This window comes from Streptomyces sp. NPDC016469 (genome assembly GCF_040632905.1).
Classification (GTDB): domain Bacteria; phylum Actinomycetota; class Actinomycetes; order Streptomycetales; family Streptomycetaceae; genus Streptomyces.
Map to the genome: position 1 here is coordinate 1 of NZ_JBEYCQ010000028.1, position 56,911 is coordinate 56,911.

Genomic DNA, 56,911 nt, shown 5'->3' on the forward strand with positions numbered 1-56,911 from the left:
AGAGCATGCCTGGGCGACTCTCCGCCCGGCCCCGGGCAGGCGGACGTGCGGTGCGAGGGGCTGCTCGCATCGGCCGATGGGGACGCGCTCCAGTGGGGCCCGGGTTCAGCGGGCCGCCGCCGGTGGGTCAGCGGCGGTGGCCGTGGTGGTGGCGTCCCCAGGACTCGGAGTCGACCTTGTGGCCGCGCGCGTCGCGCAGGGTGGCCGTGTCGCTGTCGTCCCAGACGTAGTGGCGCCGGTCCTGGTAGACGTCGTGGCGGGTGTCGCGGCCGACGCCGGTGTGGACGCGCACCGAGGAGCGGCCGGGCAGGCGCAGGTCGAACCGGTACGTGCGGTGGCTCTCGTCGCTGAGGGTCCAGCCGCGCAGGTTCACCGCGTGCCGCCCGGTGTTGGTGACGGTGACCCACTCACCGTTCAGGCTCCGGTTCGAGCCGTTGTCGCGACCGGGGCTGTCGTACTGGATCTTGCCCAGGACGACGGTCTGACGCGGGGCGTGGTGGCCCCGGCCGTGGCCGTGGCCGTCGGCGACCGCGGGGAGGGCGGCGGCGGCGACCAGTGCGCCGGAAGCGAGGACGGCGGCGGTGATCCGCCGTGCGGAACGGGACATGAAGACCCCTCAGGTGCAGGCCCGGACCGGTGGGGTCCAGGCGGTTTGCCGTTCCCGGCGTCGTGCCGGGAGCCACACCTTGGACCTGTCGGCGGCGGTGCGGGAACAGCGTCGGGGCGTGTTACGAAGTGCGGACATTTCCGTCACACACGGCTGTAGTCGGCATGTAGGGAAAGCTGCGGGTACCTGTCAATTCCTGTCCGCTGCAACCAGCCGTGCGGTGCCGGGTTGACGGGGTCGACCGTGCGGGCGACGCCGTCGCGCGTGCCGTCGGCGCCCATGCGCGCGGGGTCTGGGCCGCGTAACAAACAGACCGAGGCCGCTGTTGAACATTTTTTCGGTTACCGCTGGAAGGGGCGTACGGCCGTTCGCTCGAACAGCACCGCAGCCCGATGCGCCGAACGCCGGGAGCAGGAGGGGGCGCGCACCCTTCTTGACCGGTGCATGACGGTGCCGTACGGTCACGGCTGTTCGCATACAAGAACTCGGTTCATCATGCGGGACGCGCTTGCCACCGCCCCGCATGGACGAGGGATCGCCTTACCACCGCACCGAACCACTCATTGGTGCCCGCGGAGGACGCCGCGGGCGGTGAAAGGAACACCTGTGCGTACCAGAAATCAGCATGCCAGACGGCGGGGCGGCCGGACAGCCGCGTCGTTCGTCGCCCTCTCCTCACTGATCCTCGCCGGCGTCACGGCGCTGGTCGCGACCGGTTCCGCGACGGCCGCGCCCGCGACCGGCACGTACAGCCTGTCGAACGGGGCGAGCGGGCTGTGTCTGGAGGTTCCCGGCTCCGGGACCTCCGACGGGGTCCAGCTCGCCCAGCGCGGCTGCACCGGAGCCGCCAACCAGACGTGGCAGCTCAAGACCTCCGGCAGCGGCTACACGCTGACCGCCGCGCACAGCGGCAAGTGCGCCGGGGTGCGGGGCGCCTCCACCAGCGCGGGCAAGGCGGTCGAGCAGCAGAGCTGCGCCGGCGGCGCCGGCCAGGTCTGGACGCTCACCCCGGTGAGCGGCGACACCTACCGCGTCGTCAACGCCAACGGCGGCAAGTGCCTCAACGTCAAGGACGGCTCCACCGCGGCCGGCGCCCTGGTCCAGCAGAACTCCTGCGACTCTGCGACCAGCAAGCGCTGGACCTTCACCGCGGCGGGCTCCACTCCGACGGATCCGACCGACCCCACGGACCCGCCGACCGACCCCGGCACCCGGCCCGCGTGGCCGTCGGCCAACGGCAGCCAGGCACTGACCTCGACGATGAAGGTGTCGGGCAGCTACGACGGCGGCATGAAGCGCTTCTACGGGAGCGGCGACCTGGGCAGCGACGGCCAGGACGAGGACCAGCCCGCGCTGATCGAGCTGGCGGACGGAGCCACCCTGCAGAACGTCGTCCTCGGCTCGCCGGCGGCCGACGGTGTGCACTGCGCGGGCGCCTGCACGCTGAAGAACGTCTGGTGGGAGGACGTGGGTGAGGACGCCGCGACCTTCCTCGGCGGCTCCTCCTCGCTGGTCCGCACGGTCGACGGCGGCGGCGCGCGCGGCGCGGACGACAAGGTCTTCCAGCACAACGGCGGCGGCACCCTGGTCATCAAGAACTTCCAGGTCGAGGACTTCGGCAAGCTCTACCGCTCCTGCGGCAACTGCTCGACCCAGTACGGCCGGCACGTCCAGGTGCAGAACGTGTGGGTCACCGCGCCGGGCGACACCCTGGTCGGCATCAACACCAACTACGGCGACACGGCGCGCTTCTCGGGCGTCACGATCTACGACGACTCCGACCACGACATCGACATCTGCACGAAGTACAAGGGGGTGACGAGCGGCGAGCCGTCCAAGACGGGCACCGGCGCGGACGGGACGAACTGCATCTACAGCGGTTCGGACATCACCTACGCCGACTGACCGCCACCGGCCCGCGGCCCGTCCCCTCCCCGGGGGCGGGCCGCTGCGCGCCTTCAGGCCGTGGCGTCCGACCAGGCGTACGGCGGTGGCACCGGACCGTCCGGCCGGCCGGCGCCGGACTCGCCGATGGCCCGGTCCGCCACGCTCATCAGCTGCCCGGCGACGTCGTGCATCGCACGGCTCGCCGCGACCTCGTCGCCGATCGTGGGAACGTCGGGGTCCTGGGGGCTCAGCCGGGCGATCCCCTGGCCGGTGAGTCTCGCGGTGCCCGTGTCCAGCACCGCTTCCGCCTTGGTCGTCCCGGCCTCCTCGGAGAGCTCGACGCGGACCTTCCACTCCAGCGTGCGGTTCATCGCATACCTCCCGGCCCGCACCGGCCCTCGGGCGCGGGCCGCCGCACGGGTCCACTTCCAGCATCCACCCGACCGCCCGGCGCTGCCCGCCCGGACTGCGCCCGGTCCCCCGGCGAAATAGGATGCAGACACCCGGCCCGCCATCCCCCTTCCCGCGGAGCGGCCCATGAACCGGCGTCGTCCTTCCCGGTCGGCCAGCTCCGACGAACTGCTCACCACCCTCCACGACCTCACCTCCCGGGCCCGCCGCGAGGTGGAGCTGCACCAGGCCAGGGTGGAGCTGGCCGAGGCGCTCCAGCGGGAGATGCTGCCCTCCGCCCTGCCGTCGCCGGCGGGCCTGCGGACGGCCGCCCGGTACGCCCCGGCGCGCAGCGGTCTGGACATCGGCGGCGACTGGTACGACGCATTCGTGCTCCCCGACGGGGCGCTGGCGTTCGCCATCGGGGACGCCCAGGGGCACGACGTGGAGGCCGCGGCCTTCATGGGCCGGATCCGGATCGCGATGCGCGCCTTCGCGCTCACGGCGGAGGACCCGGGCGAGGTCGTGAGCCGTACCAACGACCTGTTGCTCGCCGCCGACTCCGGACTGCTCGCCACCTGCACCTTCGCCCGTCTCGACCCCGCCACCCGGGAGCTGCGCAGCGCCCGGGCCGGGCATGTGGCCGCCGTCTGGGCCACCGCCGACGGCCGGGCCGGCACCACGGACGACGAGGGCGGGCTGCCGCTCGGGGTGCAGCCGGGCGAGGCATACCCCGTCACCACGCGCTCGCTCAGCGAAGAGGGGGCCTTCGTGCTCCTGACCGACGGGGTGGTCGAGGGGCCCTCGTACTCCCTGGACGAAGGCCTGGAGGGGGTGGTGCGGCTCGTACGCTCCCGGGTGACCGAGGACGCGGACGCGCTGGCCGACGCGGTCATGGGCTCCGCCGAGCGGACGGGGCACGAGGACGACGCGGCGGTGCTCGTCCTGCGCCACGGGCGCTTCGCCTCCGGCGGAGGGTGAGGCGGACCCCGGCCGCTCGTGCGTGTCACACCGCCGTCCGCCTCGTGACCGGTGTCTGATGAGCATGTGATCCACAGCGAGAGGAACCGCCGTTACCTGCCGGCGGTCCTGCGTGTCGTGGGCGTCGCCGCCGCCTACTACGGGGCGGCCCGCCTCGGCCTGCTGCGGGAGGTGACCGTCCGCGGCGCGGTGGTGTCGCCGCTGTGGCCGCCGACCGGGATCGCGCTGGGCTGCCTCCTGTACTCCGGGGTGCGCGTATGGCCCGGGATCGCGATCGGCTCGCTCGTCGTCGTGGGCATGCTGGGCGGTACGGTGACGCCGTCCACGCTCGCCGTCGCGGCGGGCAACACGCTCGCGCCCCTGTGCGCGTACGCGCTGCTGCGGCGGACCGGTTTCCGGAGGGAGCTGGACCGGCTGCGCGACGGCATCGTCCTGGTGTTTCTCGGGGCGATGGCCGCCATGGTGATCAGCGCGACCGCCGGGACGACGATGCTCGTGGTGGACGGCAAACTGCCCGCCGGGAACTTCTGGTCCGTCTGGGCGGCGTGGTGGGCCGGTGACGTCATGGGGGTCCTGGTGGTCACGCCCGTCGTGCTCGTGCTGGACCGGGTCCGGCTCCCCCGGCTCACGGACCGCTGGGCGGAGGGCGTGGCGCTGCTGGCCGTCGCGGTCGCCGGGACGCTGGTCGCCACCCGGAGCTCGCTGTCGATGCTCTATCTGGTGTTCCCGATCGTCATCTGGGCGGCCCTGCGCTTCCGGCTGGCGGGCAGCGCGCCGTGCGCCCTGCTGGTGTCCGTCCTGGCGATCCTGGCGGGGACGGACGGGGCCGGGCCGTTCACGGGGCACACCATCGTGGAAGTGATGATCAACCTGACGGTGCTGAACGGGGCCGTCGCGCTCACCGCTCTCCTGCTGGCCGCCATCGTCGCCGAGCAGCAGAACATCCGGCACCGCATCGAGCACGCCTGCGAGGAGCTGGCCGAGGTGGTCGACCAGCTCGCCCCGGGCCGCTCGGCCGCCGCCTGGCCGTCCCGGGCCGAGGACGAACGCGGCGGCCGCTGAGCACGTGGATCAGCGCCGGAAGCGCCGGTTCAGGAACGCGTTGCGGAAGGTGCCCGCCGGGTCGTAGCGGGCCATCAGCCGCTCGAAGTCCGCGTAGCGCGGGTACAGGGTGCGCAGCACCTCCGGGGCCGTGGAGAAGACCTTGCCCCAGTGCGGGCGGGCGCCGAACGGGGCCAGGGCCTCCTCGATCGCGGCAACCACCGGAGCGACGGCCGCCGCGTCCGGGACCCAGGTGAAGTGGAAGGCCACCGAGTCCCGGCCGTGGGCGGGGCTCAGCCACAGGTCGTCCGCGGCGACGGTGCGGAGCTCGGACACCTGGAGCACCGGGGCGATCAGGTCCCGCAGCCGGGCCAGGGCCTCGTACGCGGCGGCGGCGTCCGCGCGGGCCACGAAGTACTCCGACTGGAGCTCGTCGCCGTTGCTCGGGGTGAACTCCATCCGGAAGTGCGGCAGCCGCGCGTACCAGGGGCCGGCCACGCCCTGCTGCCGGGTGCAGTTCTCGGCGGGCACCCCGGGGATCGGGTGCCGGGCGCCGTCGGCGAGGCGTGCGCCCAGCCACTCGGCGGGCATCGCGGCCGCCGCGCCCTCGTCGCCCACCCGCTGCTTCAGCCAGACCTGGCCGACCGGGCCGGGGCGCCAGTCCGTGAAGACGCTGACGCTGTAGGCGGCGGACATGACCTCGTCGAACCGCGCGGTCAGTGTCGCCTCGGGCAGGTCCTCGTACACCCACTGGCGCACCTCGAAGGCGGGCACGAGGTCCAGTTCCAGCGAGGTCACCACGCCGAGGGCGCCGAGGGAGACGACCGCGCCGGCGAAGTCCTCGTCGGTGCGCCGCAGGGTGCGCGTCCCCCCGTCGGCCGTCACCAGGGAGAGGGAGCGCACGGCGCCCGCCAGTGAGCGGTTGCCCACGCCCGAGCCGTGGGTGCCGGTCGCGACGGCGCCGGCGACCGAGATGTGCGGGAGCGAGCCCAGGTTGGCGAGGGCGAGACCGCTCTCGTGCAGTTCGGCGGCGAACTCGCCGAAGCGGAGTCCGGCGGACACGGAGACCGACCGCCCCGGAACGTCGATGTCCACGACGCGCGGGAGCCCGGCGAGCGACACATGGTCGCCGGAGGTGTCCGCGATGGTGTTGAAGGAGTGCCGGGTGCCCAGGGGGCGGACGGCGTCCGAGGCGGCGACCGTCTCGGACAGTTCGCGGACGGATCGCGGCACGCACAGCCGCTTCCCGCCGAAGGTGATGTTGCCGGCCCAGTTCTTCTCCGCGGGGGTCACCGTACGTCCCTCTTCCACTCATGGCCGGGCACGTGCTCCCGACACCGCATTCTCCCAGACCGCCCGGCGGCCGCCGGATCCGAGCGGCCCGAACACCGCCCGCGCTACCGCACGAGCACGTACGGTAGTTGGCGGACCAAGGTACATATCCGCACACCAACCGTTTGACGCATGTCACACATACCAACAGGTGCACACAGAACCAGAGATCCGGTACGGATCGGGACGAGTCCCGGATCACCGTGCCTGCCTGAACTTCACCGGAACTCCAGCGAAATGCCATGTGTGTGGATATCGTGCACCGAGCGAGGGCGCGTCCGTCAGTCCACTGGATCGGCGGATGCGCCCCGTTTGTGGCGATGCGACTGTGACTGGGGGGTTCATGGGGCATGTCGAGCTACCCGAATCCGATATACCGAGGCCCGTGGGACTGGCGGGGGCGCCACGACCTCGGACCTCTTCAGGACTGCCACGCGGCCAGGACATCGGCCGGCCGCGGCAGCTCCCGGACGTACAGCGCGAGCGCGGCGCCCGGGCGCCCGGCAGGCTCCCGGGCCTGCTGACCCTGGCGGTGTGCGCCGAAACCGCCGGGCTGGGGTTGCCCGCCTGGCTCGTGCTCCGCGCCGACGGGCAGCCCGAGGCCCTGCCCGGGGCGCTCGCGGCCACCCTGGTGTGGTGCGGGATCCGGGCCGCGCGGGGCCGGTATGTGTTACGTGTGCCGGGCCGCCCGTCCGGGGCGCTGACCACGCCCGGGGACTGGTTGCTGCTCATCGGTGTGCTGGCGGTGCTGTGGACCGTCCTCGACGCGCCGATCGACCCGGCGGCGGCCGTCGTCGCCCTGATCCCCGGGCTCCTGGCGGCGGCGGGCACCTCGTGGGCGCGCCGGCTGGCCTGGTCCGGGATGCGCCGGACGGCGCGCCGGGTGCTGGTGGTCGGCGAGGCCGCCGGGGTGGACCGGGCGGTGCGGCTGCTCACCTCGCGGGAGGACCACGGCTATCGCGTCGTGGCCGCGCTGCCGGTGGGCGCGGCGGCGCTGAGCTGCGAGGTCCCGGTGCCGGGGCGGCTGGATCCGGCGCCTGCGGGAGACGACGCCTCGACGGTGCTCGGCGCGGCCTTCGCGCACGAGGCCGACCTCGCGCTGGTGGTCCCGGGCACGGGGCTGGCCGAGGAGCGGTTGCGGCGGCTGACCTGGGGACTGCACGACGGCGGCCTCGAAGTGTCGGTGCTCTCGCACCTCTCGGAGACCGCGGCGGACCGGGTCCGGCCCTCGTCGGCGGCCGGGCTCACCCTGCTGCACATCGTGCCGCCGCTGCGCCGCGGGCTCCAGCCCGCTCTGAAGGCGGCCGTGGACCGGGCGGGGGCCGCCTGCGGGCTGGTCGCCCTGGCCCCACTGCTGCTGCTGATCGCGGTGGCGGTCCGGCTCACCTCGGCGGGCCCGGTCTTCCACCGGCAGGTCCGTCAGGGGCAGCACAACCACCCGTTCGTCATGTGGAAGTTCCGCACGATGGTGGTGGACGCCGAGCGGCACAAGGCGCGGCTCGCCGAGGCGAACGAGAACGACGGTCCGATGTTCAAGATGCGCCGGGACCCCAGGGTGACCCGTCTCGGCCGCCTGCTGCGCCGCTCGTCGCTGGATGAACTGCCCCAGCTCGTCAACGTACTCAAGGGTGACATGTCCCTGGTCGGGCCTCGTCCTCCGCTGCCGGACGAGGTGTCCCGGTACGACGAGCGGGAGTTGCGGAGGCTCGCGGTGAAGCCGGGGCTGACCGGCCTCTGGCAGGTCAGCGGCCGGTCCGATCTCTCGTGGCAGGAGACGGTGTCGCTCGACCTCTGGTACGTCGACAACTGGTCGGTGGCCACGGACATGGGGCTCATGGCCCGGACGCTGCGCGCCGTCACCGACGGCCGCGGGGCGTACTGAGGGGGGCGGATGAACGCCGGGGAAAGGGGCCGGGCCGCCCGCCCGCCGTGGACGGGGGCGGACCGCCCGGCCGGGCGGGGGCGGCTACGCGGCCTGCTGCCGGAGCCACCAGGAGTACGTTTCCGCGATGCCCTCCTTCAGCGGGATGCGCGGGGCGAAGCCGAGGGAGGCCAGCCGGGTGACGTCCAGGAGTTTGCGCGGGGTGCCGTCGGGCTTGCCGGTGTCCCAGCGGGTCTCCCCCTGATAGGCCGTCACCTCGCTGACGATCGAGGCGAGTTCGCGGATCCTGAGGTCCTCGCCGCAGCCGACGTTGACCGGTGCGTCGTCGTCGTAGCGCTCCAGCAGGAGCACGCAGGCGGCGGCGAGGTCGTCCACGTGCAGGAACTCGCGCCGCGGGTTTCCGGACCCCCAGAGCGTGACGGCCGGTGCGCCGGACTCGCGGGCCTCGTGGAAGCGGCGGATCAGGGCGGGCAGGACGTGCGAGGTCTCCAGGTCGAAGCTGTCGCCGGGCCCGTAGAGATTAGTCGGCATGGCGCTGATGTAGGAGGCGCCGTACTGGCGGCGGTAGGACTGCGTCTGCACGATGCCGGCGATTTTCGCCAGCGCGTAGGCCTCGTTGGTGGGCTCCAAGGGTCCGGTGAGCAGGGCGCTCTCGGGGATCGGCTGGGGGGCGTGCTTCGGGTAGATGCAGGACGAGCCGAGGAAGAGCAGTCGCTCGGCGCCGGCCGCGTGCGCACCCGCGATCACGCTCAGCTGGATGCGCAGGTTGTCCTCGATGAACTGCACGGGATACGTGCTGTTGGCCATGATCCCGCCGACCCGGGCGGCGGCCAGCACCACGGCGTCCGGGCGTATGCCGCGCAGAAAGGCGGCGGTCCGCTCGGCGTCCCGGAGATCGAGGCGGTCGCGGCCGCGGGTGATCGCTTCATGGCCGTCGGCGGTGAGGCGGCGGACCACCGCCGATCCCACCAGGCCCCGGTGACCGGCGACGAACACGCGGGCGCCGGGGCGTAGCAGGGACGGGACTCGTTCCCGGAGAGGGCCGGGGAGATCAGTCGTCATGTTTCGGATTGTGCCAGCAGCCGGGTGAAACGGTGATGTTTTGTCCCGGATCACTCAGACCTAGATATTCCATGACCAACTGCCTTACGGGCGACCGCAGAAGGGTGACACATGGGGAAGACCGCGCTCATCACCGGGGTGACCGGACAGGACGGTTCGTACCTGTCGGAGCTGCTGCTCCAGAAGGGGTACACGGTCCACGGCCTGATCCGCCGCTCCTCCAGCTTCAACACGGAGCGGATCGACCACATCTACCAGGGCCCGGAGCAGGAGCACCGGTCCTTCGTGCTGCACCACGCGGATCTGGCCGACGGGGTCGCCCTGGTGAACCTGCTCCGCGACATCCGGCCCGACGAGGTGTACAACCTGGGTGCCCAGTCGCATGTGCGGGTCTCCTTCGAAGCCCCGCTGTACACGGGGGATGTGACCGGTCTGGGCACGATCCGGCTCCTGGAGGCGGTACGGGCCAGTGGCATCGACACCCGGATCTACCAGGCGTCCTCCTCGGAGATGTTCGGCGCGAGCCCGCCTCCGCAGAACGAGCTGACACCGTTCCACCCGCGCAGCCCCTACAGCGTCGCCAAGGTCTACGCGTACTGGGCAACGGTCAACTACCGCGAGGCGTACGGGATGTTCGCGGTGAACGGCATTCTGTTCAACCATGAGTCGCCCCGGCGCGGGGAGACCTTCGTGACCCGGAAGATCACCCGTGGTGTGGCCCGGATCAAGGCGGGCCTCCAGAGCCGGCTGCATCTGGGCAATCTGGATGCGGTACGCGACTGGGGTTACGCCCCCGAGTACGTGGACGCGATGTGGCGCATGCTCCAGTGCGACACCCCGGACGACTACGTGGTGGCCACCGGCGAGGGGGTCAGCGTCCGGCAGTTCCTGGAGTACGCCTTCGAGCACGCCGGCCTCGACTGGCGCGAGTACGTCCGCTACGACGCCAAGTACGAGCGGCCCAGCGAGGTCGACGCGCTCATCGGCGACGCCTCGAAGGCCGGTCAGCTGCTCGGCTGGAAACCGGCCGTACGGTCCCGGGAGCTGGCCCGGATCATGGTCGACGCCGATGTGCGCCGACTCTCCGACGAACTCGCGGGGGCCGCCGTGCGCGTGGACAGATAACGGACTCCGGCGCGCACCCCCACCCCCACCGGTGACGCGGTGGGGCCGCACGCGCCGGTTCGGGCGGGGCCACGGCTCCGCCTCCTCGACCGCGGCCAACGGGCCGCAGCTCGTTCTCACCTTCGGAGCTGAATGATGAACGGAACCACGGGGCGCAGACGCGGCCGGACGCGAGCCGCAGCCGCGGCGCTCGGCCTGCTCGCGGGCGCCCTGAGCGCCGCCGCCGCGGGCAGTCCCCCGGCCGCCGCCCTCACCCCGCCCGTCTCGATCACCGCGGACAACCTGTCCACCTGGCAGACCAACGGCATCGTCTGGTCCATGGCCGCGTCCGACGACGGTGTGGTCTACGCGGGCGGCACCTTCTCCACCGTACGGCCGCCGGGGGCAGCGGCCGGTACCTCCGAGCAGCCCGCGGTGAACTTCGCGGCGTTCGACACCGCGACCGGGGCGCCCACCGGCTGCTCCCTGTCGTTCACCCTCTCCTCGGGGACCGCGACGGTCCGCGCGCTGACCCTGTCTCCGGACGGAGAAACCCTTTACGCGGGCGGGCAGTTCGGGGCGGTGAACGGGGTGGGCGTCAGCAATATCGCGGCCATCGACACCGCCACCTGCACCCCGCGCCAGAACTTCAAGGTCGCCGTCTCCGCCACCGTGCGGGCGCTCGCGGTCACCGACGACACGGTGTACCTCGGGGGCGACTTCAAGAGCGTCGCGGGGCAGACCCGTAACTACTTCGCGGCCGTCACCACCGGTGCCGCGCTGAAGCCCTGGACGGCGCAGGCGGACGAGGTGGGCCGGGCCGTGGAGGTCACCCCGGACGGGCAGCACGTGGTGCTCGGCGGGGACTTCTTCACGATGAACGGCACCACCTCGCACGCGCTGGCCGTGGTGGACGCCACGACCGGGGCGCTGGACAAGAGCTACCCGGGCTTCATCCCGAACACCTCCACGGTGCAGGACCTCACGAGCGACGCCAAGCAGTTCTACACCGCCAACGAGGGCACCGGCGGCGGGGTGTTCGACGGCCGGATCGCCCTGGACCTCACGACGTTCAACCAGGTCTGGCGCGATACCTGCCTGGGTGCCACGCAGGCCCTGCTGGTGCATGACGGAGTGCTCTACAGCGGCAGTCACGCACACGACTGCGCGTCCATGGGTGAGTTCCCCGACCAGCCGCGCAAGCATCTGCTGGCCCAGTCGGTGGACGATCCGAAGCTGCTGCCGTGGTTCCCGGACACCAACGACGGGATCGGCGAGCCGGTCGGCCCGCGCGTGATGGCGCAGACCGACAAGGGCGGCCACCACTACCTGTGGGTGGGCGGCGAGTTCACCACGGTCAACAGCAAGGCGCAGCAGGGACTCACCCGGTTCGCCGACGGCCCGGACACGGGGGCCCCCTGGGTGCCGAACGTCAGCGTCTCCACGGTCGCCCCGGGCAAGGTGGACGTGAACTGGCAGACCAGCTTCGACACCGACGACGGGGTGCTCACGTACCGGATCTACAAGGACGGGGCGACCACCCCCGTCCACACGACGACCGGGTACTCCGTGTTCTGGGACCGTCCGCAGCTGCGGTGGACGGACACCGACGTCGCGCCCGGTGAGACCCACACGTACCGGATCAGCGCGAGCGACGGCACCAACACCAGCGCCAAGTCGCCTGCGGTGAGCGCGACCGTGGCCGCCAAGGCCGAGAGCTATCCGGCGAAGGTGCTCTCCGACGGGGCGACCCTGTACTGGCGCTACGACGAGGGCACGTCCACCTTCGCCGCCGACACCGGGTCGGGGCTGGACAACGGCTTCCTGCGCGGCTCGCCCTCGTACCGCCAGACCCCGGCGGCCGTGGCCGGGCCGTCGACCGCCATCGGCTTCGACGGGTCCACCCAGTACGCGTACAGCAACCGCAGCCGGTCCCAGCTCACGGCCTTCTCCGTGGAGACCTGGATCAAGACCACGACGACCCGGGGAGGGAAGATCATCGGATTCGGCAGCAACACCCTGGAGCTGAGCGGCAAGTACGACAAGCACGTGTACATGCTCAACAACGGGCGTCTGACGTTCGGCACCTCCAACAACGGCGGCCAGACCGTCAGCACGAGCGGCGCGTACAACGACGGCGCCTGGCACCATGTGGTCGCCACCCAGGGCTCCGGCGGCATGGCCCTGTACGTGGACGGCCAGCTGCGCGCCTCGAACTCGCGGTACACCAAGAGCGCGAACTACACCGGCTACTGGCGGGTGGGCGGGGACAACCTCGCGACCTGGCCGAACCGGCCGACGAGCAACTTCTTCGCCGGTCAGATCGACGAGACCGCCGTCTACCCGGCCGCGCTGAGCGCCGCCCAGGTCAGTGCCCACTACGCGCTGAGGAACAGCGGATGAGGAACGCGTTCCTGGCCGGTGCCGCCGTCGTTCTCGCGACGGCGGCGCTGGCCGCCTGCGGCTCGTCCTCCGGTGACGGGGGCGGAGAGGGAGGCGGCGGCAAGGCGGCGGGCGCGCCCTCCGCCGCCTCCTCCGGGCCCGTGGCCGGGACGGACGCGGTGCCCTCCGGGGCCGCGTCCGCCGGGCCCCGGCCCTCCCGCAGCAGCGAACCGCCCAAGATCCCCACCGACCGGCTGACGCCCGCCACCGGCACGTTCACCAAGAAGCAGAAGGAGTACCTGACCGACCGGGTGCCCGTGGGGATGGATCCGGCGGCGGTGCTGCAGACCGGGCAGGAGACCTGCGACCGGCTCGACTACCTGGTCAAGGTGGACCGGGAGACGGCGGTGGGCGCCGTGGTGGCGGGCGAGATCACCGGCGCGGGGCCCGCCGTCGCCCATCTGTGCCCCCGGCACAAGGACCTTGTGGAGCGGGCTTCGCACGGGTACGCCGACGGTGTGCACCGGGGCGGAGGACTGCGGCCCGGCCGCTACCGGGACGTCTCCCCCACCTCGAACTGCACCTGGGAGGTGACCGGCCCCGGCGGGAAGGTCCTGGCCTCCGGCACCTCGAACGGCGGGAAGCGGACCACCCTCACGATTCCGGACGCGGCGACGGCCTTCACCTCCACAGGCTGCTACGCCTGGCTTCCCGAAGGGGGCAACGGATGAACAAGCTGCCGATAGCCGTGGCGATCCCCACCAAGAACGAGGGGCTCAACATCGCGGAGGCCGTGCGGTCGGTCATCGACCACTTCGAGGCGGTGGTCGTCGTGGACTCGCACAGCTCCGACGACACGGCGAAGATCGCCGCCGAGTGCGGCGCCGAGGTCGTCCTGTACACCTGGGACGGCGGGCACCCGCGGAAGAAGCAGTGGTGCCTGGACCATGTGCGCCCGGACCTGGACTGGATCCTGCTGCTCGACGGGGACGAGCGGCTGAGCCCCGGACTGCTGGCCGAGCTGCGGGAAATCTTCGCCCGTCCGGACACCCCGAAACCGGCCGCGTACGACATCCCGCTCGGCTACTGGTTCTCCGGGAAGCGGCTGCGGCACGGCTACACCATCCGGAAGCGCTCCCTGACCGACCGGACCCGCTGCCACTACCCGGAGGTGGGCGATCTGGAGGCACCGGGCATCGGGGAGGTGGAGGGGCACTACCAGCCGGTCGCGCAGAGTACGGCGGCGCTGCGCCATCCGATCGAGCACCAGGACCTGGACCCGGTGACCGCCTGGTTCGAACGGCACAACCGCTACTCGGACTGGGAGGCCTGGCTCAACCACCATCCGGAGGTCGAGGAACAGGTGCGCCGCGCCAAGTCGCGGCAGGGGCAGCTGTTCCACAAGGCACCGTTCAAGCCGCTCATATCCTTCGCCTACATGTACGTCTACCGGCGGGGCTTCCTCGACGGGCGCGCCGGGTTCGACTTCGCCCTGGCGATGAGCTTCTACCGGTGGCAGATCGCGCTCAAGTCGCGGGAGCGGCCGTCCGCTTGACGCCGTCGCTCCTCCGGCGGACCACGTCCTCGTAGGTCCGCCGGAGGGTACGGGTGACGACCTCGATCGTGAAGTGCTCGTTGACCAGCTCCCAAGCCGCCTTGCCGGCCTCGGCGTTGGTGTCCGGCTCCAGCAGCTCCAGGATCGCCCGCGCGACCTTGTCCGCGTTGGCGGCGTCCTCCCCGACACGGCTGTCGATGACCCGGCCCGCCCCGGCCCGCGCCACATCGGGCCCGAGACCGCAGGTGCGGGTGATGACGGCCGGCGTGCCGACGGACATCGCCTCCAGGACCGAGACGCCCAGGGGTTCCTCGATGGACGGCAGGACGTACACATCGGCCTCGCGGCCCGCCGCCAGCACCTCCTCGTGGCCGAGCGGCCCCACGTGGTCCAGCGAGTCCGTCACGCCGAGGCGGCGCGCCAGTTCGAGGGTGCCGTGCAGGGCGCCGGTGTCCGGACCGGCGAGGACGAAGCGGGCGTCGGGGTGCTCGGCCAGGACGGCGGGCATCGCGGCGACGAAGTCCTCGGGGCGCTTGCGCTCCTGGATGCGGGCGAGGAACAGCACGGTCGGCGGGCGGCCCGGCTCGCGGGACGGTTTGAACGGCTGCGGGCGCACCCCGTTGACCAGGCGCACGGTCCGGGTGAGCGGCACGGGGGCCGCGACGGCGTTGACGTCGACGCGCTCGGCCTCGGTGAGGTGCAGCACCGCGTCGGCGCCGCGCAGCACCCTGCGTACACCCAGGAGGTCGGTGAGCTGAGCGACGCGCTTCTCGGTCGGGTCGACCATGCCGTGGGTCTGCACGACCAGGGGGGTGCCGGAGGCCAGCGCGAGCAGGGCGGCGGGCAGGGTGACCAGGTCGCGCATCAGGTGGACGTGGACGAGGTCGGCGCCGCGCATCATGCGGCGCGCGGTCCTCAGCAGGGCGGCGGAGGTGATCCCGCTGACCTCGAACATCGGCAGCAGGTGGCGGGCCTGGAAGAGGTGGACGGGCACGCCCTCCACCTCGCGCGGCAGCGGGCCGTCGAAGCCGTCGCCGAGCGCCATGATCCTGGCGTCGTCGCCCCCGGCGCGCTGGACCCCGGAGAGGTTCAGGGCCACCCGGGTCGGACCGCCGAAGGCGTGGTCCGGGGTGTGCAGCGTGACGATGTGCAGGATCTTCACCAGGGTCCCCCTTGCCCTCGGCCGGCCCTGACCAGACTAGTCGTCACATCTCCTCACGTGTGGTGATTCGTTAATGTGGAGTCACACAACCGAGCTTCGGGAACGGGGAGTTGATGGCATACGTGCACGAGGGTGTGCCGTCCTCACCCGCCCGGGCCGACGGGCCGCCCGCCCGCCCGCTGTCCTGGGCGATGCTGTCGCGCGCGCTGGCCGTGCCGATCGTCCTCGGCCTGGTGTGCTTCCTGCCCGCGCTGATCGCCGCCCAGCCCGGGACCGGGGTGCGGGACACCGCGTACTGGTTGCAGCTCGTCCTGACCTGTTACTCGGGGGCGCGGCTCTCGACGATGATCCTGTCCACGCGGCGGCGGCTCCTCCAGGGCGTCTTCTGGATGTTCGTGTACATCGCGATGGGGGTGGCCCCGTTCGCACAGGTGGTCATCGGCCAGACGCCGACGCCTGCGGTCGGGCCGCGCGCCGACCTGGTGACCGCCGTCGCGCTGGTGCTCGTGGGGTGCGCTGCCTTCGACCTGGGGGCGCTGCTGGCGTCGCGGCGCCCGCTGCGCCGCCGCCGCACGGCGCGCGGGGACGGGCACGGAGCCACCGCGCACCCGGTGCGGCTGCGGCTGCTGGTCCTGGTGGCGTTCGCGGCGAGCGGGTACTACGTGCTGAAGCTGGGCGGGCCCGCGGTCTTCTTCTCCAGCAGGCAGGAGATCAGCGCCTCGGTCGCCGAGAGCGGCGTGGCGTCCGGCGAATCCAATGTGGGCTCGGCGTTCCTGAAGGGCTTCGGCACGGTTCCGGCGCTGCTGGCCCTGCTGTTCTACACGCGCAGGCTGGTGACCTCGCGCCGGGCCCGCCGCTCACCGTCCACCGTGCTGGTCTGGTGTGCGCTGGCCGTCGTCAACCTGATCGTCAACAACCCTGTCTCCAACGCGCGTTACTGGTTCCTGACGGTGCTGGTCTCCCTGCTGTTCACGGCGTTCCCGCGCAGTGCGGCGATGTACCGCTCGGTGCTGGCGCTCGGGGTGATCGGGGCGCTGGTGCTGTTCCCGTACGCGGACCGGTTCCGGTACGACGACGAGGGGTACCGGCCGGTCCAGTCGTCGTCGGTGTTCGAGCCGCTGGCCACGAAGGACTACGACCAGACGGTGATGTTCGCCAATACGGTCACCTGGGTCGGCACCCGTGGGCACACCTACGGACGGCAGCTGGCGGGGTCCGCGTTCTTCTTCGTGCCGAGGGCGGCGTGGAGCGGGAAGCCGGAGGACACCGGGGTGCGCGTCGGGCAGTGGATGGGGATGAACATGACCAACCTCTCCGCGCCGCTGTGGACGGAGCTGTGGGTCGACTTCGGGGTGGTGGGCCTGGTCGGCGGGCTGGCGCTGACCGGGTACGGGGCCGCCCGCACCGACCGGCGTTACGCGCGGGCGGTCTCGCGGGACGGACCGGGTCCCGGCAGCGTGCTGGCGATCGCGGCGCCGCTGATCGCCGGGTACACCTTCATCCTGCTGCGGGGTCCGTTGTTGCAGGCCGCGGGGAAGCTGGCGATCGCGGCCCTGTGCCTGGCGCTGGTGACGAGTTTCAGGTCCGGGCGGCGTCCGCGCTGAGCCGTCCCGGTGCCCGCGCGCCCGCCCGGGACAGCCGGACCACCCGGGTCCAGGTCGCGACGGCCTTGCAGACCGAGCCCAGGCACAGGCCCCAGGCGGCCCCGGTCACCCCGCCGATCGCGTACCCCGTGGCGAGGAAGGCGACCGCGGCGAGCGAGAACACCACCTGGATCGGGAGCGTGGAGCGCGGGTCGAGGAGCCGGAGTGCCAGCAGTCCGCAGGTGCCGGCGGCCATCGCGGCGTACTGGCTGCCGGTGGCCGGGAGGAGCGCCGCCGCCGTGGGCCAGGTCGCGCCGAGCAGGTGGCGGCCCACGGAGCCGGGCAGCAGGGCGAGGACGGTGGCCCAGGAGGCCGCCGTCAGGGCCAGGACGACGGCCAGCGCGGCGGTCGCGCGCACCCGGAGCCGGTCGGTCGCGAGCCGTCCGAGGAGCGGCGGGCCGAAGCCGGTGGCGGAGGTGAACAGCACGTTGAGCGGGCCGAAGAGGGTGGTGGCGCCGCGCAGGGCTCCGACGACGAGCGGGTTGCCTACGGCGCCGAGGCCGAGCACGGAGAGCTGCGAGGTGGCGTTGCCCACGCCGAACTCGACGACGAACCTCCGGCCCAGGTGGCCCTTCGCGAGCATCGGCCTCAGCGCCACCGGGCCGCCCGCGGTCCTGCGGTGCAGGGCGGCCACCGACAGCAGCAGCGCGGGAAGCGCGGAGAGCCCCCAGACGGCGACCAGCCGGGCGGCCGGCGCCCCGTGCGGCTGTACGGCCAGGGCGCCGATGACACAGACCAGCCGGAGGGTGTCGGCGGCCAGGGCCAGGTGCTGGGCGTGCAGCGTGGCGAAGGCGTAACGGGCGATGTCCTGCCCCAGCACCACCGGCAGCACCAGGCCCAGCGTCATCAGGGCCCGTGCCGTGGAGCCGGGCAGGACCACGCAGACGGCGGCGAGCAGTCCGCCGAGGGCGGTGGCGGCGAGCAGGGTGAAGCGGACGGCGGACCGGCAGGCGCCCCGGGTGTCCTCGCCGCCGCCCCTGCGCAGCACGAGCGGCTGCCCCGTGAAGGCGCCGGAGACGCCGAGCAGGACGGTGAAGACCAGGTAGACGGCGGAGAAGCGGGCGAAGCCGGCCACGGTCGAGAGCCGGGCGGCCGCCACCAGCACCAGGATGTTGGTGAGGGCCGCCACCCCCTGGTCCGCGACCGAGCAGACGATCGCGGTACGGGCTCTCATCGGTGTCCGGCGGCGCTGTTGTGCCCGTCGCGTCCGTGGCCGCCGTCCACGGTGCGCAGGCCCAGCGTCTCGGCGGGATCGCCGGTGCGGCCCGTCACGTCGGGGTCTCCGTACCTGCCGGCCGGGGCCGCGGGTGCCTGTCCGGAGGGGCGGTGCCCCGGTGCCCGGTCACCGCCGGACGCCTTGCGGGCCCGCCGGTCCAGCCGGCCGTAGCCGGGGTGGAGCAGGGTACCGAGGACCGAGCCGCCCGCCGCGCCGATGATCTCGCGGATGCGTTCGAGGTCGCTGCGGTGCACCTCGCGCGGTTGGCAGACGATGACGACGCCTTCGACGCGGTCGACGAGCGCGACCGCGTCCGCGTACGACAGGACGGGCGGGGCGAGCACGATGACGACCGCGCCGGGCCTGCCCCCCTCGGCGATGATGCGGCTGACCGGGGCGGAGGTCAGGGCGCGTGGCACGTTGTCGGTGCGGCGCCCCGCGACCAGGGTGAAGGCGCCCGACCCCGGCACGTCGACGTTGGCCCGGCTGTCGGAAGGCCAGCCCCGGTCCTGGTTGCCCGTCGCCCAGCGGGGGCTGCGGCCCGGGTGGGCGGCGCCGAGGTCGCCGGCCAGGGACGGGGTCCTCAGGTCGGCCTCGACCAGCAGGACGTCGCGGCCCATCTCGGCGAAGGCGGCGGCCAGGTTGGCGGCGGCTGCCCGCGCCATGTCGTTGTCGCCCCTGGGCGCGGTGACCAGGAGGCGGCGGCGTTCCGCGAAGGACGGGTCGTACGCGAGCCGGAAGGCGACCGCCCGGTACTCCTCGGCGAGTCTGCTGCCGGGGCGGCCGATCGCGAGGAGGGTGCCGGCGGTCGCGCGTTCCCGGGGCAGGGTGCCGAGCAGCGGGGCGCCCAGGGAGCGGACGAGTTCCCTGGTGGAGCGGACGGCCGGGTCGAAGACGAGGCGCACCCACGACAGCAGCAGCCCGAGGGCGAGTCCGACGACGCCGCCGAGTCCCAGGAGCAGCGGCAGGCCCGCCCCGGTGGGATGCTGCGGGGCGACGGGCTTCTTGTTGAGGTAGCCGGGCGTGGTGTCCAGGGCGCGGAGCTCGGAGATCTTCTGGTTGAGCCCGGAGATGGCGACGATGAGGTTGGCGCGTGCGCTGGTGACGTCGTCGCCCACGGTGCCGGTCTCCTGCTCGGCGAGCCGGTCGCGCTGCTCGGTGAGGGGTTTGAGCTGGGCGCGGTAGCCGTCGATCATGTTGTCGATGCTGTCCTCGGTGCGCTCCCGGCGAATCTCCAGGTATGCCTCGGCGAGGGCTTCGGCCCTGGCCCTGGCCTGCTCGGGGGTGCGGCCGGTGTAGGCGAACTTGAGGACGAGGGTGTTGGGCGGGTTGGTGACCTGGAGCCCGGAGAGCAGTGCGCCGACCTCGACGGTGTCGCCCTGTTTGGCGAGGGTGCCGGCCGCGATGGTGCCCACGGCGTCGCTGACGGCGGTCTGGCGTTCGGAGCCGATGTTGATGCCCTTGTCGGCGGAGGCACCGGCGGCGAAGGGGTCGGAGGCGGCGGAGCGTACGGAGACCTCGCCGGTGGCCGCGTAGGTGTCGTCCCCGCTCAGGGCGAGCCAGCCGCTGCCGAGGAGTCCGAGGAGCACACCGGTGACGAGGAGGGTGCGGTAGCGCAGGAGTTGGCGGAACTGGTCCCGGAGCAGGGCGGGTTCGTCCTGCTCCTCCAGGGTGCGGATCTGTTCGGTCATCGGCGTGGCCCTTCCCGGCCGTCCCGCAGGGCCTCGGTGAGCAGGGCGTCGAAACGGGCCAGCGCCGCTTCCCGGCCCAGATGGCGGGCCACGTAGCGCGGCCCGTGGGCGCCGAGCGCGTCGGCCTCGGCGGGTGACTCGACCAGTTTGCGGACGGCGCCGAGCACGGCGGCCGGGTCCTCGGGCGCGACGAGGAGCGCGGCCCCGGAGCGCCGCACCTCGTCGGCGGTGCCGCCCTCCTCGGCCACCGAGGCGACGACGGGTCGTCCCGACACGAAGTACGAGGTGAGTTTGGACGGCACGCTCATGTCGAGCACGGAGGCGCGCTGGGTGACGGCGAGGACGTCGGCGGCGGCCAGGATGTCGGTGAACTCGTCCGCGCCTGCCGGGGGCAGGAAGTCCAGGTTGGGCAGCCCGGCGGCCCGGGTGCGCAGGGCCTCGCGCTGATTGCCGTCGCCCATCAGGACGATCCGGATCTCGGGGGCGAGGCGGGCGGCGTCGACCAGGATCTCCAGGCCCTGTTTGAGCCCCATGTTGCCGGAGTGCAGGACGACGGGTGTGTCCTCGCGCCAGCCGAGCCGGGCCCTGGTCGCGGCGCGGTCGGCCGAAGGGGTGCGCACATGGCTCCAGTTGGGGACGGTGCGGATGCGTCCGGGGTCCACCCCGTAGGCGGTGACGCGGGGGACGAAGCTCTCGTGGATGACGCCGACCAGGGTCGCGGCGCGGAGCGCGAACCGCTCGGCCTTCGACGCGAGGGCCGCCGCCCTGTCCCCGCCCCGGATGCCGCTCTGGGCCGCGGCGGCGCCCATCAGGTCCTGGACGACGGGTATGTACGGCACCCGGTGGCGGCGGGCGAGGAGGGCGCCGATGATCCCTCCGGCGAGGCTGGGCATCTGGGAGACCACCGCGTCGGGCCGGATCCCGGGCGGTGCGAGGAGGCCGTGCGCCAGGACGGTGCCCTCGAAGGCGGCTCTGCGCAACGCGCTCTGGCGGGGCGGCACATAGTGGCGCCTGCGGTGCACGGTGACGCCCGCGCGCCGCTCCTCGGTGCGCCACACGCCCCGGTACGCGGCGTCGGTCCGCCAGGCCGGGTAGTGCGGCATGCCCGTGAGCACGTGGGTGTCGGCGCCGGACGCGGCCCAGTGCTCGGCGAGCTGGGCGGCGTACGGGCCGATGCCGGTCAGCTCCGGCGCGTAGTTCGTGGAGACCACCAGCAGGCGCCGGTGCTCGAACGGTCTGCGGTGTTCTTCGTCTGCCATCGGGCGATCGCCTTCCCCCCGGAGCCACCTGTGTTCCACCGACTGTGTTCCACCGAGGAACAGCCCCAAAAGCGAGCTTATCCGTTCATGAGATGCGCAAGTGGTCTTCACAGTAAGGTCGTTGGACTATCGCGGACATCGCGCTCACCGTGGGGGGAGAGAACGGATGGTGCACAGGGTCGGTTACGCGCCGGGGGTCTACGACCTGTTCCATGTGGGACACCTCAATATCCTTCGTCATGCGCGCAGCCAGTGCGACTACCTGGTGGCGGGGGTGGTCTCCGACGAGATGGCCACGCTCGCCAAGGGACACCGGCCGGTGATCCCGCTCCCGGAACGGCTGGAGATCGTGCGGAGCGTGCGGTACGTGGACGCCGCCTTCGTGGAGACCGTGCCGGAGAAGGTCGAGACCTGGCAGCAGGTCAGGTTCGACGTCATCTTCAAGGGGGACGACTGGCGGGACACCGACAAGGGCAGGAAGCTCGAACGCGACTTCGCCGAGGTGGGCGTGGAGGTGGTGTACTTCCCGTACACCGTGCACACCTCCAGCACCCAGTTGCGCCGGGTGCTGGACATGCTCGTCAGTGCGCCCGGAGCGCTTTCAGCTCCCTGAACCACTTGCCCAGGAACAGGACGAGGAACAGCGCGTGCGTGGCGGCGAGTACGGCGTATCCGATCCGGAACGCCGTTTCGTCGGCCAGCAGCAGGAAGACCAGGCAGAACACCCCGTAGTCGGCGGGCAGCAGCGCCACGGCCCGCAGCCGGGACGGCGGCGCGGCGGGCCCGGGCGCCCGGTCCGTGCCGTGCGATGCCGCCTTGCCGAGCTGTTCGCGCAGCAGCCCCGCGCAGAAGGTCAGCACGGCGACGAACAGGAAGCCGAGCGGCAGCAGCAGCCAGCCGTCGCCCGGCAGGGCGAAGTACCGGTGGAACGCGATCAGCACTGCGGTGTGGACGAGGATCATCTTGGCGCAGTCGACCACATGGTCCAGCCATTCACCGTCGGGCCCCCCGCGCCCGGTCAGCCGGGCGAGCTGCCCGTCGGCCGAGTCGAGGGCGAAGCCCACGGCGAGACCGAGGTACACCAGGACGGCAGGCCAGGGCCCCGGGCGCACCAGCGCCACGCAGGCGATCGCGGTGAAGGTGAACACCGCGCTGGTCAGGGTGACCTGATTGGGCGTCATGCCGATCTGGTACGCGCCGGCGGCGAAGAACCGGCCGGCCGGGCGGTTCAGGTACCGCGAGTAGAGCGACACCCCCTTGGCCGTCTTCTGCGCCCCGCGCAGCCGGCCGAGTACCGTCGTCGTGGTGTCCATGCGCCCCCCAGCGTCCCGGTGTCGCCACCGCTCCCCCGGCGGCGCTCCCCGCGCTCCGCCGGAGCCGCATCATGACACGGAGACGTCCGCCGCGCGGGCGGATCGCCCCATCCGATGGGCTTACGGGGGCAGTCGGCCGGGCCCAGCCGCCCGGGAGTGCCGCTCAGGCGGAGGCGGTCCGGCACTCCGGGTGGCCCCAGCCGTGGTCGTTCTTCGCGATCATGTCCTTGGCCGCGTACGGCCTTCCGCAGTGGCAGCGGCCGGCGAACTTGGCCCGGATGGTGGCCCCGCTCCCCGTCTTCCGTGCCGCGGCCCCCTTCGCCGTCGCGCCGGTCCGGCGGCCCTCGGTGGCGCGGGAGGGCGCCGGTACGGGGGTGGCCGATCCGTGCGCGGTGCCGGCGGCGCTCTGGCTGACGGCGACCTCGCTGGCGGCTTGGTCGGCGAGGGCGTTGAGCGGGTCGCCGTCCACCTGGTGGGCGGGTACGTAGACGAAGCTCACGGCGCGCCCGGTGAGGAGTTCGTCGATGCGGGTCACCAGGTCGCGGTTGGCGACGGGCTTGCCGGCCGAGGTCTTCCAGCCGTTGCGCTTCCAGCCGGGCAGCCATTTGGTGACCGCGTTCATCGCGTACTGCGAGTCCATCCGGACCTCGAGCGCCACGGCGGGGTCCACGGACTCCAGGAGTTCCTGGAGTGCGGTGAGCTCGGCGACGTTGTTGGTGGCGGTGCCGAGCGGCCCCGCCTCCCACCGCTGGGGACGCCCCTCGGCGTCGGCCACCACATAGGCCCAGGCGGCCGGTCCCGGATTACCCTTCGACGCCCCGTCACACGCGGCGATCATGCGCTCGTTCATACCCTCGATCATGCCAGCGCCCGGGGACGGCCCCGTCCCCCTGCCCCCACCTGCGGCCTTCACGGTGCGTGATGCTTCGGCGTGCGTTGGTGACGGCGCGCTGCTTCCCTGAAGGGGCCCGCTCTCCCCTACGTCCCCGAGGAGTGACGATGAGCGTTGCACGAGAGGTGAACCGCGCCCAGCAGATGCGCGAGAAGGCGCGCCACCTGACCGAGGCCGCCGAGCGCACCAGCGACCCGGAGCAGCGCCGCCGGCTCCAGGAGAAGGCCCGCAAGCTCCAGGAGCAGAGCGAGCGGCCGGACGGCCTTCCCGTGTGATGGCAGGGCGCACAGACCGGTGGACTGTCACTCTTCCATGAGTGGGTGACAGTCCACCGCCGCGTTCCGGCCCGTCGTAGGCGGGTGATCATCCCCGCCTACGATGGGGCCGCACGCGAGTACGAGAGAAGTGGGGCCTGCCATGAACGCTCAACCGGTCACCGTGGTCACCGGAGGCAGCCGCGGCATCGGTGCGGCGGTCTGCGTACGTCTGGCGGGTCAGGGGCATGACATCGCTCTGGCCTACCACTCGGACGCCGATGCGGCGGAGAAGGTCGCCGAGGCGGTACGAGGGACGGGCCGGCGCTGTGTGACGGTCCGGGTGGACACGGCGGACGAGGCGGATGTGGACCGCCTCTTCGACACCGCCGCCGCCGAGCTGGGTCCGGTCACCGGCCTGGTCAACAACGCGGGGATGAGCGGCCCGGTCGGCCCCCTGGCGGACGCCGACGCGGCGGGTATGCGGCGTGCCCTGGAGGTCAACGTCCTCGGCTACCTGCTCTGCGCGCGCCGCGCGGTGCGGGACATGACGGCCTCGGGCGGCGGGGCGATCGTCAACGTGTCCTCGGCCGCCGCCACCCTGGGCAGCCCCGGCGAGTACGTGCACTACGCCGCCGCCAAGGGGGCCGTCGACACGATGACCGTCGGCCTGTCCAAGGAGGCCGGCCCGTCCGGCATCCGCGTCAACGCGGTCGCCCCCGGCGTCATCCGCACCGAATTCCACGCGGACCCGGCCCGCCCCGACAAGCTGGGCCCCGGCATCCCGCTGGGCCGCCCCGGCGAACCGGACGAGATCGCGGGCGCCGTCGCCTGGCTGCTCTCCCCGGACGCCGCGTACGCGACGGGGACGGTGCTGCGGGTGGCGGGCGGGCGCTGAGGGGCGGCCGATACGCTGCCGGGGTGACTGCCCCGGACGCACTCCCCCTGCTCTTCCTCGACATCGACGGCCCCCTGATCCCGTTCGGAACGCGCCCCGGCGGTCACCGGACGTATCCGCACGGGCCGGTGCCGCCCGGTGCGGTGACGCACCCGCTGCTGGCGAGGGTCGATCCGTCGCTCGGGCCCCGGCTCGGCGCGCTGCCCTGCACGCTGGTCTGGGCGACGACCTGGGAGGCCGAGGCGAACACGGTCGTCGCGCCCCGGCTCGGCCTTCCCGTCCTGGACGTGGTCGCCTGGCCGGACTCGTCCGAGCAGGAGGCGCGGGACGCACGGGCGGGGCTGCACTGGAAGACCCGGACGCTCGTGGCGCGGGCGGCCGGGCGCGCGTTCGTCTGGGTCGACGACGAGATCGGCGAGCCCGACCGGCGCTGGGTGGCGGGCCACCACGGCGCCCCGGCCCTGCTCCACCGCGTCGATCCCGTCCTGGGCCTGACCGGGGACGGCCTCCGGTCCATCGAGGCGTGGCTGCGGTCGGTGTAGAGAAGCGCGGCGCACCGGATTCCCGCTGTTTCGCGGTGGGGGTGCGCCCGGTGCAGTAGAAGTGGGGGTGCACCGGAACAGGAAGGGGCCTGCCATGTCAGCGGGACGAGGTCGCACCGCCGCAGCCGTGTTCGACGCTCTCGGCACCGATTACGAGGCGGCGTTCGCCGCTTCGGCCATGCATCGTGCCTCGCTGGAGCGGTTGCTGGGGGTGCTGCCGCCGCACGGGCGCGTGCTGGATGTGGGGAGCGGTACGGGCCGGCCGACGGCGCAGACCCTCGTGGACGCCGGGCACGAGGTGCTGGGGGTCGACGTCTCACCGGTGATGGTGGACATCGCCTCGCGCCAGGTGCCGGGGGCCGAATTCCGCTGCGCCGACATCCGCACGCTCCCGTTGGAGGACGGTTCCTTCGACGCGGTGTGCATGTACTTCGCGCTGTTGCAGATGTCGCGCGGGGACCAGGCCGACGTGCTGCGCCTGGCCGCGCGGGTGCTGCGGCCGGGGGGCCATCTGGCCGTGGCGACGGTGCCGTTCGACGTGGAGGGCGTCGGCGGCACGTTCATGGGTCAGCCGGTCGAGGTGACCAGCTTCGGCGAGGACGCGTTCGCGGCGCTGGTGGAGGACGCCGGGTTCACCGTCCTGTCCCGGGAGAGCACGATGTTCGTGCCCGCCATCCCGGCGGCGGTGCCCGAACCGCAGATGTTCCTGCTCGCCCGGGTGCGCTGAGCGGGGTCGTACGCCGTCGTCCCGCGTCCGGCGGAAATGCCGTGCGGACCGGACCGGCCCACAATGAGTTGGCCGACCCGCCGCGGGTACCCGGCACCGCGAGGCTGCCGATGCCCCGCCGCCTGCCCGCGGGGACGACGACGGAGGATCTTCCATGACCGACCGCAGACCAGAGGGCCCTGTCCACGAGGGAGCGTCCCCGAGCCCCCCTCCGGTGCCCGCGGACATGCCCGACCAGCAGGCCCAGGAGGGCGAGGACCCGATGGACGTGCCGGCCCCGCCGCGCACCGGGCAGGACGGGGACGAGGGGCAGAACGACCTGCCCGACCCCGACGAGTCCGGGTCGGGTCGCGGCGCCGCCCGTAACGCCGGAGTGCACCCGGAGCATCCGGTGCCGGACGAGTCACCGGGCTGAGCCGTGCCCCGTGAGCGCCGGGCCGCCCGGCGCGCCCTGGCGCTCGCGGTGGCCCCGTGCCTCGCCCTGGCGCTCGCCGCCCCGGCGGGGCACGCGGCTCCGGCGCGCGCGGCGTCGCACTCCCCCGCGGCGTGCGACCCCGGCCGCGAGCGCTGCCTCGACGGCCGGCGACTGCTGTACTGGTACGGCTACGGGCTCGGCGTACACCCGTTCACCACGCCGGAGGCCGTACGCCGGCAGCTCACCGACAACTTCCGGCTGTTCCCGGTGAGCGGGAGCTGCCCCGGCCGCGTCCGTACGGGCGACGCGTGCGATCTGCTCGGCGGCAATCCGGTGCGCGTGGAGTCCGCCGCCGGCGACCACCTCCAGATCGCCACGCTCCCCGGCCACGACCTGGGCGACGGACTGCACATCCGGTTCACCTTCACCCGCTCCTTCGGCTTCCACTACCTCGACGTCGCCGCGTGGCAGGACCGGGAGACGGACTGCACCAGGAGCACGCTGTGCGGCGCGGCGAGCCGTGCGGGCGCCTGGGCGTTGTGGCAGGTCCTCGCGGGCACGCTGACCGTGTCCGCCTGGGCGGCGTGAGCTCGGACTGCGAGGACCGGCCGGCCGTTCGACCATGGAGGCTATGGCCCCCACCCCCGCCGACGCCTCCGGGGCGCCGCCCCCGTGGATCGCACCGATGCTGGCCGTGCCCGGTCCGCTCCCCGTACCGGACACGGAGTGGGCCTTCGAGGCCAAGTGGGACGGTGCCCGGTGTGTCGTCGCGACGCCGGGCGACGGCACCCTGCGGCTCACCTCACGGGCCCGCAACGACGTCACACCGACCTATCCGGAGCTGCATGCCCTCGGCGACGTCCTGCGCGGCCGCAGCGTGGTCCTGGACGGCGAGATCGTGGTCCTGGACGCGGCGGGACGGTCCGACTTCGGGCTGCTGCAGCGCCGGATGGGCGTCCTGAACGCCCGCCGCGCCGCCCGCCTGGCGCTGGACGTCCCCGTGCACCTGGTGGTCTTCGACGTGATGTACCTGGACGGCCGGACGCTGTCGGCGCTGGGTTACGAGGAGCGCCGCGCGGTCCTGGCCGGTCTGCTGTCCGCGGGGCCGCACTGGTCGGTGCCGTCCCATGTGCGCGGGCAGGGCGCGACGGCGTGGGAGACCGTCGTGCGCGGGGGCCTGGAGGGGTTGGTCGCCAAGCGGCTCTCCTCTCCGTACACACCGGGTCTCCGTTCACCCGACTGGCGCAAGACCAAGAGGGTCGAGACGCTGGACGTGGTCATCGGGGGCTGGACCCAGCGCAAGGGCGCGCCCCCGGGCGTCCCCGGGGCGGTGCTGGTCGGGACGGACGAGCCGGCCGGCCTGCGGTACGCGGGGTCCGTGGGGTCGGGGATGTCCGATCAGGAGCTGGGCGAGCTGAGGGGGTACCTGAAGGTGATCGCGCGTCCGGAGTCGCCGTTCACCGGCCCGGTCGACGTGGCCGGGGCGCACTGGGTGGAGCCCCGGCTCGTGGCGGAGGTCAGCGCGTCGCAGTGGACGGCGGCGGGGCGGCTGCGTCATCCGGTGTGGCAGCGGCTGCGGCCGGACCTGACCCGGCTGGACTGAACGGCGGGGCGGACCGGGTCAGCCGGGCAGCGTGAGCCTGCGGGACACGCTGACGGCGGCCGAGAGCAGCTCCTCGCGGACCTGGGAGGTCCGGTACATCCGGTCGGACCGGAAGGAGATGCCGAGGGAGCCGATCTGCTCGCCGCTGTACACGGGGACCGCCACGCAGGTGGTGCCGCGTACGTACTCCTCGCGGTCCATGACCACCGGGGCGGGCGACGCGTCGAGCTGCTGGACCAGCTCCTCCCGGTGCGTGATGGTCCGGGGGGTGAGCCCGGTCAGGTCGTGCCGGGAGAAGTACTCGGCCCGTGCCTCGTCGTCGAGCTCCCTCAGCACGGTCTTGCCGAGCGCCGTGGCGTGCCCGGCCTCGTCCAGGCCCACCCACAGGTCCACGCGCGGGGTGCGGGCGCTGTCCACGATCTCCATGACCCGGATCTCGCCGTCCACATAGAGGGTCAGATAGGCGGCCGCCCACAGGTCGTTGCGCAGGGCGGTGAGGGCGGGCCGCACCCGCGCGGGCACCGGCTGCGCGCCGATGCCACCGGCCGGGGTGTCGTCGGCGAGGACGTAGGTGTGGTCCTCCAGCTCCCTCAGGTAGCCGTCACCGACCAGCAGGGACAGCAGCCCGTGCCCGGTGGCCGGGGGAAGCCCCGCCTCCCGGGCCAGCTGCTGCGCGGTGGCCCCTTCCCCGTGGGCTCCCGCGGCCTCCAGCAGGCGGAGGGCGCGCCGGACGGCGACGACGGGTTCGGGGCCGGGGTGGTCGGCCATGCCCACCAGCATGGCCCCGCCGCCGGGAACCGGCAAAACCTCCTGGCGGCAGGACTGCACCCGGGGGACGTTTTGGGGCGTGACGCAAGCCATCTTTTGCGCTCGCGATCTCGGGGGAAGTCTCCGGTACGGTGTCGAACGCTCCGCACCCGGCCGGTCACGGAGCACCTCGCCACCGCCGTACGGTCTCCGACGCGGAGCAGCGTGTCCGTGCCGTACCGCCCGTCCTCGACGCCACACACCCGCGACACGACTGGGGAGTTCGATGTTCGACAAGGTATTGGTCGCCAACCGCGGGGAGATCGCGATCCGCGCGTTCCGCGCGGCCTTCGAGCTGGGCATCTCCACGGTGGCCGTGTATCCGCACGAGGACCGCAACTCGCTGCACCGGGCCAAGGCGGACGAGGCGTACCGGATCGGTGAGCCGGGGCACCCGGTGCGGGCGTACCTGTCGGTGGACGAGGTGGTGAAGGCGGCCCGCAAGGCGGGGGCCGACGCGATCTACCCCGGCTACGGCTTCCTCTCGGAGAACCCGGACCTGGCGGCGGCGTGTGCGGAGGCCGGCATCACCTTCGTCGGGCCCCCGGCGCCGGTGCTGAACCTGACGGGCAACAAGTCGCGTGCGGTGGCGGCGGCCCGGGAGGCCGGTGTGCCGGTGCTGAGGTCGTCCGAGCCGTCCGAGGACGTGGACGCACTGGTCGCGGCCTCGGAGGAGATCGGCTTCCCGGTGTTCGTGAAGGCGGTCGCCGGGGGCGGCGGACGCGGCATGCGCCGGGTGGCCGAGGCCGGTGAGCTGCGCGAGGCGATCGACGCGGCGATGCGCGAGGCGCGGTCCGCCTTCGGGGACGCGACGGTCTTCCTGGAACAGGCGGTGATCAACCCCCGCCACATCGAGGTGCAGATCCTGGCCGACGCCGAGGGCAATGTGGTGCACCTCTACGAGCGTGACTGCTCGCTCCAGCGCCGCCATCAGAAGGTGGTCGAGATCGCGCCCGCCCCGAATCTGGACCCGGAGCTGCGGGCGCGGATCTGTGCCGACGCGGTCGCCTTCGCCCGGCACATCGGGTACGTGAACGCGGGCACCGTCGAATTCCTGGTGGACGAGCGCGGCAACCACGTCTTCATCGAGATGAACCCGCGCATCCAGGTCGAGCACACGGTGACGGAGCAGGTCACCGGCCGCGACCTGGTGATCGCGCAGCTGCGCATCGCGGCGGGCATGACGCTGCCCCAACTCCGCCTGAGCCAGGACGCCATCACCCTCAACGGCACCGCGATGCAGTGCCGCATCACGACGGAGGACCCGGTCAACGGCTTCCGTCCGGACACCGGCACCATCTCCGCGTACCGCTCCCCCGGCGGTCCCGGTGTGCGGCTGGACGGCGGGACCGTCCACACGGGTGCGGAGGTGTCGGCGCACTTCGACTCGATGCTCGTCAAACTCACGTGCCACGGCCACGACTTCGCCAACGCGGCCCGCCGTGCGCGCCGGGCGATCGCCGAGTTCCGTATCCGTGGGGTGGCGACCAACCTGCCGTTCCTGGGTGCGGTGCTGGACCACCCGGAGTTCCGGGCGGGGCGCATCACGACCTCCTTCATCGACGAGCACCCGGAGCTGATCCGGGCCCGCCCCTCGGCCGACCGGGGCAGCCGGATGCTCAGCTATCTGGCGGAGACCACCGTCAACCGGCCGTACGGGCCCCGCCCTTCGGTCATCGACCCGGCGGACAAGCTGCCCGCGCTGCCGCCGGGCACGCCGCCGCCCGGTTCGCGGCAGCGCCTGGCCGAGCTGGGGCCCGAGCGGTTCGCCGCCGAGCTGCGCGCCCGGTCGGCGGTCGCGGTCACCGACACCACGTTCCGCGACGCCCATCAGTCGCTGCTCGCCACCCGGGTGCGTACCCGGGACCTGCTGGCGGTCGCGCCGCATGTGGCGCACACCGTCCCGCAGTTGCTGAGTCTGGAGTGCTGGGGCGGGGCCACCTATGACGTGGCGCTGCGGTTCCTCGCGGAGGACCCGTGGGAGCGGCTGGTCAAGCTCCGTGAGGCGGTCCCCAACATCTGTACGCAGATGCTGCTGCGCGGCCGCAACACGGTGGGCTACACCCCGTACCCGACGGAGGTCACCGAGGCGTTCGTCTCGGAGGCGGCCTCGGCCGGGATGGACATCTTCCGCATCTTCGATGCCCTCAACGACGTGTCGCAGATGCGTCCGGCGATCGACGCGGTGCGCGCCACGGGTATCTCGCTCGCGGAGGTGGCGCTGTGCTACACCGCCGACCTGTCGGACCCCGGCGAGACCCTGTACACGCTGGACTACTACCTGCGGCTCGCGGAGCAGATCGTGGAGGCGGGCGCCCATGTGCTCGCCATCAAGGACATGGCGGGGCTGCTGCGTCCGCCGGCCGCGCGCACCCTGGTCACGGCGTTGCGCGAGCGGTTCGACCTGCCGGTGCACCTGCACACCCATGACACTGCGGGCGGCCAGCTGGGCACGCTGATCGCCGCGATCGACGCCGGGGTGGACGCGGTGGACGCGGCCGTCGCCTCGATGGCCGGGACGACCAGCCAGCCGCCGCTGTCCGCGCTGGTGGCGGCCACGGACCACACCGAGCGCGCGACGGGCCTCTCGCTCCAGGCGGTCGGCGACCTGGAACCTTACTGGGAGGCCACGCGCAAGGTGTACGCCCCCTTCGAGTCGGGGCTCGCCTCGCCGACGGGCCGGATCTACCACCACGAGATCCCGGGCGGCCAGCTGTCCAACCTGCGGCAGCAGGCCATCGCCCTGGGTCTCGGCGACCGCTTCGAGCTGATCGAGGACTGCTACGCGGCGGCCGACCGCATGCTGGGCCGGCTGGTGAAGGTGACCCCGTCCTCGAAGGTGGTCGGGGACCTGGCGCTGCACCTGGTGGGCGCGGGCGTGGAGGCGGCGGACTTCGAGTCGGACCCCGGGAAGTTCGACGTGCCGGACTCGGTGATCGGGTTCCTGCGCGGTGAGCTGGGCGACCCGCCCGGCGGCTGGCCCGAGCCGTTCCGCACCCGGGCGCTCCAGGGCCGTCCCACGAAGGCGCAGACGCCGCACCTGTCGGAGGAGGACCGCCAGGCGCTGCGCGAGTCGCCGCGCGCGACGCTGAACCGGTTGCTGTTCCCCGGCCCGACGAAGGAGTTCACCGCGCACCGGGAGGCGTACGGCGACACCTCGGTGCTGCCGACGCCCGACTTCCTGTACGGGCTGGAGCCGGAGACGGAGCACCCGGTCACGCTGGAACCCGGGGTCACGCTGCTGTTCGAGCTGGAGGCCATCTCGGAGGCGGACGAACGCGGCTTCCGCAGCGTACTGGCCACGCTCAACGGGCAGTTGAGGCCGGTGTCGGTGCGGGACAGGTCGGTGGCGACCGAGGTGAAGGCGGCGGAGAAGGCGGACCGGGGCAACGCGGGGCATGTCGCGGCGCCGTTCGCCGGGGTGGTGACACTCCAGGTGGAGGAGGGTGCGTCGGTGTCGGCCGGGCAGACGGTCGCCACGATCGAGGCGATGAAGATGGAGGCGTCGATCACCGCCCAGTCCGCCGGTGCGGTGCGCCGTCTGGCCATCGGCCGGGTCCAGCAGGTGGAGGCGGGCGACCTGCTCATCGAAATCGGCTGACCACGCACGGTGCCGCCCGCCGGCGGAGGGGGACTTCCTCCGCCGGCGGGCTTCTCCTTGGCCAACACCGAGTCAACTAAGGTTAGGCTTAGCTAAATGGAAGAGGATTCGGGACCGGTCGTCGTCATCAAGTTCGGCGGCAACGCCATGGTCGACGCGCTGCTCCAACAGAGCTTCGCCGAGGACGTCGTGGAGTTGCGGCGCACGGGTCTGCGCCCGGTCGTCGTGCACGGGGGCGGCCCGCAGATCAGCGCCATGCTCGATCGCCTCGGGCTGGAGAGCCGCTTCGAGGCGGGCCTGCGGGTGACCACGGCGGAGACCATGGACGTCGTCCGCATGGTGCTGTCCGGCCGGGTCCAGCGTGAACTGGTGGGCCACATCAACAGCCATGGACCGTACGCCGTGGGCATGACCGGCGAGGACGCGCACACGATGACGGCCGTGCGGCGGCCTGCCTGGGTGGACGGCGTACCGGTGGACATCGGCCAGGTCGGGGACGTCGTGGAGGTCAACCCCGCCATGGTGCGGGCTCTCCTGACGCAAGGTCACATACCGGTGGTCTCCCCGGTGGCCCGGGGCACGGACGGGCAGGTCTACAACGTCAACGCGGATCTCGCCGCCTCCGCCCTGGCCGTGGCGCTCGGCGCGGAACGGCTGGTGGTCCTGACGGATGTGGCGGGCCTGTACGCGGACTGGCCGCGCAGCACCGAGGTGATCGGGCGCCTGACGGCGGACGCCCTGGAGGGGCTGCTGCCGGGCCTGGCGAGCGGGATGCTGCCGAAGATGGAGGGCTGCCTCCGGGCGGTACGGGGCGGGGTCGGCAGGGCGGACGTGCTGGACGGCCGGGTGCCGCACGCGGTGCTACGGAGCATCCTCGGCGGGGACGGCACGGGGACCACGGTGGTGCCGCACGAGCACCACGTCGTGGCCCCGGCCTGACGTGCGAGGGCGCCGGGGGAAGGCCGGCGCCCCGCGCTCACAGGGTGCGGGTGAGAATCAGCGCGTTGCGCCGGGGATCCAGGGATTCGGCCCAGGTGCGGGGTGCCTGACGGGCGGCCGCAGGCGCGAAGCCGTACCGGCGGAACAGCCGGCCGTCCCCGGCGGTCGCGGTGAAGAGGGCGCCGAGCCCCTGGGCGCGCCCCAGGGCCAGCGCGGTCCGCAGGAGGGCGCCGCCGGCCCCGCGCCCCTGCCGGTGCCCCGCCACGCAGAAGTTGTACAGGACGCCCGCGTGGCCCCCCTCCCCCTCGTACATCCGCAGGCCCACGCAGCCCTCGACCCGGCCGTCGGGCCCGGTCGCCACGAGGAATTCGGCGGCGCGGGCGGCGTAGAGGGAGTCGGGCCGCTCGCGCAGGGCGCCCGAGCGGGCGAACGGCCGGGACAGCTCCGCGAGCGCGGCGGCGTCGCCGGACCCGGCGGTCCGGACGCGCGGCGCCCGCCGGAGCGACGGCGGGGGCGGGGGTACGGGGCGCGGCGCGGCCGTGGTCACGAGCCGGAGGCCTCCATCGACGCGGCGAGCGAACGGGGCCGCAGGTCGGTCCAGTTGGCCTCGACGTACTCCAGGCACGCTTCGCGGGTGTTCTCCTCGAAGGCGACCGTCCAGCCGCCGGGCACCTCGGCGAAGGACGGCCACAGGGAGTGCTGGTTCTCGTCGTTCACCAGGACCAGGAAGCGGCCTTCGGGATCGTCGAACGGGTTGGTGCTCATGGGGCAGGATCTCCTCGGGCCGACGGGCCGGTGACGGCCCGTCGGGGTGTGCGTCGGTTTCGGACGGGTCCACGCTGTCCGCTGTGGGCCCGGTGCCGCCGTTTCTCTTCGGCGGCCGGTCCGGGCCGGTGGCGGCTAGCGGAGGCCGCCGGTTCCGTCGGCGACCGGACGGGCCGCGTCGGGCGCGGACTTCACGCTCCGGTCCAGCAGGGAGTCCAGGATCTCGCCGACCCGGATCGCGGTGTTGGACAGCAGGGCCGAGGTGATGCCGTGGGTGTGCTCCGTACCGCCCTGGAGGTAGATGCCGCAGTTCAGCGCGGCGTCGGTGGCGATGCGGTAGTCGCGCTCGACGCGGATCCGGCCCTCCTCGTCGCGCAGGCAGTACTCGGCGGCCTCGCCCAGGAGGTGCAGGGGGTCGGCCGGACTGTAGCCGGTGGCGAACACCACGACGTCGGCGTCGAGCACGGTCTCCTCGCCGGTGACGAGGGACCTCACGGTGGCGCGCACCCCGTCCGGGGCCTCCACGGCATCGGTGAGCCGGGAAACGTTGAGGAAGCGCAGCCGCTCGGTGCCGAGCACCTTCTCCTGGTACATCTGCCGGTACAGGTCATCGATGAGGTCGATGTCGACCACGGAGTAGTTGGTGTTCCCGTGGTAGCCCATCAGCCGGCGCTTGACGCTCTCGGGCGCCGCGTAGAACTCGTCCACCGCGTCCGGGTCGAAGATCTTGTTGGCGAAGCTGCTGTCGTCGGCCGGGCTGTAGCCGTAGCGGGAGAAGACGGCGCATATCTCGGCTTCGGGGAAGCGGCGGTGCAGATACGCGACGTTCTCGGCGGCGCTCTGCCCGGCGCCCACGACCACGAAGCGGGAGGGCGAGGTGCCGTCCAACCCGGCGACCCGGCTCAGCAGTTCGGAGTTGTGCCAGACGCGGTCGCCGCGCTCGAAGCCCTCGGGCACCAGCGGGCGCAGTCCCGTGCCGATGACCAGGTTGCGGGCGCGGTGGACCGTGAGCCCCTCCCCCGACCGGACGGTGACGTCCAGGAACTCCACGACACCATCCTCGACCACCTGGGTCACCCCGACGACCTCGTGGTCGTAGGAGACGAGGTCGTCCACCTGGGAGGCGGCCCACTCGAAGTAGTCGTGGAACTCGACCCGCAGCGGGAAGAGGTTCTTGTGGTTGATGAAGTCGATCAGGCGTCCCTTGCTCTTGAGGTAGCAGAGGAAGCTGAACTCACTGGCCGGGTTGCGGAGTGTCACCAGGTCCTTGAGGAACGAGACCTGCATGGTGGCGTCATCGATGAGCATGCCCCGGTGCCAGCCGAAGGCCGGTTGCTGCTCGAAGAACTGGGCCGTCACCGCTTCCCGCGTCCCGGAGCGCGCGTTGTGCTCGCTGATCGCGATCGCCATGGCCACATTGGACGGCCCGAAGCCGATGCCAATGAGGTCGTGGACCGGTGCTGCGTCGCCAGGACGAGCCTGTGACATGTCACTCCCATCGTGCGGGGAAGCCGCCTGTCGGATGTGGGGAACGGGCGATGGACGGGCACGCCGAAACGACGACCCGATGAACTTAGGTGAGCCTAAGCTAATCCGTCAACGCTTGTCGACAGGTGCGATCCGGACACCCCCGCGCCGGGCGGCCCAACTGGGGGGCCTCGCACTTCCGTTGCAAGATAAGGTAAGCCTTGCTTTACTTACCTGGCTCTGTCTCTACGTCGAGGAGGAACCCCATGCGGGTCGTCATGTTCGGTTACCAGACCTGGGGGCACCGCACCCTGCAAGCCCTCCTGGACTCCGAGCACGACGTGGTGCTGGTCGTCACCCACCCCAGGAGCGAGCACGCGTACGAGAAGATCTGGAGCGACTCCGTCGCCGATCTCGCCGAGGAGCACGGCGTCCCGGTCCTCATCCGCAACCGTCCGGACGACGACGAGCTGTACGAGCGCCTGAAGGCGGCCGACCCCGATGTCATCGTGGCCAACAACTGGCGTACGTGGATCCCGCCGCGCATCTTCGCGCTCCCCCGCCGGGGCACCCTGAACGTGCACGACTCGCTGCTGCCGAAGTACGCGGGCTTCTCGCCGCTCATCTGGGCCCTCATCAACGGCGAGAGCGAGGTGGGCGTCACCGCGCACATGATGAACGACGAGCTGGACGCCGGGGACATCGTCCGGCAGGAATCCGTCCCGGTCGGCCCCAGGGACACCGCCACCGACCTCTTCCACAAGACCGTCGGCCTCATCGCCCCCGTCACCACCAAGGCACTGGCCCTGATCGCGGACGGACAGACGGAGTTCACCCCCCAGGACCGCTCGCAGGCCACGTTCTTCCACAAGCGCGCCGAGGAGGACATCCGGATCGACTGGACCTGGCCGGCCGAGGACCTGGAACGCCTGGTGCGCGCCCAGTCGGCCCCGTACCCCAGCGCCTTCACCTTCCACCGGGGCAAGCGGATCGAGATCCTGGCCGCTGTGGTCTCCGAGGGGCGCTACGGCGGAACGCCCGGCCGGATCTTCTACCACGAGGGCGAGGGCGTCGTCATCGTCGCCGGCTCCGACGCCCGCACCGGTCGCAACCACGGCCTGGCCGTCACCCGGGTCCGCACCGAGGACGGCACCGAGCTGCCCGCGACGGAGTACTTCACCTCCATGGGCGGCTATCTGACCAGCCGCCCCTGACCCCCGCATGGGTGTTGCCCCGGCCGAGCGGCCGGGGCAACACCCATGTCCCGTTACGCCTGCCGGGGCTGGGCACGGGGCAGCCGCGTCGCCGCGGCGGCGGCGAACAGGCAGAAGCCGAGCACCCACCAGAAGGTGTCACCGAAGGCCGCGGGGACGTCCGCCCCCGTGGCGGCGAGCCGGTTCTCCAGGATCACCGCCACCGCCGCCGTGCCGACCGAACCGCCCACCGTGTTCAAGAGGTTGAGCGCGCCCGCAGCCCGGGGCAGCTGCTCCGGCTCGATCCGGCTGTAGACGATGTTCATCACCGGCGCGCCGACCATCGACATCCCGAAGCCCCGCACCACCAGCGCCGAGGCGATCACCGCGTCCGGGACCCCGTGCCCCAGCCAGGTGAACGGGGCGGTCCCGGCGACGATCAGCACGATGCCGGCCACCACCAGGGTCCTCGGCGCGACCGTGCCGATGGTCCGGTTGACAAGCACCGAACCGGCCGCCGCGCCCAGCCCCTGGGGGGCGAGCAGCAGCCCCGCCTCCCAGGCCGACATCCCCCGGCCCGACTGGAAGTACAGCGGCAAGAGGAACGTGGTGCCGAACACGGACGCCCCGAGCACCACCAGCGCGAGGGCGGCGGCGCCGAAGGGCGGCCGGGCGAAGAGCCGGGGGTCGACCAGCGGAGTGCCCGGGGTGCGCAGCCCGTGCACGGTGAACGCGGCCAGCATGACGACTCCGGCCACCACGCCGATCGCGGCCGGGGCGGCGCGGTCGTGGGCGACCTCGGTCAGCCCGTACACCAGCACCGCGAGGCCCGGTGAGAGCAGCAGTGCCCCGCGCAGGTCGAACGCCGTCCGCTGCGGGGTTGGGGGGACCACGGGCACGTAACGGCGGGCCAGCAGGACCGCCGCGGCGCCGATCGGCAGGTTGACCAGGAACAGCCAGGGCCACGGCGCGACCGCGAGCACGGAGCCCCCGGCGAGCGGCCCGAACACCGGTGAGAGCAGCGGGACCACGGCGACGACACTGATCACCTTGCCGGTCCGCCCGGGACCCGCGATCCGGGCGAGCAGCGCCTGCCCGGTCGCGGGGAGCAGGCCGCCGCCGAGCCCCTGGATCACGCGGAACACGATGAGGCTCGTCGCCGACCAGGCGCAGGCGCACAGCACCGAGCCGACCAGGAACACGCCGACCGCCGCGAGCCAGACCCGCCGCCCGCCGAAGCGGCCGGCCAGCCAGCCGGACGCGGGGACGGCGGCGACGACGGCCAGCAGGTACGCGCTGGACACCCACTGGATCTCGGCGACGGACGCCCCGAACTCCTCGGTGAGCCGGTCGAGTCCGACGCTGACGATGGTGGCGTCGAGCGAGGCCATGAACGTGCCGAGGACCAGGATGAACGCGACCCGCAGCAGTCCCCGGTCCACGCGTTCGGCGGGCGGGGGCGGCGCCGTGGTCATCGGTCCTCCAGGAGACCGTGCACATCGGCGTCCAGGTACTGCTCCATATTCCTTAGCAGATCGGTCAGTTGGGCCGCGAGCCCGTCGGTGTCCGTGCCGGCCCGGTGGGCGAGCACACCGGTCCAGCCGTCGCCGTCCGGCATGACGGTCAGCGTGGCGGGGTGGTGGGTGGACTCCCGGAAGCGGGTGGAGAGCACGGTGAGTCCGGGGGCGGGCTCGCGCAGGCGGTCCGGGTCGACGGGATAGTTCTCGAAGACCACCATGCTGTCGAAGAGCCTGCGCCGGCCGGTGAGCCGTTCCAGGTCGGACAGGGCCACGTGGTGGTGCTCGACCAGGTCGCGCTGGCGGGCCTGGAGGTCGGTGAGCGCGGCGGCCAGGGTGCCGGTGAGCCGGGCCCGTACCGGCACGGTGTTGGCGAGCAGGCCGATGATCTCCTCCACTCCGTCGAGCGCCGGGGGCCGGCTCGACACCATGGCGCCGAAGCAGACGTCCCGCCTCCCGGAGCGCCGGGCCAGCAGCACCGACCAGACGCCCTGTACCAAGGTGTTCGGGGTCAGTCCGCGCCGGGCGGCGAGCCGGGTCAGCCCGGCCACGAGCGCCGCGTCGAACGTGATGACCTCGGGCTCCTGCCAGGCCGGTCCGCTCCCGTCGCCGCCCAGGTAGTCGCCCTCGGGCAGCCCCTCCAGCTCGGCCGCCCAGGCGTCGAGGTCCGGCTCGTGCTCGGCGCACCAGTCCAGGTAGTCCGCGAACGGCACGGGGGCCGGCAGGGCGGGGGCGGTGTGACCGGTCCGCGCGGTGTACAGGGCGAAGAGCTCGCCGAGGATGCGCGGGGCGGACCAGCCGTCGGACAGGGCGTGATGGCTGGTCAGGACGAGGTCGGCGCGCTCGGGTCCGATCCGGATCACGGTGATCCGGTAGAGCGGGCCGTGCGCGAGGTCGAAGGGTTCGGCGAGGTCGGCGGCCAGCACCTCGTCGGCCGGTGCGTCGGTGACGCGGAACTCCGGCCGGGGCGCGTCCGGGATGACCGCCAGCGAGGCGGGGAACACCGCGCCCAGGCTGGGGTGCCGGGCCAGCAGATCGTCACCGGCGCCGCGCAGGGCCGCGGTGTCGAGCGGGCCCGCGAGCGAGAACACCGACTGCACGGTGTAGGGGTCGGGACGCTCGGTGCGCGAGTGCCGCAGCATCACCTCCTGCAACGGGCTCAGCGGGTGCACGGCGGCGACCGGCCGGTCCCCGAGCGCACCGGTCTCCGGCGCGGCGGCGACCCGCACGAGCGCGGCCCTCAGGCGCTCCGCCAGCTCCTCGATCTCCGCGCCGGTGAACAGCGCGTCCGGCCAGGTGATCCGCACCCCGAGCCGGTCGTCGCGCACCAGGGCGTTGACCATCAGGCTGTACGGGAGGGGCATCGCACCGGAGCCGTCGGAGCCGAGCGGGTCGGCGTCCGGGGCCGGCTGCCACGGCGTCTCGGTCTCCGGGGCGCCGGCGTACTGGCCGAGGTAGTTCCACGCGAGCTCCGGGCGGACCGGGTCGAGCAGGCCCGCCGCGGTGAGGATGCCATGGCCGAGGCCGTCGCCCTGGGCGCGCAGCCGTTCCCGTACCGCCCGCACGTCGTCGCCGGCGTCGAGCCGGACGGGGTGGATTGCGGTGAACCAGCCGACGGTCTGGGAGAGGTCGACCTCGCGCGGCCGGCCATGGCTCTCCAGGGCGACCAGCAGTTCGGGGACGCCGCGCCAGTCGCGTACCGCCTGGGCGAGCGCCGTCAGCAGGACGGCGTCCGGGGTGGTGCGGTGGGCGGCGGGCAGGGTGGTGACCAGGGCGCGGGTGGTGTCCGGGTCGAGCCGGACCTCGTGGTGCGCGGCGGTGTCCACGGTGTCCCGCGCGGGGTCGAGCGGCCGGGCCAGGGGCTCGGTCGCGGTCATCCGCCGCCAGTGCGGGAGTTCGGCGCTCCGGTCGGACTCCCGCAGGGTGCGGGCCCAGCCGAGGAAGGACTGCCCGTGCCGGGTCAGCTCTCCCCCGTCGTGGGCGTGCCGCAGGTCGTCCAGGAGGATGCGCCAGGAGACGCCGTCGGCCACCAGGTGGTGGGCGACCAGGACGAGCCGGCCGGGGCGGTCGGGCCCCGCGTCCACCCAGACCGCGCGCAGCAGTGGTCCGGTGCACGGGTCCATCGCCTCGCGTGCGGCGGCGGTCGCGGCGTCGGCGGCGGCGCGCGGGTCGCCGTCCGCCGGGACGCGCGTCAGGACGTCGGCGCCGGTCACCTGGCCGGCCGGCGGGATGTGCAGTACGTCGCGCCGGTCGCCGAGGCGGGCGCGCAGTACGTCGTGGCGGGCCAGCAGGGCGTCGAGCACGGCCTCCCAGCTCTGCTCGTCGCCGCCGGCCGGGACGCAGACCTCCACCCACTGGCAGAAGCCGTCGGCGGCCTTTCCCGCGCGGTCCAGCAGGTCCCGCATGACCGGGGTCAGCGGGGCGTCCCCGACGGCCGGGGCGGCCTCGCCGTCCAGGGCGCGGGCCCGGGCGGCGATGCCCGCGACGGTCTCGCCGTCGAACACGTCCTTCGGGCTCAGCCCCAGCCCCTGGCGGCGCACCCGGGAGACCAGCTGGAGGGAGACGATGCTGTCGCCGCCGACATCGAAGAAGTTGTCGTCGGGGCCGATGTCGTCGCGGCCCAGGATGTCCCGGAACACGGCGAGCAGCAGCGCCTCCGCCTCGGTGGCCGGTTCGCGCCGGGCGGCGGCGACGGTGGCGGGGGCGGGCAGCGCCGAGGCGTCGAGCTTTCCGCTGGGGCTCAGCGGCAGCCGGTCGAGCGGGACGAGCGCGGTCGGGACCATGTGGTCGGGCAGCCGCTCGGCGAGGTACGCGCGCACCTCGGCGGTGTCCGGGTCGGCGTCGTCGGTCGGGATGACGTAGCCGACGAGCCGGCCCTCGCGCATCACGACGGCGCTTGCGCGGACATCGGGGTGCCCGGTGAGGGCGGTCTCGATCTCGCCGAGTTCGACGCGGAAACCGCGCACCTTGATCTGGTGGTCGGCGCGGCCGAGGAAGACCAGCTGTCCGTCGTGCCGCCAGCGCACCAGGTCGCCGGTGCGGTACATGCGGGTGCCGGGCGGCCCGTACGGATCGGCGACGAACGCGCCGGAGGTCAGCCCGGGGCGGCCCAGGTAGCCGCGGGCCACGCTCGGACCGCCCAGGTACAGCTCGCCGGTGACGCCGACGCCGACCGGCTGGAGTCCGCCGTCGAGCACATAGGCGCGGACGTTCGGATCGGGCCGGCCGATCGGCAGCGGTCCGGCGTCGTCCGGGTCGTAGCGCCAGGTGGTGGAGTTGATGGTGACCTCGGTCGGCCCGTAGGCGTTGAACAGCGCCCGGCGGCCCCGGCCCCAGCGGTGGGCCAGCTCCGGGTCGAGCCGTTCGGCGCCGACGACGAAGAACACGTCGGGGTCGACGGTGCGGTCGTCGGGCATGGCCGCGAGGAACGACGGGAGCAGGTTGACGCCGGTGACCCGGTGTTCCGCGATGTAGTCGAGGAGTTCGTCGCCGGGTACCCGGACCTCCTCGGGCGCGATGACCGACGTGCCGCCGGACAGCAACGGCACCATGGTCTGCCAGAACGCCACGTCGAAGCCGGTCGACGCGAAGTGCAGATAGCGGTCGTGCTCGGTGACGCCGACGACCTCCTCCTGGAGGGCGATCAGATCGGGCACACCCCGGTGGGTGACGCCGACGCCCTTGGGCCGGCCGGTGGTGCCCGAGGTGTAGATGACGTACGCGAGTGCGTCGTCGGTGAGCCGGGCGCGCGCTTCGGCCGGGTCGGTGTCCGGTACGGAGGCGAGGGTGGCCGGGACGTCCAGGCGCAGGACGGGGAGCTCGCGGTCGACGGGCAGTTCGGCACCGGTCGTCACGACGGCCGCCGGCACAATGTCGTCGAACATGTACGCGAGCCGTTCGCGCGGGTAGGCCGCGTCCATCGGTACGTACACCGCGCCCGCCTTGGCGACGCCGAACAGGGCGACGGTCATCTCGATGTCCCGGCCGATGAGGACGGCGACGGGGTCCTGGGGCCGGACGCCGTGCGCGATGAGCGCGTGGGCGAGGCGGTTGGCCCGCCGGTCGAGTTCGTCGTACGAGAGGCTGCGGTCGCGGCAGACCAGCGCCTCGCCGCCGGGCTTGCGCCGGACCCAGCCGGCGAACTCGTCCAGCCAGTGGCCGCGTTCCTTCGCGGCGACGGTCCCGGTGCCCGTACGCAGCATGCGGGCGCGCTCGTCGGCGTCGAGGGCCGGCAGCGCGACGGCGGGCCTGTCCGGGTCCTCGGTGATCTCGTGGAGCAGGTTGCGCAGCCAGCGGCCGTAGTCGCGCACGGTGTCCCGGTCGAACGCGCCGGGCTGGTAGCCGAGGCCGACGGTGATCTCGTCGCCCGGGATCACGATGACGGTGAGGGCGTAGTGCGTGGCGTCCGTGATGTCGACGCCGCTGAGGTCGAGGCCGGGGGCGAGCGGGGTGCGGGTGCGGCTGGAGAGCGGGAAGTTCTCCATGACGAGCATCGTGTCGAAGAGTTCGCCGATGCCCGCGGCCCGCTGGATGCCGGGCAGTCCGACGTGGTGGTGCTCGGCGAGGGCGACGCTCTCCGCGTGCACCTGGGCCATGAGGTCCGTAGCCGTGCGGTCCGGGGTGTACCGGACGCGGACCGGGACGGTGGTGCCGAGCTGGCCGATCATCGACTCGACGCCGTCCACCTCGGCGGGCCGGCCGGAGACCGGGCAGCCGAACACGACGTCGCGGCGGCCGGTGAGCCTGCCGAGGAGCAGGCCCCACGCCGTCTGGAGGACCGTGGTCAGGGTGATGCCCTGCTCCCGGGCGAAGGCGCGCAGCCGGGCGCTGAACTCGCGGCCCAGCTCGACGGTCTCCCGGCCCGGCCGTTGCACGGCGTTGCCGGTGCTCGCGGGGGCCAGCCGGGTCGCGTCGTCCACTCCCGCGAGCGCCTGGCGCCAAGCGGCGACGGACGCCTCCTCGTCCCGGCCCGCCAGCCAGTGGAAGTACTCCGGCAGGGGCGGGGAGGCGGGTGCGGCGGGGCCGCCGCCGAGTTCCGCGTAGATCGCGAGGAGGGTGCGGCCGACGATGGGCATCGACCAGCCGTCGAGCAGGGCGTGGTGGTTGGTGATGACGAGCTTGTGCTCGGCGGGCCCGACCCGGGAGAGCAGGAAGCGGATGAGCGGCGGCCGCGCCGGGTCGAAGGGGCGCGCCAGGTCGGTGCGGGCCGCTTCGGCGAAGTCGTCGTCCTGCCGCCATTCCAGGTCGACGTCGGCCGGGATCACCTGCACCACGTCGTCCCCGACGGTGCCCAGGTGGACGCGGAGCGCGGGGTGGCGGCGCAGCAGCTCATGGGCGGCGCGGGCCATCCGGTCCGGATCCAGTTCCCCGGACAGGGTGGTGACGGCCTGGACGACGTAGACATCGGTCTCCGTGTCGTCGCGGACCAGGGTGTGGAAGGAAAGACCGAGCTGGAGCGGGGTGGCGGGCAGCACGTCGCTGACCCGGCCGGTGCGCTCCAGGGCGTCGATCGCCTCCTGGTCGAGGGCCACCAGCGGCAGGTCGGAGGGGGTGAGCCCGCCCGTGGTGTGCAGGGCGTGCGCGGCCAGCGCGTCGAGCGCGGCGGCCCAGCAGTCCTGGAGGGCGGCCACGGCGTCGGGTCCCAGGACCTCGCCGGCGGCGGTCCATTCCACGGCGAGCCGGGGGGTGTCGCCCTCGTGCACGAAGCAGTTGAGGGCCAGCACCTGTTCGAGGGCCTTGGCGTCGGGCTCGGTCACCGAGAACGCGTCGTGCTCGGGGAGCCGCCAGCCGTCGGCGGCCGGTGGGGCGAACCTGCCCAGGTAGTTGAGCAGCACGTCCGGCGGCGGCGTCGCGCCCAGTTCCGGGCCCGCCTCCGGGTCGAGGTGGCGCAGCACCCCGTATCCGATGCCGTTGTCGGGGGCGGCGCGGCGGGCCTCCTTGGCGGCGCGCAGCGTCGCGCGGACGTCGTCGGAGGCGGGCACGCGGACGGGGTACTCGCTGGTGAACCAGCCCACCGTGCGGGCCAGGTCGAGGTGTTCGCGCCCGTGTCCCTCCATGGTCACGGTGACGGTGTCGCCGCGCAGGCCCCAGCCGCGCAGGGCGAGGACGAGGGCGGCGAGCAGGACCTCGTCCACGCCGGCCCGGTAGGCGGCGGGCAGCGTGGTGAGCAGGGCCTCGGTGGCCTCGTGCGAGGCGGTCGTGACCGAGCGGTGGGCGGTGGCCACGGTGTCGCGTACGGGGTCCAGGGGGCGGGCGCCGAGCCGGGACGCCGAGCCCAGGGCCGTACGCCAGTGGGAGAGTTCACCGCGCCGGGCGCCGGTCCTGCCCTGGTCGGCGAGGAGCTGGGCGTGGCGGCGCCAGGAGGTGCCGACGGGTTCGAGGGCGCCGCCGGCGCAGGCGGTGTGCAGGTCGGGCAGCAGGACGCGCCAGGACACGCCGTCCATGGCGAGGTGGTGCACGACGACGACGAGCCGGTCCTCCGCGCCCTCCCCCGTGCGCAGCAGGGCGGCGCGGACCAGGTCGCCGGTGCGCGGGTCGAGCCGGCCGGCGAGCCGACGGGCCAGGGCGGCCACCTCTTCGCCGGTGACCTCCTCGACGGCGGCCCGGACCGTGCCCCGGGGCAGGATCTCCGGCTCGCCGGCCACGCGCAGCCGCAGCGCGTCGTGGTGGTCGATGAGGGCCTGCACCCCCCGGGTCAGCTCGTCCGGGGTGAGCGCGTCCACGTACAGGGCGGTCCACTGGGCGTATCCGGCGACCGTGTCGATGTCCGGGTGCGGGTCGAGCAGGGCGCGCACGATGGGCGGGGCCGGCACCGGGCCGACCGGCTCGTCGGCCGGGGCCTCCGCCCCGTCGAGCAGTTCGGCGGAGGCGGCGAGCGCGGCGAAGGTGCGGCGGGCCAGCAGGTCCTTCGGGCGCAGTCCGAGGCCGAGGGCGCGCAGCCGGCTGCTGACGGTGATCGCGGTGATGCTGTCCCCGCCGAGGGCGAAGAAGTCGTCGTCCACGCCGACCCGTTCGACGTCGAGCGCGTCGGCGAGGACGGTGCACAGCAGCCGTTCGCGTGCGGTGCTCGGTTCCCGGCCGCCGCCGGGCAGGGCGGGCGCGGGCAGGGCTGCGCGGTCGAGCTTGCCGTTGGGCGTGACGGGCAGGGAGCCGAGGACCACGACGGCCGCGGGCACCATGTGTTCGGGCAGCCGCTCGGCGAGCCGGGCGCGTGCCTCGTCGCCGGTGACGGAAGCGGAGACGATGTAGCCGACGAGCCGTGAGGACAGGACCCGGGCGGCCGCCGCGGTGACCCCGGGCAGGGCGGCGAGGGCCTGCTCGACCTCGCCGGTCTCCACCCGGTGGCCGCGGATCTTGACCTGTCCGTCGCCCCGGCCGCCGTATTCCAGGCCCCGGCCGGGCAGCCACCGGGCCCCGTCGCCGGTGCGGTACATCCGGTCGCCGGGGGCGCCGAAGGGGTCGGCGACGAAGCGCTCGGCGGTGGCCCCGGGCCGGCCCAGGTAGCCGCGGGCCAGGTGCGGTCCGGCGAGGTACAGTTCGCCGGCCGTGCCGGGCGGGACGGGCTGGAGGGCGTTGTCCAGGACGTAGGCCCGGGTGCCGGCGAGCGGGTGTCCGATGACCGGGTCACCGCCGTCGATGCGGGCGGTGGTGGCGTCGACGGTCGCCTCGGTCGGCCCGTACATGTTGCGCGCGGCGATCCCGGAGGCGGCGACGCGGTGCCACAGGGCGGGCGGGGTCGCCTCGCCGCCCAGGAGCAGGAGCGCCGGCGGCAGGTCGAGCAGGCCGGCGTCGATGAGCGGGGCGGCCATCGAGGGTGTGGTGTCGATGATGTCGATGCCGTCGCGGGTGTACGAGGCGAGCAGGGCGTCCGCGTCGCGGACGGTCTCGGCGTCGTACACGTGGAGTTCGTGGCCGCAGAGCAGCCAGACGAGGTGTTCGAAGGCGGAGTCGAAGGCGAAGGAGTAGGTGTGCGCGGCTCGCAGCCGGCGGCCGGTGGCCCGTTCGGCCTCCGCGACGACCGTGGACCGCTGGTGGTGCAGCAGCGCGGCGAGCCCGCCGGTGCGGCCGAGCACGCCCTTGGGGCGGCCGGTCGATCCGGAGGTGTGGATGACGTAGGCCAGGTGCTCGGGGTGGCGGGGCCGGGAGAGTTCGGCGGTGGTCAGCGGGGCGCCGGAGAGGTCCGCGGCCTCGGCCAGGAGGGTCTTCCAGGGCAGTCCGTCGACCGTGCCGTCGGTGAGGACGAGGACCGGGTGGGTGTCCGCGACGAGTTCGCGCAGCCGCTCGGGCGGGTGCGCGGCGTCCAGCGGCAGGAAGGCGGCGCCCGCGTCCAGCACGGCGAGCAGAGCGACGACGGCGTCGGCCGAGCGCGGCAGGGCGAGCGCGACGATGTCCTCGGCTCCGACGCCCCGGGCGCGCAGGGCGCGGGCCACGCGGTGGACCCGGTCGGCGAGTCCGGCGGCGGTCAGCCGTTCGTCGCCGCAGACCAGGGCGGTGTTCCCGGGTCCGGCGGCGGCCATCGCGTCGAAGGCGGCGGGCACGTCGAGGGGGGTGCCGGGCAGGGCGGGCGGGCTCCACCCGGCGGGCAGCCCCTCGCCGGTGAGCGCGATCCGGGCGACGGGCAGGCCCTCGACGAGCCCGGCGAGCAGGGCGCGCAGCCCGCTCATCAGGCTGTCGACGGCCGCTTGATCCTTGGCGCGGGCGTCCACCTCGAAGCCGAGCAGGAGCCCGCCGTCGCGGGTGGGCAGGACGCTGAGGCCCATGTCCTCGGGCGGTCCGCCCGCGACGTTGCGCATGACGCCGGCCGCCCCGGCGAAGTCGAGCGTCAGGTCGAACGCCTTGAGGTTGATGCCGCGTCCGTGCAGCAGCGCGCCGGCGCCGGGCACGCCGAGGTCGCGGGGCAGGTCCTCGCCCCGGTAGCGCTGGTGATCGCGCATCTCGCGCATGGCGGTGGCCACGCGCCGGCTCAGCTCGCCGAGCCGGTCGTCGCCGCGCACGGTGACCCGCATCGGCAGCACGTTGACGGCCATGGCGGGGGTCCGCAGCGCGGCGGAGCCGGTCCGGCACATCAGGGGCAGCGCGAAGACGACGTCGGTGCGACCGAGCATGCGGTGCAGGAAGGCGGCGTAGCAGGCGATCAGGGCCTCGCCCCAGGCGACGCCCTCCGCGTCCGCGAAGGCGCGCAGGGCGGCGGTCTCCTCGGCGCTCAGGACGGCCCGCGCGGTGAGCGTGCGGGCGGGCGCGCCGGCCGTGTCGGGCCCGTCCTGGGCGTCGACGTCGGGCAGCGGCGTGAAGCGCTCGACCCAGTACGCGCGGTCCTCGGCGGCCCGGTCGCTCTCGCGGTACGCGGTGTCCTCGGCGACGAGCGTCGCGAACGCGCCGAACGTCGAGCGGGGCGGTTCGGTGCCACGGACCAGGGCGGTGTAGTGGGCTGCGGTGCGGCGGGCGAGCAGGGCGGCGGTGTAGCCGTCGAAGACGAGGTGGTGGCCGAGCTGGGTGTACCAGACCTCGCGGTCGGACAGTCTGATGACGGTACGGGAGTGGAGCGGGCGGTCCGTCATGCCGCGGCACGCCTCGGCGAGCCGGGCGCGTTCGGCGTCGACCAGCGCCTGGGCCGCGGCGGCGGGGTCGGCCTCGGCGCTCACGTCGACGAGCGGCGGGAGGGCGACGGGTCCGGTGCCGACGGCCTGGCGTGGGCCCTCGGGCGTCTCGTACACCCTGAGCCGCAGGCTCTCGGCCTCCTCGGTGGTGGCCCGGACCGCCCGCGCGAGCGCGTCCGTGTCGACGGGTCCCTCGCCGGATATCTCGATCACGTCGCCGACCACGTAGTACGGCGAGTCGGGTTCGATGCGCTGGGCGTTCCAGATGCCGAGTTGGGCGCCGGTCAGCGGAAGAAGGCCGTCCGGGGGCACGCTCGCGGGGGTCAACTTACTCTCCTTGCAGGGTGGGGACGACCATCGGAGTGCCGGTCACGGGGTCCGGGACGACGACGCTGGGCAGGTCGAAGACGTCCTTGATCAGCGTGGCGTCCACGATGTCCGCGGGGTCGCCCTCGGCGACCACCTCGCCGGCCTTCATGGCCACCAGGTGGTCGGCGAACCGGCACGCCTGGTTGATGTCGTGCAGGACCGCGACGACGGTGCGGCCCTCGTTGCGCAGCTTGGCGAGCAGGCCGAGCAGTTGGTACTGGTGGGTGATGTCGAGGAACGAGGTGGGTTCGTCCAGCATCATGTAGGGCGTCTGCTGGGCGAGCACCATCGCCATCCAGACGCGTTGCCGCTGCCCGCCCGAGAGTTCCTGTACGGGCCGGTCCGCCAGGTCCGCGACGCCGGCGGCGGCCATGGCCCCGTCGACGGCCGCCTGGTCGCCGTCCGACCACAGGGCCAGCATCGACTGGTGCGGGAAGCGGCCCCGGGCCACCAGCTGCCGGACCTTGATGTCCTCGGGTGCCGTGGGGTCCTGCGGCAGGAAGCCGAGCTGCCTGGCCAGCGCCTTGGTGCCGAACGCGCCGACCTCGCGACCGTCGAACTCCACCTGCCCGGAGTGCGGTTTGAGCAGCCGTACGAGCGCGCTCAGCAGGGTCGACTTGCCGCAGGCGTTGGGCCCGACGATGGCGGTGAAGGCGCCGTCGGGTACGTCGAGGGTGAGCCGTGTGGACACGACGCGGTCTCCGTAGCGCAGGGTGATCTCCCGCGCCGTCAGGCGTGCGGTCACGCGCGCCTCACCTCCTTGGTCAGCAGCCAGATCAGATAGCAACCGCCGATCGCGGTGCTCACGACGCCCACGGGCAGGGCGACCGGGGCGAGCAGCATCTGCGCCACCAGGTCCGCGCCCTGGAGCAGGACCGCCCCGGTCAGCGCGGCCGGGATCAGCGGAATGCCGGCGGCGCCCGCGAGCCGGCGGCCGATCTGCGGCGCGGCCAGCGCGATGAACGCGATGGGCCCGGCCACGGCGGTGACCGTGGCGGTGCAGCCGACGCCGACCACGACCATCAGCAGCCGCAGCCGGTCGAGCCCGACGCCGGTGGTCACGGCGACCGGGTCGCCGAGCGCCGCCTGGTGCATGGCGTGGGCCCGGGTGGTCATCAGGAGCAGCAGCACCGCGATCACGGCGAACGGGATGCCCAGGTCCTCCCAGCCGACGCCGTTGAGGGAGCCGGCGCTCCAGCCGACGGCGGCGATGGCCACCTCCAGCTCGGCGCGCAGCACGATCCACGAGTTGATCGCGGTCACCATCGCGTTCACGGCGATTCCGATGACCACCAGCCGGAGCCCGGAGAAGCCGTGTTCGAGCGAAAGCAGGTAGATGGCGGCGGCGACGACCAGTCCGCCGGCCACGGAGCCGACGGCCAGCTGGGCGGAGGTGCCCGACAGCACGGTGAGGGCGACGAGGGCGCCGGTGTAGGCGCCGGCGTCGAGCCCGATGACGTCGGGGCTGCCCATGGGGTTGCGGGTGAGGTTCTGGAAGAGGGCGCCCGCGACACCGAGTGCCAGGCCGAAGACGATGCCGGCGAGCACGCGCGGCAGCCGCCAGTCCCGGATCACCACGGAGTGCTCCGAGCCGGTGAGGACGGCGAACACCCGGGAGGGCGACGACCATGACGCCCCGTAGCACAGCCCGAGGAGGCCGAGGCCCAGCATCAGGGCGACGAGCACCGCGACGAGTACCACCGCGCGGCGTTCGGCGCGCAGTCCGCGTATGTTCACAGCGACCCCGCCCCGTAGCGGCGGACCGCCCAGATCAGCATGGGGCCGCCGAGGAACGCGGTCACGATGGCCACCGGCACCTCGCCGGTGGGGAGCAGGACGCGGGAGGCCGTGTCGGCGACGAGGAGCAGGACGGGGCCGAGGACCATGGTGTAGGCGATCAGCCACGGCACCGACCCGGCGGCCGGTTTGCGCACCAGGTGCGGCACGATCAGCCCGACGAAGAGGATGGGCCCCGCCACCGCCGTCGCCGCCCCGCTGAGCACGGTGATGAGGACGAGGGTGACGATCCGGACGCGACCGACATGGGCGCCGAGGGTGTGCGCCACGTTCTCGCCGAGCGTCAGGGCGTTGAGGGCCCTGCTCAGCAGCAGCGCACCGGCCAGGGAGACCGCGATGGCGGTCAACGGCCAGGCGAGCGGCGCCTGTTCGCGTCCGGCCAGGGTACCGACGGACCAGAAGCGGTACACGTCGAAGGTATCGGGGAGCATCAGCCGCAGGCCGAGGGAGACGCCGCTCAGCACCGCGGTCAGCGCCACCCCGGTGAGCACCAGGCGCAGCGGTGAGCGGCGGCCGACCGCGGCGACGAGCACCGCCGCGATCGCCGATCCGATGACGGCGAAGCCGAGCTGTCCGGCCTGTCCGGCGGCCAGGCCGAGTGCGGACCCGATGGTGACGGCGAACCCGGCGCCCGCGGTGACCCCGAGGATGCCGGGCTCGGCCAGCGGGTTGCGGGCGAGCGTCTGGATGAGCGCGCCGGAGACGGCGAGCGCGGCGCCGACGGCGACGGCGAGCATGGCGCGCGGCGCCCGCACGTCCCGGACGATGACGTGGTCGTCGGTGCCCCGGTAGTCGAACAGTGCGCGCACGACTTCGCCGGGGGCGACATGGCGGGCCCCGACGCCCATGCTGAGGACGGCGAGAGCGGCCAGCAGGATCAGTCCGCCGACGAGCAGGGCGGTCTGCGGAACGGCCCGCCTGTCTCCCGCCGCCTCGGACGCGCGGCCCGCGACGGTCACCGGTTCAGCAGCGGAGCGAGCGACTGGTCGATCGCGTCCAGGGTCATCAGGGCCTCGCCGTAGGTGGCGGCCTCGGTGTAGCGGAACGGGTAGACCTTGCCGGCCTTGACGGCGGGCAGGTTCTTCCAGAGCTTGGAGTCCAGGACGTACTTGACGGACGGCGGGACGCTGCCGTCGGCGCTGACGGAGTAGGTGACCGCGTCGGCCTCGCGGAAGGCGTCGGGCAGCTCCTCGATGGAGGGGTACTCGCTGACGGCCTGGGAGCCCGGGCCGGGCTTCTTCACCTTGCCGTAGTAGGTGGCGCCCAGGTCCTCGGCGATGTTGGTGCCCCAGGAGCCGTTGAACTCGCGCTGGAAGGTGCCCTTGGCGGCGTCACCGTACGCGCCGACGTGGCCGAGCTTCAGCTTCGGCAGGACGTCCTTGTACGTGGCGGCCAGTTCGGCGGCCTTGGTGTCGTACGTCTTCTTCCGGGCGTCGAACTGCTCCAGCGCTCCGGCCGCGTCGGCCTGCTTGCGGGAGAGGTCGCGCCAGGCGGACGGGAGGCTCGGGCCGATCGCGACGACGGGGGCGATCGACTTCAGCCGCTTCATGTCGATGTCGCCGAGCACGGGCGCCGGCACACCGATGACGATCAGATCGGGCTCGGCCTCGGCGATGGCCTCGTAGTTGGTCTCGGCCGCCTGCTCGCCCGCCACCTTGGTGAGCTTCTTGTAGGTGGCGAGGTCCTCCTTGTTCATCATCGGCTCGCCGCGCTTCCACGACGAGATGCCGACCAGCGGTGCGTCGGCCTCGATCAGCGCGGGCACGGCATAGCCGGTGGCCACCACACGCTTCGGGTTCGCCGGGATCGTGATCTTGCCGTTGTCCGCGGTGAACACCCGGGTCTCGGTCTTCTCCGAGGCGGACTCCGACCCGCCGTCGGAGGAGGACCCGCATCCGGCCAGTACGAGGGCCAGCGCGACGGCGCCGACCAGGCCGGACGATCTGCGTATGGACATTCCGAAGCTCCTTGTTACTTAGGTAAGGCTCACCTTACTTGATGGCCTTTCGGAGGGACAACCCGCAGGTTGAGCGCCACCCGGTCATGCGAGGGATCAGTGGCCGTGACCGTGGTCGTGGTCGTCCTCGTCGAAGTCCGCGACGCCCCGCTTCCAGTAGCCGGTGATGTCGTAATCGGCCTTGTCCAGGCGGAGTTCGTCCCGGACCCAGCGGCGCAGCGGCTTGATCTGCCCGGCCTCGCCCGCGACCCACACGTACGTCCGCTCCCCCTCGGGCACGGTGACGGACATCGCGGCCCGGGCCAGCGCGTCACCGGACCCGGCGGGCGCGCCGTCGCGGTGCAGCCAGCGCACCTCGACGCCCTCGGGCGCGGAGAGCCCGATCTCCTCGGCGGCGTCCGCGACTTCGATGAACGCCCAGCCCTTCGCGGTCCTCGGCAGCTCCTCCAGCCATCGCGCGACGGCGGGCAGGGCGGTGAGGTCCCCGACGAGCAGGTAGCGGTCGTAGGTGTGCGGGACGATCAGCCCGCCGGGCGGCCCGGCGACGTGGACGGTGTCGCCGGGCCGCGCCCTGCCGGCCCAGTCGGAGGCGAGTCCGCCCTCGTGGACGGCGATGTCGATGTCGATCTCACCGGCCACGGGGTCGTAGCGCCGCACGGTGTACTCACGCGAGGTGGGCAGCGGCCGGGGCCAGCGCAGCATCGCCCCGTTCCGCTCGGGCAGACGCAGGGTGCCGTCCGGCTCCCGGAAGATCAGTTTCACGTGCTCGTCGGGCGCGTGGGCCTCGAACCCGTCGGCGCCGGGGCCGCCCAGCGTCACCCGCAGCAGGCCCGCGCCGACGGCAGCCGTGCGTACGACCTCGGTCTCCCGGATGCCGATCGGGTAGCCGACCTTCTCGGCGTGCAGACCGGCGCGCACCTCGGCGATCCGGTCCAGGTGGCGGTCGCGGTGGTCGGTGCGGCTCATGCGGCCCCACCCGCCAGCAGCGCCTGCCAGTGCCCGAGTTCGGGCAGCTCGAACAGGTCGGGGAACTCCAGCGTGGTCGCCCCCGCCGCGCGCCAGCGCTCCACCAGGACCATGATCCGCATCGAGTCGAGACCGAGGTCGACCAGGTTCTCGTCGGGCGCGATCTCACCGGGCTCGCAGCCCAGCAGTTCGGCGATATCGGCCCTGACACGGTCGGGCGACAAGGTCTGACTCATGGGAATACTCCTCGGTGGGTGGGCGCCGACGGCGGGTCGGAGCGAGAGTGACGGTGCTTACGGGGCCCGGCACCGGGGTGCGCGCGCGAACACCCGCCCGGAGCGGGGACATGCACAGGGCGCGCGAGGGCGCGGCTCGGCCCGCCGGCGGGACACGGCACCCGCGGCGAAGGTGTACGGAATCGGCCGCAGCCCCCTCCGGCCGAGGCAAGGCTAACCTAACATCGACACGTGCGACACGGGCACCCACCCGGCCAACCGGGGCTCCGCGAGGCGCAGTTCGGATGCCGGATCCATGACCCGAACTCCACCACCCTCCTGCGCAGACAGCGAAACTTAGGTTACCCTCACCTAACCTACCGTAGGTGCTGCTCCGGGTGAAGACCCGCCGCAGACGTGCCCCCGCGCCGCACCGGCGCAGCTCCTCAGCGCATCCTCATCCCTTGGCCCCGCCCACGGGGCCATCGAGAACGGAGTCCCCGTGTCGACGGCATCCCGAGTCGCCACGCCCATACCCACGGCCCATCCGGCCACCGGGGCGGCCACCTCCCTCCTGGACGCCTATGCGCCCGGCGCCCGCTTCCTCGCCACCCCCAGACGCACCCTGCTGGCGGGGGGCGCGGGGCGCCAAGTGCCGCACGGCGCACAGCCGGTGGACCAGCGCGTGGCGGACAGCCTGGCGGAGGCCATCGACGCCGGACAGCGGTCGCCGGTGGTGATGGGCGCGATCCCGTTCGACCACACGGAACCGGCCGCCCTGAGCGTGCCCGCCGCGCTGCGCACCGGGCCGCCGCTCACCTCCGACCCCCTCATCGCCCTGCCCTCGCCGGGGCCGGACTCCCCCGGCTGGCAGATCAGGCCGGTCCCGGAACCGGAGGTCTACGCGAAGGGCGTGGCCTCGGCCGTGGAGCGGATGTGGCGCGGCGAGTTGAGCAAGGTCGTCCTCGCGCGCACCCTCGAACTCACCTCGCCCGGGCCGCTGGACGTGCCCGCCATGCTCCAGCGCCTGGCCCGCCGCGACCCCTCCGGCTACACCTTCGCGCTCCCCACCGGCCCCGGCCGCACCCTGATCGGCGCCAGCCCCGAACTCCTCGTCTCCCGCCGGGGCCGCCACCTGGTCGCCAACCCCCTGGCGGGCTCAGCCCCGCGCAGCGACGACCTCGCCGAGGACGTCCGCCGCGCCGCCGCGCTCCTGGAGTCCGCGAAGGACCTCCACGAGCACGCCGTGGTCGTGGACGCGGTGCACCAGGCGCTCGCCCCGTACTGCTCGGCGATGACCGTGCCGCCCCGGCCGACGCTGATCCGGACGGCGACCATGTGGCACCTGTCCACCACGGTCACGGGCACGCTCAGCGACCCGGACACCTCCGCGCTCACCCTGGCCTGCGCCCTGCACCCCACCCCGGCGGTCTGCGGCACGCCGACGGCGACGGCCCGGCAGGTGCTGACCGAGACCGAGCCGTTCGACCGGGGCTTCTTCACGGGCATGGTCGGCTGGGGCGACGCACACGGCGACGGGGAATGGGTCGTCACCATCCGCTGCGCCGAGGCGGAGGAGCGCACGCTGCGCCTCTACGCCGGCGCGGGCGTCGTCGCGGCATCCGAACCCGAGGCCGAGACCGCCGAGACGGCCGCGAAGTTCCGCACGTTCCTGAGCGCGGTGGGCGCCGAGCTCTGAGCCGCTGCGTTACGCGGTGAGGGCGGCGGGTTCGCCCAGCCTGGCGGCCGCCGTCCGCCAGGCGGCGGTGACGGCGAGGCGGGCCTGCGCGGTGGCCGTCGGGCCGTCGCCGTCGAGTCGCAGCGGCGGCCCGACGTGGACGTGCAGGCGGGGGCGGCGCAGCGGGGCGGTGGCCAGGCCGGCGAGCTGCTTGGCGGCCGAGCCCGAGGTGACCCGGCGGGCCCCGGCCTGGCCCAGCGGGATGACCGGTGCGCCGGTGCGGTGCGCGAGCCGGGCGAGGCCGCGGCGGAAGGCGCCCGGCGCCGATTCGGCGGCGTCGCCGCGGTCCGGCAGGCCGCCCTCCGCGTAGATGAGGATGTGCCGGCCCTGTTCCAGCGCCTCCTGGGCGAGGCCGACGGCCCGGCCGGCGCGGGGGTCGCCGCGGTGGACGGGGATGTGCCCCTCGCGTGCGAGGGCGCGGCCGAGGACGGGAACGCGCCAGAGCCCGGCGGTCGCCATGACGACGGGCCGGGCACCGAGGAGGCGCAGGGCCGCCAGGACGATCGCGGGGTCCGCGAGCGAGGTGTGGTTGGCGGCGATGATGCCGGCCGGGGGCAGGACGGCATCCGCGTCGGTGGTGAGCGTCAACCGCCCGAAGGCGGGCACCAGTTGACCGGAAAGGCGGCTGAGCATGGGGTATCTCCGGTTCGTTCGGGCGGAGTTCCATCGTTCCGCGCCGAACGGCCGCCCGGCTGAGCGGTGGTACTCATCCGCCCTGGGTACCCGGACGGTCCGGCCGCCCCCACCTCACCGTCGTACGACGTCCGCGAGCACCGTATGCACCAGCTTGCCGACCGCGGCCGCGTCCGGCGGCCCGGGGTCGCGGTCCGCGAAGAGCAGGTGGCCGCCCCCGACGAGGGAGAGGGTGAGGGAGTCGATGTCGGCACCGGCCGACACCCGGCCCCGTGCGCGCTCCTCCGTGAGGTAGCCGGAGACGGCGGCCGTGATCTGGGCGAGGATCGCGATGCCGCCCCCGGGTGTCGCCTGCCTGAGGCGCGCGCGCAGCTCGTCCCGGAAGGTGATGAGAGGGATGATCGCCACCGGCACAGGCCCGAAGAGGGCGGTCAGCGCGTCGGTGAGATTGCCGGCCACGGTGCCGGTACCCGCGCTCGCACACAGCGTCCGCGCCCGCGCGTCGAGGTCCGCGGCCCGGTCGAGCACGAGCTCGGTGAGGAAGGCGTCGAAGTCGGCGAAGTGCCGGTGCAGGACGCCCTTGGCGCAGCCGGCCTCGTCGGTGACGGCCCTGCTGGTCAGGCCGTTCGGGCCGTCCCGCAGCAGGACCCGCTCGGCGGCGTCGAACAGCTGCTGCCGGGCGTCGCGAAGGTGCACTCCGGTCGGCACGTACCACTCCTCATGTCGTCGGCGTCCCGTCCACACGTTGCCGTGTGGGCATGTGCCCACTAAAGTGAACGCATGCCCACTCTACCGCGCGAGCAGCCGCAGCCCCATCACGCCCGGCAGACCGCCGAGTCCTTCGGCACCGACGCACGACGCTATGACGAGGCACGCCCCCCCTATCCCGACGACTTGGTGGCCCGCGTCGTCGCCGGGAGCCCCGGACCGGACCTGCTCGACGTCGGCTGCGGTACCGGCATCGCGGCCCGCCAGTTCAGGGCGGCCGGCTGCGCGGTGCTCGGGGTCGAACCTGATGCCCGGATGGCCGGCCTGGCACGCGCGCACGGTGTCCGGGTCGAGGTGGCGACCTTCGAAGCGTGGGACCCGGCGGGCCGGACGTTCGACGCGGTGACCGCCGCCCAGTCGTGGCACTGGGTGGACCCGGCGGTGGGCGCCGAGAAGGCGGCCCGGGTGCTCGGGCCGGGCGGACGCCTGGCGGTCTTCGGGCACGTCTTCGAGCCGCCCGCCGAGGTGGCCGAGCCGTTCGCGGCGGCCTTCCGCCGGGTGGCCCCGGACTCGCCGTTCAGCGGTCAGCCGGCGCGGCGCCCGCTGGAGGCGTACCGGGCGGGGTACGCCAGGACCGCCGAACAGCTCCGCGCGACCGGGCACTTCCACGCACCGGAGCAGTGGCAGTTCGACTGGGAGCGCTGCTACACCCGGGACCAGTGGCTGGACCTGCTCCCCACGACCGGGGGCCTCACCCGGCTCCGCCCCGACCGGCTGGCGGAGATCCTGGCGGCGGTGGGCGAGG

Annotated in this window: 46 protein-coding genes (1 of these 46 cut by a window edge); 22 read left to right on the top strand and 24 right to left on the bottom strand. The window is 73.3% G+C overall.

The genetic code is table 11. The features are described from left to right. Nucleotides 1–127 precede the first annotated feature (127 nt). On the bottom strand, nucleotides 128–607 hold the full coding sequence (locus ABZ565_RS27210; RefSeq protein ID WP_361032140.1) for a lamin tail domain-containing protein: 480 nt from the start codon (nucleotides 605–607) through the stop codon (nucleotides 128–130). A gap of 606 nt (nucleotides 608–1,213) precedes the next feature. Here ABZ565_RS27210 and ABZ565_RS27215 point away from each other — a divergent pair. Next, entirely contained in the window at nucleotides 1,214–2,512 is a 1,299-nt protein-coding gene (locus ABZ565_RS27215; protein WP_361032143.1) for a pectate lyase, read from the top strand. A gap of 53 nt (nucleotides 2,513–2,565) precedes the next feature. Here ABZ565_RS27215 and ABZ565_RS27220 read toward each other — a convergent pair whose 3' ends face one another. Then, the gene (locus ABZ565_RS27220) at nucleotides 2,566–2,865 is read right to left on the bottom strand and encodes a DUF1876 domain-containing protein (RefSeq protein WP_361032146.1); all 300 of its coding nucleotides are present in this window, start codon (nucleotides 2,863–2,865) and stop codon (nucleotides 2,566–2,568) included. A 166-nt stretch (nucleotides 2,866–3,031) separates the two neighbouring features. Here ABZ565_RS27220 and ABZ565_RS27225 point away from each other — a divergent pair, with 166 nt between their 5' ends. Together ABZ565_RS27225 and ABZ565_RS27230 are read left to right on the top strand one after the other, a co-directional pair. Then, nucleotides 3,032–3,865: a PP2C family protein-serine/threonine phosphatase gene (locus tag ABZ565_RS27225; RefSeq protein ID WP_361032149.1), complete on the top strand. Its 834-nt coding sequence runs from the start codon at nucleotides 3,032–3,034 to the stop codon at nucleotides 3,863–3,865. 66 nt (nucleotides 3,866–3,931) lie between these two features. Further along, on the top strand, nucleotides 3,932–4,927 hold the full coding sequence (locus ABZ565_RS27230) for an MASE1 domain-containing protein (RefSeq protein WP_361032152.1): 996 nt from the start codon (nucleotides 3,932–3,934) through the stop codon (nucleotides 4,925–4,927). Nucleotides 4,928–4,936: 9 nt separating this feature from the next. On the opposite strand, the gene ABZ565_RS27235 is transcribed toward ABZ565_RS27230, so the two are convergent. After that, a complete protein-coding gene (locus ABZ565_RS27235; RefSeq protein WP_361032155.1) occupies nucleotides 4,937–6,199 on the bottom strand; it encodes a D-arabinono-1,4-lactone oxidase in 1,263 nt (420 codons plus the stop codon). A 424-nt stretch (nucleotides 6,200–6,623) separates the two neighbouring features. Between ABZ565_RS27235 and ABZ565_RS27240 the strand changes: the two genes are divergently transcribed. Then, nucleotides 6,624–8,120: a sugar transferase gene (locus ABZ565_RS27240; RefSeq protein ID WP_361032158.1), complete on the top strand. Its 1,497-nt coding sequence runs from the start codon at nucleotides 6,624–6,626 to the stop codon at nucleotides 8,118–8,120. Between the two features lie 84 nt (nucleotides 8,121–8,204). Here ABZ565_RS27240 and ABZ565_RS27245 read toward each other — a convergent pair whose 3' ends face one another. Next, on the bottom strand, nucleotides 8,205–9,182 hold the full coding sequence (locus ABZ565_RS27245; protein ID WP_361032161.1) for a GDP-L-fucose synthase: 978 nt from the start codon (nucleotides 9,180–9,182) through the stop codon (nucleotides 8,205–8,207). 111 nt (nucleotides 9,183–9,293) lie between these two features. Here ABZ565_RS27245 and gmd point away from each other — a divergent pair, with 111 nt between their 5' ends. The 4 genes from gmd (at nucleotide 9,294) to ABZ565_RS27265 (ending at nucleotide 14,223) form a co-directional block, all read left to right on the top strand. After that, a complete protein-coding gene (gene gmd / locus ABZ565_RS27250; RefSeq protein WP_361032164.1) occupies nucleotides 9,294–10,307 on the top strand; it encodes a GDP-mannose 4,6-dehydratase in 1,014 nt (337 codons plus the stop codon). Between the two features lie 132 nt (nucleotides 10,308–10,439). Next, complete coding sequence (locus ABZ565_RS27255) at nucleotides 10,440–12,689, top strand: LamG-like jellyroll fold domain-containing protein (protein ID WP_361032167.1); 2,250 nt, start codon at nucleotides 10,440–10,442, stop codon at nucleotides 12,687–12,689. Next, entirely contained in the window at nucleotides 12,686–13,399 is a 714-nt protein-coding gene (locus ABZ565_RS27260) for a hypothetical protein (RefSeq protein WP_361032170.1), read from the top strand. The genes ABZ565_RS27255 and ABZ565_RS27260 overlap by 4 nt, the downstream gene beginning before the upstream one ends. Further along, entirely contained in the window at nucleotides 13,396–14,223 is an 828-nt protein-coding gene (locus ABZ565_RS27265) for a glycosyltransferase family 2 protein (RefSeq protein WP_361032173.1), read from the top strand. Before ABZ565_RS27260 ends, ABZ565_RS27265 begins: the two co-directional genes overlap by 4 nt. Here the strand turns inward: ABZ565_RS27265 and ABZ565_RS27270 are convergent. Next, the gene (locus tag ABZ565_RS27270; RefSeq protein WP_361032176.1) at nucleotides 14,195–15,385 is read right to left on the bottom strand and encodes a glycosyltransferase; all 1,191 of its coding nucleotides are present in this window, start codon (nucleotides 15,383–15,385) and stop codon (nucleotides 14,195–14,197) included. The two genes, ABZ565_RS27265 and ABZ565_RS27270, sit on opposite strands and share 29 nt — an antisense overlap. A gap of 113 nt (nucleotides 15,386–15,498) precedes the next feature. Between ABZ565_RS27270 and ABZ565_RS27275 the strand changes: the two genes are divergently transcribed. Beyond that, the gene (locus tag ABZ565_RS27275) at nucleotides 15,499–16,989 is read left to right on the top strand and encodes a hypothetical protein (protein WP_361032179.1); all 1,491 of its coding nucleotides are present in this window, start codon (nucleotides 15,499–15,501) and stop codon (nucleotides 16,987–16,989) included. On the opposite strand, the gene ABZ565_RS27280 is transcribed toward ABZ565_RS27275, so the two are convergent. The 3 genes from ABZ565_RS27280 to ABZ565_RS27290 are packed head-to-tail and all read right to left on the bottom strand — an operon-like array spanning nucleotide 16,964 to nucleotide 21,194. Next, nucleotides 16,964–18,202, bottom strand: coding sequence for a hypothetical protein (locus ABZ565_RS27280; RefSeq protein WP_361032182.1), 1,239 nt, complete (start codon nucleotides 18,200–18,202; stop codon nucleotides 16,964–16,966). The two genes, ABZ565_RS27275 and ABZ565_RS27280, sit on opposite strands and share 26 nt — an antisense overlap. Beyond that, on the bottom strand, nucleotides 18,199–19,935 hold the full coding sequence (locus tag ABZ565_RS27285; RefSeq protein WP_361032185.1) for a lipopolysaccharide biosynthesis protein: 1,737 nt from the start codon (nucleotides 19,933–19,935) through the stop codon (nucleotides 18,199–18,201). Before ABZ565_RS27285 ends, ABZ565_RS27280 begins: the two co-directional genes overlap by 4 nt. Further along, complete coding sequence (locus ABZ565_RS27290; protein WP_361032188.1) at nucleotides 19,932–21,194, bottom strand: glycosyltransferase; 1,263 nt, start codon at nucleotides 21,192–21,194, stop codon at nucleotides 19,932–19,934. Before ABZ565_RS27290 ends, ABZ565_RS27285 begins: the two co-directional genes overlap by 4 nt. A 166-nt stretch (nucleotides 21,195–21,360) precedes the next feature. Here ABZ565_RS27290 and ABZ565_RS27295 point away from each other — a divergent pair, with 166 nt between their 5' ends. Beyond that, nucleotides 21,361–21,807 carry an adenylyltransferase/cytidyltransferase family protein gene (locus ABZ565_RS27295; RefSeq protein WP_361032191.1) on the top strand — a complete coding sequence of 149 codons (447 nt, stop codon included), beginning with the start codon at nucleotides 21,361–21,363 and terminating at the stop codon, nucleotides 21,805–21,807. On the opposite strand, the gene ABZ565_RS27300 is transcribed toward ABZ565_RS27295, so the two are convergent. Further along, the gene (locus ABZ565_RS27300) at nucleotides 21,776–22,507 is read right to left on the bottom strand and encodes a CDP-alcohol phosphatidyltransferase family protein (RefSeq protein ID WP_361032194.1); all 732 of its coding nucleotides are present in this window, start codon (nucleotides 22,505–22,507) and stop codon (nucleotides 21,776–21,778) included. The genes ABZ565_RS27295 and ABZ565_RS27300 overlap by 32 nt on opposite strands. 163 nt (nucleotides 22,508–22,670) lie before the next feature. Next, nucleotides 22,671–23,357, bottom strand: a complete 687-nt coding sequence (locus ABZ565_RS27305; RefSeq protein WP_361032197.1) for a ribonuclease H — start codon at nucleotides 23,355–23,357, stop codon at nucleotides 22,671–22,673. Between the two features lie 149 nt (nucleotides 23,358–23,506). Here ABZ565_RS27305 and ABZ565_RS27310 point away from each other — a divergent pair, with 149 nt between their 5' ends. From ABZ565_RS27310 to ligD, 7 genes are all read left to right on the top strand, one after another. Continuing rightward, nucleotides 23,507–23,674 (top strand): DUF6381 family protein, encoded by a 168-nt coding sequence (locus tag ABZ565_RS27310; protein ID WP_164401256.1) that lies wholly within the window; start codon nucleotides 23,507–23,509, stop codon nucleotides 23,672–23,674. A 142-nt stretch (nucleotides 23,675–23,816) separates the two neighbouring features. Further along, nucleotides 23,817–24,551 carry an SDR family oxidoreductase gene (locus ABZ565_RS27315; RefSeq protein ID WP_361032200.1) on the top strand — a complete coding sequence of 245 codons (735 nt, stop codon included), beginning with the start codon at nucleotides 23,817–23,819 and terminating at the stop codon, nucleotides 24,549–24,551. 23 nt (nucleotides 24,552–24,574) lie between these two features. Further along, on the top strand, nucleotides 24,575–25,093 hold the full coding sequence (locus ABZ565_RS27320; protein ID WP_361032203.1) for an HAD domain-containing protein: 519 nt from the start codon (nucleotides 24,575–24,577) through the stop codon (nucleotides 25,091–25,093). 94 nt (nucleotides 25,094–25,187) lie between these two features. Beyond that, entirely contained in the window at nucleotides 25,188–25,820 is a 633-nt protein-coding gene (locus ABZ565_RS27325; RefSeq protein WP_361032206.1) for a class I SAM-dependent methyltransferase, read from the top strand. 154 nt (nucleotides 25,821–25,974) lie between these two features. After that, the gene (locus ABZ565_RS27330; RefSeq protein ID WP_361032209.1) at nucleotides 25,975–26,235 is read left to right on the top strand and encodes a hypothetical protein; all 261 of its coding nucleotides are present in this window, start codon (nucleotides 25,975–25,977) and stop codon (nucleotides 26,233–26,235) included. Between the two features lie 3 nt (nucleotides 26,236–26,238). Then, complete coding sequence (locus tag ABZ565_RS27335; RefSeq protein WP_361032211.1) at nucleotides 26,239–26,823, top strand: hypothetical protein; 585 nt, start codon at nucleotides 26,239–26,241, stop codon at nucleotides 26,821–26,823. Nucleotides 26,824–26,866: 43 nt separating this feature from the next. After that, nucleotides 26,867–27,838: a non-homologous end-joining DNA ligase gene (gene ligD / locus ABZ565_RS27340; RefSeq protein ID WP_361032214.1), complete on the top strand. Its 972-nt coding sequence runs from the start codon at nucleotides 26,867–26,869 to the stop codon at nucleotides 27,836–27,838. 18 nt (nucleotides 27,839–27,856) lie between these two features. Here the strand turns inward: ligD and ABZ565_RS27345 are convergent, their stop codons facing one another. Then, entirely contained in the window at nucleotides 27,857–28,606 is a 750-nt protein-coding gene (locus ABZ565_RS27345) for an IclR family transcriptional regulator C-terminal domain-containing protein (protein WP_361032217.1), read from the bottom strand. Nucleotides 28,607–28,871: 265 nt separating this feature from the next. Between ABZ565_RS27345 and ABZ565_RS27350 the strand changes: the two genes are divergently transcribed. Further along, on the top strand, nucleotides 28,872–32,246 hold the full coding sequence (locus ABZ565_RS27350) for a pyruvate carboxylase (protein ID WP_361032220.1): 3,375 nt from the start codon (nucleotides 28,872–28,874) through the stop codon (nucleotides 32,244–32,246). Between the two features lie 96 nt (nucleotides 32,247–32,342). Further along, a complete protein-coding gene (gene argB / locus ABZ565_RS27355) occupies nucleotides 32,343–33,185 on the top strand; it encodes an acetylglutamate kinase (protein ID WP_361032223.1) in 843 nt (280 codons plus the stop codon). Nucleotides 33,186–33,222: 37 nt separating this feature from the next. Here the strand turns inward: argB and ABZ565_RS27360 are convergent, their stop codons facing one another. From ABZ565_RS27360 to ABZ565_RS27370, 3 genes are all read right to left on the bottom strand, one after another. Beyond that, nucleotides 33,223–33,732, bottom strand: coding sequence for a GNAT family N-acetyltransferase (locus ABZ565_RS27360; RefSeq protein ID WP_361032226.1), 510 nt, complete (start codon nucleotides 33,730–33,732; stop codon nucleotides 33,223–33,225). Then, nucleotides 33,729–33,950, bottom strand: a complete 222-nt coding sequence (locus ABZ565_RS27365) for an MbtH family protein (protein ID WP_361032229.1) — start codon at nucleotides 33,948–33,950, stop codon at nucleotides 33,729–33,731. Before ABZ565_RS27365 ends, ABZ565_RS27360 begins: the two co-directional genes overlap by 4 nt. Before the next feature lie 135 nt (nucleotides 33,951–34,085). After that, nucleotides 34,086–35,438, bottom strand: coding sequence for a lysine N(6)-hydroxylase/L-ornithine N(5)-oxygenase family protein (locus ABZ565_RS27370; RefSeq protein WP_361032232.1), 1,353 nt, complete (start codon nucleotides 35,436–35,438; stop codon nucleotides 34,086–34,088). Between the two features lie 245 nt (nucleotides 35,439–35,683). Here ABZ565_RS27370 and ABZ565_RS27375 point away from each other — a divergent pair, with 245 nt between their 5' ends. Next, nucleotides 35,684–36,631: a methionyl-tRNA formyltransferase gene (locus ABZ565_RS27375; RefSeq protein WP_361032235.1), complete on the top strand. Its 948-nt coding sequence runs from the start codon at nucleotides 35,684–35,686 to the stop codon at nucleotides 36,629–36,631. Nucleotides 36,632–36,684: 53 nt separating this feature from the next. Here the strand turns inward: ABZ565_RS27375 and ABZ565_RS27380 are convergent, their stop codons facing one another. The 8 genes from ABZ565_RS27380 to ABZ565_RS27415 all read right to left on the bottom strand — a co-directional run bounded on the left by ABZ565_RS27380 (nucleotide 36,685) and on the right by ABZ565_RS27415 (nucleotide 53,048). Next, entirely contained in the window at nucleotides 36,685–38,085 is a 1,401-nt protein-coding gene (locus ABZ565_RS27380; protein WP_361032238.1) for an MDR family MFS transporter, read from the bottom strand. Continuing rightward, complete coding sequence (locus ABZ565_RS27385; RefSeq protein WP_361032241.1) at nucleotides 38,082–48,050, bottom strand: amino acid adenylation domain-containing protein; 9,969 nt, start codon at nucleotides 48,048–48,050, stop codon at nucleotides 38,082–38,084. The genes ABZ565_RS27380 and ABZ565_RS27385 overlap by 4 nt, the downstream gene beginning before the upstream one ends. A 1-nt stretch (nucleotide 48,051) precedes the next feature. Next, nucleotides 48,052–48,837, bottom strand: a complete 786-nt coding sequence (locus tag ABZ565_RS27390; RefSeq protein ID WP_361032244.1) for an ABC transporter ATP-binding protein — start codon at nucleotides 48,835–48,837, stop codon at nucleotides 48,052–48,054. Further along, nucleotides 48,834–49,763, bottom strand: coding sequence for an iron chelate uptake ABC transporter family permease subunit (locus tag ABZ565_RS27395; protein ID WP_361032394.1), 930 nt, complete (start codon nucleotides 49,761–49,763; stop codon nucleotides 48,834–48,836). Before ABZ565_RS27395 ends, ABZ565_RS27390 begins: the two co-directional genes overlap by 4 nt. A gap of 62 nt (nucleotides 49,764–49,825) precedes the next feature. Then, nucleotides 49,826–50,848 carry an iron ABC transporter permease gene (locus ABZ565_RS27400; RefSeq protein WP_361032247.1) on the bottom strand — a complete coding sequence of 341 codons (1,023 nt, stop codon included), beginning with the start codon at nucleotides 50,846–50,848 and terminating at the stop codon, nucleotides 49,826–49,828. Beyond that, nucleotides 50,845–51,846, bottom strand: coding sequence for an ABC transporter substrate-binding protein (locus tag ABZ565_RS27405; RefSeq protein ID WP_361032250.1), 1,002 nt, complete (start codon nucleotides 51,844–51,846; stop codon nucleotides 50,845–50,847). The genes ABZ565_RS27400 and ABZ565_RS27405 overlap by 4 nt, the downstream gene beginning before the upstream one ends. Nucleotides 51,847–51,942: 96 nt before the next feature. Further along, on the bottom strand, nucleotides 51,943–52,812 hold the full coding sequence (locus ABZ565_RS27410; RefSeq protein ID WP_361032253.1) for a siderophore-interacting protein: 870 nt from the start codon (nucleotides 52,810–52,812) through the stop codon (nucleotides 51,943–51,945). Continuing rightward, complete coding sequence (locus ABZ565_RS27415; protein WP_361032256.1) at nucleotides 52,809–53,048, bottom strand: phosphopantetheine-binding protein; 240 nt, start codon at nucleotides 53,046–53,048, stop codon at nucleotides 52,809–52,811. Before ABZ565_RS27415 ends, ABZ565_RS27410 begins: the two co-directional genes overlap by 4 nt. Nucleotides 53,049–53,529: 481 nt before the next feature. Here ABZ565_RS27415 and dhbC point away from each other — a divergent pair, with 481 nt between their 5' ends. Then, complete coding sequence (gene dhbC, locus ABZ565_RS27420; protein ID WP_361032259.1) at nucleotides 53,530–54,726, top strand: isochorismate synthase DhbC; 1,197 nt, start codon at nucleotides 53,530–53,532, stop codon at nucleotides 54,724–54,726. A 9-nt stretch (nucleotides 54,727–54,735) separates the two neighbouring features. On the opposite strand, the gene ABZ565_RS27425 is transcribed toward dhbC, so the two are convergent. Together ABZ565_RS27425 and ABZ565_RS27430 are read right to left on the bottom strand one after the other, a co-directional pair. After that, on the bottom strand, nucleotides 54,736–55,398 hold the full coding sequence (locus ABZ565_RS27425) for a lysophospholipid acyltransferase family protein (RefSeq protein ID WP_361032262.1): 663 nt from the start codon (nucleotides 55,396–55,398) through the stop codon (nucleotides 54,736–54,738). Between the two features lie 114 nt (nucleotides 55,399–55,512). Beyond that, entirely contained in the window at nucleotides 55,513–56,106 is a 594-nt protein-coding gene (locus ABZ565_RS27430; protein ID WP_361032265.1) for a TetR/AcrR family transcriptional regulator, read from the bottom strand. 72 nt (nucleotides 56,107–56,178) lie between these two features. Between ABZ565_RS27430 and ABZ565_RS27435 the strand changes: the two genes are divergently transcribed. Beyond that, a protein-coding gene (locus ABZ565_RS27435) for a class I SAM-dependent methyltransferase (protein ID WP_361032268.1) crosses the window boundary here: on the top strand, nucleotides 56,179–56,911 show its 5' portion. The gene runs 80 nt beyond the window's last position; 733 of the gene's 813 nt are visible here — the first part of the coding sequence; it begins with the start codon at nucleotides 56,179–56,181; its stop codon lies off the right edge, out of view.

What these genes read in the sequence shown, in the direction of transcription:
- ABZ565_RS27290 (WP_361032188.1), bottom strand. Translation starts at nt 21,194, where the DNA reads ATGGCAGACGAAGAACACCGCAGACCGTTCGAGCACCGGCGCCTGCTG.
- ABZ565_RS27380 (WP_361032238.1), bottom strand. Translation starts at nt 38,085, where the DNA reads ATGACCACGGCGCCGCCCCCGCCCGCCGAACGCGTGGACCGGGGACTG.
- ABZ565_RS27350 (WP_361032220.1), top strand. Translation starts at nt 28,872, where the DNA reads ATGTTCGACAAGGTATTGGTCGCCAACCGCGGGGAGATCGCGATCCGC.
- ABZ565_RS27260 (WP_361032170.1), top strand. Translation starts at nt 12,686, where the DNA reads ATGAGGAACGCGTTCCTGGCCGGTGCCGCCGTCGTTCTCGCGACGGCG.
- ABZ565_RS27330 (WP_361032209.1), top strand. Translation starts at nt 25,975, where the DNA reads ATGACCGACCGCAGACCAGAGGGCCCTGTCCACGAGGGAGCGTCCCCG.
- ABZ565_RS27265 (WP_361032173.1), top strand. Translation starts at nt 13,396, where the DNA reads ATGAACAAGCTGCCGATAGCCGTGGCGATCCCCACCAAGAACGAGGGG.
- ABZ565_RS27220 (WP_361032146.1), bottom strand. Translation starts at nt 2,865, where the DNA reads ATGAACCGCACGCTGGAGTGGAAGGTCCGCGTCGAGCTCTCCGAGGAG.
- ABZ565_RS27375 (WP_361032235.1), top strand. Translation starts at nt 35,684, where the DNA reads ATGCGGGTCGTCATGTTCGGTTACCAGACCTGGGGGCACCGCACCCTG.
- ABZ565_RS27300 (WP_361032194.1), bottom strand. Translation starts at nt 22,507, where the DNA reads ATGGACACCACGACGACGGTACTCGGCCGGCTGCGCGGGGCGCAGAAG.
- ABZ565_RS27285 (WP_361032185.1), bottom strand. Translation starts at nt 19,935, where the DNA reads ATGACCGAACAGATCCGCACCCTGGAGGAGCAGGACGAACCCGCCCTG.
- ABZ565_RS27370 (WP_361032232.1), bottom strand. Translation starts at nt 35,438, where the DNA reads ATGTCACAGGCTCGTCCTGGCGACGCAGCACCGGTCCACGACCTCATT.
- ABZ565_RS27295 (WP_361032191.1), top strand. Translation starts at nt 21,361, where the DNA reads ATGGTGCACAGGGTCGGTTACGCGCCGGGGGTCTACGACCTGTTCCAT.
- ABZ565_RS27275 (WP_361032179.1), top strand. Translation starts at nt 15,499, where the DNA reads ATGGCATACGTGCACGAGGGTGTGCCGTCCTCACCCGCCCGGGCCGAC.
- ABZ565_RS27245 (WP_361032161.1), bottom strand. Translation starts at nt 9,182, where the DNA reads ATGACGACTGATCTCCCCGGCCCTCTCCGGGAACGAGTCCCGTCCCTG.
- ABZ565_RS27415 (WP_361032256.1), bottom strand. Translation starts at nt 53,048, where the DNA reads ATGAGTCAGACCTTGTCGCCCGACCGTGTCAGGGCCGATATCGCCGAA.
- ABZ565_RS27310 (WP_164401256.1), top strand. Translation starts at nt 23,507, where the DNA reads ATGAGCGTTGCACGAGAGGTGAACCGCGCCCAGCAGATGCGCGAGAAG.
- ABZ565_RS27425 (WP_361032262.1), bottom strand. Translation starts at nt 55,398, where the DNA reads ATGCTCAGCCGCCTTTCCGGTCAACTGGTGCCCGCCTTCGGGCGGTTG.
- ABZ565_RS27365 (WP_361032229.1), bottom strand. Translation starts at nt 33,950, where the DNA reads ATGAGCACCAACCCGTTCGACGATCCCGAAGGCCGCTTCCTGGTCCTG.
- ABZ565_RS27255 (WP_361032167.1), top strand. Translation starts at nt 10,440, where the DNA reads ATGATGAACGGAACCACGGGGCGCAGACGCGGCCGGACGCGAGCCGCA.
- ABZ565_RS27405 (WP_361032250.1), bottom strand. Translation starts at nt 51,846, where the DNA reads ATGTCCATACGCAGATCGTCCGGCCTGGTCGGCGCCGTCGCGCTGGCC.
- ABZ565_RS27410 (WP_361032253.1), bottom strand. Translation starts at nt 52,812, where the DNA reads ATGAGCCGCACCGACCACCGCGACCGCCACCTGGACCGGATCGCCGAG.
- ABZ565_RS27345 (WP_361032217.1), bottom strand. Translation starts at nt 28,606, where the DNA reads ATGGCCGACCACCCCGGCCCCGAACCCGTCGTCGCCGTCCGGCGCGCC.
- ABZ565_RS27305 (WP_361032197.1), bottom strand. Translation starts at nt 23,357, where the DNA reads ATGAACGAGCGCATGATCGCCGCGTGTGACGGGGCGTCGAAGGGTAAT.
- ABZ565_RS27395 (WP_361032394.1), bottom strand. Translation starts at nt 49,763, where the DNA reads ATGCTGGGCCTCGGCCTCCTCGGGCTGTGCTACGGGGCGTCATGGTCG.
- ABZ565_RS27315 (WP_361032200.1), top strand. Translation starts at nt 23,817, where the DNA reads ATGAACGCTCAACCGGTCACCGTGGTCACCGGAGGCAGCCGCGGCATC.
- ABZ565_RS27325 (WP_361032206.1), top strand. Translation starts at nt 25,188, where the DNA reads ATGTCAGCGGGACGAGGTCGCACCGCCGCAGCCGTGTTCGACGCTCTC.
- ABZ565_RS27210 (WP_361032140.1), bottom strand. Translation starts at nt 607, where the DNA reads ATGTCCCGTTCCGCACGGCGGATCACCGCCGCCGTCCTCGCTTCCGGC.
- gmd (WP_361032164.1), top strand. Translation starts at nt 9,294, where the DNA reads ATGGGGAAGACCGCGCTCATCACCGGGGTGACCGGACAGGACGGTTCG.
- argB (WP_361032223.1), top strand. Translation starts at nt 32,343, where the DNA reads ATGGAAGAGGATTCGGGACCGGTCGTCGTCATCAAGTTCGGCGGCAAC.
- ABZ565_RS27225 (WP_361032149.1), top strand. Translation starts at nt 3,032, where the DNA reads ATGAACCGGCGTCGTCCTTCCCGGTCGGCCAGCTCCGACGAACTGCTC.
- ligD (WP_361032214.1), top strand. Translation starts at nt 26,867, where the DNA reads ATGGCCCCCACCCCCGCCGACGCCTCCGGGGCGCCGCCCCCGTGGATC.
- ABZ565_RS27280 (WP_361032182.1), bottom strand. Translation starts at nt 18,202, where the DNA reads ATGAGAGCCCGTACCGCGATCGTCTGCTCGGTCGCGGACCAGGGGGTG.